Consider the following 56,240-nt stretch of genomic DNA (forward strand, 5'->3'; position numbering starts at 1 on the left):
GCCGGTCGGCCGGCACGTCCTTTGCCACGGCCTGTAGTTCCGCCGCGTTCTTGAAGGTCACGATGCCCGAGATCGAGATCGAGAGGCCCAGGTCGAGCACCTTGCGCCCGAACTCCGCCGAGGCGGTGAAACAGTGGATCAGCGCCGGGAAGGTCCCCTGCTCCATCTCCTCGGCCAGGATCTGCGCCGTATCGTCCTCGGCATCGCGGGTGTGGATGATGACGGGCAGCTGCACCTCGCGCGCCACGCCGATGTGCATCCGGAACAGCGCCTTCTGCACCTCGCGGTCGGACTTGTCGTAATAGTAATCGAGCCCCGTCTCGCCGATGCCGATGACCTTGTCCTGCCGCGTCGCTGCGAGGAGCTTTTCGCGGCCCAGGTCCTCGTGCGCATCGGCCTCGTGCGGATGGACGCCGACACTGGCCCAGACATCCGGCTCGCGCTGCGCGGTCCCGACGACGGCGTCCCACTCGCTGGTCTTGGTCGAGATATTGAGGAAGCCCCGCACTCCCGCCGCGCGGGCGCGCTCCAGCACGCCCTGCTGGTCATCGACCAGTCCGCGATATTGCAGGTGGCAGTGGCTGTCGATCAGCATCAGGCCGCTTCGTCCCCAGTGTCTTCGTCGGCCAGTTCCAGGCGCGGGAACAGCGGGGTCGGTGCACCGATGCGGAAATCGCTCTCGGCCAGCGGCGAATACCAGTGGCCGCCGATCGCATCGTAGCTGCGCAGGCTTTCGTCCACGCCCATGGTGTCGAGCAGCCTGGCGGCGCTCGACGGGATGACCGGGGCAATCGCGACCGCCAACTGGGCGATGCAGATGTAGAGCGTGGCAAGCACGGTCTCCATCCGCTCGGGATCGGTCTTGCGCAGGGTCCACGGTGCCTGCGCATCGATATAGGCGTTGCAGGCGAAGCAGGCCTGGAGCCATGCCTCGACGCCTTGCTGCAGGGCCAGTGCCTCGAACGCCTCCGGGATGTCGCTCCGCACCGCCTTGTCGATCGTCTCAAACAGTTCCGCATCTGCGGGATCGTGTCCGTTGATGGCCGGCAGCGCGCCGTCGAGGTTCTTGGCGATGAAGCCCAGCGTTCGCTGCGCCAGATTGCCGAAGGCATTGCCCAGTTCGCCATTGGCGCGCTGCACGATGGCTTCCGCCGAGTAGCTGCCGTCCTGCCCGAAGGCGATTTCGCGAATGAAGAAATAGCGCAGCGGATCGATCCCGAACCGTTCGGCCAGATCCATCGGATCAACGACATTTCCAGCGCTCTTGCTCATCTTCTCGCCGCCACGGGCGAGCAGGAAGCCGTGGGCAAAGACCTGCTTGGGCAGCGGCAGCCCTGCGCTCATCAGGAAGGCCGGCCAATAGACAGTGTGGAACCGGACGATGTCCTTGCCGATCATGTGGATGTCGGCGGGCCAGTACCTGCTGAACATTGCGCCCTCAGTATCGGGAAAGCCGACCCCGGTCATGTAGGTCGTCAGCGCATCGACCCAGACATACATCACGTGGCCGTCGCTACCCGGCACCGGCACGCCCCAGTCGAAGCTGGTGCGGCTGACGGAGAGATCCTTCAGCCCGCCTTCGACGAAACGCAGCACCTCGTTGCGACGGCTGTCCGGGCGAATGAAGTCGGGCTGTTCGGCATAGAGCGCCAGCAACCTGTCCTGATACCTCGAGAGGCGGAAGAACCACGTTTCCTCGACCGTCCATTCGACCGGTGTGCCCTGCGGAGAGAGCCTGATGCCCCCTTCCCCCTCGGTCAGTTCGCTCTCGTCGTAGAACGCCTCGTCGCGGACAGAGTACCAGCCCTCGTAGCGGTCGAGATAGAGGTCGCCATTGGCCTCCATCCGCTTCCACAGCTCGGTACTGGCGGCGTGATGGCGCGGCTCGGTGGTGCGGACGAACTCGTCATAGGCGATATCGAGTTTGGCGCACATGTCCTTGAAGTGGCCGGACATTTCTGTCGCAAGGTCGATGGTCGCCATGCCCAGCTTGCGCGCCGTCTGGTCCATCTTGAGCCCATGCTCGTCGGTGCCGGTAACCAGCCGCACATCGCGCCCCCGCATCCGCTGGAAGCGGGCGACGACATCGGTCGCGATCCCCTCGTAAGCATGGCCGATGTGCGGGCGGCCGTTGGGGTAGTTGATGGCGGTTGTGATGTAGAAAGGTTCGGGGGTGTCAGACATAGGCGCGCTCCTTATTGGGAGCAGCCGATGCGAGCAAGCTGCCGATTTCCATCGCGAGGAAGCCGGGATCGAAATTGTAGGTCGGTGCCTGGCCTGCCAGCGCGACCATGTCGGCGTGGGCATCGGCCAGACGGGCCAGTTGCGCAGTCGGTGCCAGCGGCATCTGTTCGGCCAGAATGGCCCGCGCCAGGTCGAAGGTCGCCTGCATTCGCTCGCGGTCGGGCTTCCCGCCGATGGCCGCAGACAATTGACCTCGCAGGGCGAAGTCGCCGTCGCCGGTGGCAAGGATCGAGCGCATCAGCGATGCGATGGGGGCAAGGTCCTGCTCGACGAATTCGAGTGCCGCGCCGGGCGATCCGCCTGCGGCCGCTATCGCTGCAGCACGGGTCTCGGCGCTCGCGGCAGGAGCATTTTCGGAGATGAGACGGGCAATTTCGGCCTCGCCGAGAGGAGCGAACCGCACCACCCGGCAGCGCGACCGGATCGTCGGCAACAGGCGCGCAGGACGGTGGACAACAAGCAGGAAAAAAGTGCCTTCGGGCGGTTCCTCGAGGCTTTTCAGCAATGCGTTCGATGCACCCTTCTCCAGATCGTCCGCCGCATCGACAATGATCGCACGGCGCTCGCCCAGGGTCGGCCGGGTCGTGAGGCGCCGCTGCATCGCGCGGATCTGGTCGACGGTTATGTTGCGCTTGCGCTCGAAGTCCTGCCCTTCGGCACGTTTGCGTTCTTCCTTGTCGTCCTTGGGCGGGCGAGAGAGGACGATGATATCCGGATGCTCCTCGGGTGCCGGCCCTCCCCCCACCAGCTTGTGGGCGGCGGCGAGGGCAAAGTCGCGCTTGCCCAGCCCCTGCCGCCCGGCCAGCATCCAGCCGTGATGCATGCGCGGACCTGCCAAGGCCGCATCCCATTCGCGCCAGGGCTCTTCATGGCCGGGCAGCACTAGCTGGCACCCTCGATCAGCGGTGCGACAGCGGCCAGCACCCGGCTATGCACTTCTTCGATCGAACCGGTGCCATCGACAATCGCGAAATCGGCAGGGTCATCCTCGGCTAGGCGACGGAATGCTGCGCCGACGGCGGCATGATAGGCTTCGCCGCGGCCACCGATAGCATCGGTGTTGTCCCCGTCACGCAATGCCAGCCGCTCGGCAACCAGCACCGGATCGACGTCGACCAGAACGGCGAGATCGGGGCGCAGGCCCCCGCTGCCCACGGCATGGAGCGACCTTACCGCGTCGTCCCCTATCCCGCCTGCCCCGCCCTGGTAGGCGCGGCTCGAGTCGACGAAGCGATCGCACACCACCCAGGCACCGCGTGCCAGGGCCGGGCGGATCAGCTTTTCGACATGGTCGGACCGGGCAGCGGCAAACAGCAGCGCCTCGGCCCGGGCACCCCAGCCTTCGCCGGGTGGGTCGAGAAGGAGCGAGCGAATGGCTTCGGCTCCCGGCGTTCCGCCCGGCTCGCGCGTCGCGATAACTTCAAACCCGCGCTCAGAAAGCGCTTCGGCCAGCAGGCGGGCCTGGGTCGATTTGCCCGTCCCTTCCCCGCCTTCGAGGGCTATGAAGCGGCCGCTGCTCATTCTACCAGCCCGCGTAGACCGTTGGCGATCCTGCGCAGGAAGCCTGCCTTGGCCACGGACTCCGCAGCCACCAGGGGGACCCGCGACGGGGGCATGCCTGCGGCGGAAATGACAAGTTCCGCCACTGTCTCGCCTTTGGCCACCGGAGCCCGCAGGGGCCCATCGTAGACGACCGAGAGAGACACCTTTCCGGCCGTGCCGACAGGGACGGAAAAGCGCACAGCTTGCGGCGTGGCGAGAGCGACCTCCGCAGCTTCGCCATCCTGCACGCGAGCTGCCGCGACGCGTTCGCCGGCGGCGAACAGCGCGGCGCTGCGGAAGCCGGAAAAGCCCCACTCCATCAGTGCCCTCGCGGTTTCGTCGCGCAGCGATTCCTCCGGGGCACCGGCCACCACCATTACCAGCCGGCGGTCGCCCCGTATGGCGCTGCCGAGGAAGCCGAACCCGGCCTGCGCGGTAAAGCCGGTCTTGATACCGTCGGCCCCGTCGACCACGCCGCTGAGGGGATCGTGGTTGTCCTGCGCAAACCCGTTCGTCCTCAGGCCGCGATGGCCGAAATAGCGGCGATAGAGCGGCGCGTGTTCCGTCGTCAGCGCGCGTCCCAATGTCACGAGGTCGCGCGCTGTGGTGAAGGTCCTAGCGCCGTCCGGGAAACCGTTGGGATTGCCGAAGTGGGTCTGGGTCATGCCGAGGGCGCGGGCCTTGCCGTTCATGACCGCGACCCAGCCCTCCAGCGAGCCCGCGACGCCTTCGCCAAGCACCACCGAACCGTCATTGGCGGATACGGTGGTGATACCCATCAAGAGTTCGTGCACCGAAACCGCCTGGCCCGGTTCGAGAAACATGGTCGATCCGGTGCGCCGCCAGTCCCTCGCCGTCGTTTCGCTGAAGGTGAAGACCTGCTCCGGCTTGAGCTTGCCTCTTTCCATCAGGTCGAACGCGGCATAGACCGTCATCGCCTTGGCGATCGAGGCCGGAACGAACCGCCGGTCGGCATTGCGCGCAAACAGCACCTGGCCGCTCGACAGGTCGACCAGCATGGCAATCGGGATCGCGTCCGGTACAGGCGCAGGCGCTGGCGCGGCATTCCCTGGCGAAGCGGACGCCAGGATTGCCAGCAATGTTACGACGAAACGCTGCACTTTCACTCCCGCGCACCGGCGGGATCCGGTGGCCTAACCTGCTGAAACGACCTTCGCGTCGCTATAACCGGCTGCCCGCACCTTGGCGAGCGCAGCCTCCGCCTGTCCACGGGTAGCGTACGGCCCGACCCTGACGCGATAGAAATTGCCGGATTGCGTGACGAAGGCCCCTTCCAGCTTGCGCGCAAGGTTGTCGGCATTGGCCCGGCTCGAAAAGGCCGCGGCCTGAACGGCGAATTTGCCCTTGGGATCGGGCACCTGCGCCTTTGGCACCGGTGACCCGTCCGCAGCGTCGGCCTTGGCTGTCGCAACAGGGACCGGCCGCGCCGGTTTGGCAGTTGCCGGTGCGGTTGCCGGCTTGGTGACCGGCGCCGGCGCTGCCGTGGAGGGCGCGACGTCTGCTCTGGCAACGGCCGTCGGCGCCGCCGGGCGCGCCGGGAGGGCGAGGCTGACCGCATCGCCTGCCGTCGGCAGCTTTTTCCTCAGCACGGCGAGAAGCGAATCGGGCGTGGCGAGCCGCTCGGCAACCTGGTTGCCAGCCCGCAGTTCGGCACGTTCGGCCTCCGGCGCATTGACGCGGCGTACCCGAACAGGCTCGCCTTCGGCCAGGCCAAGCTGGGCGGCCGCGGCGGGCGACAGGGCGACAAGGCGCTGCGCGGTCATGGGGCCCCGTCGCTCCACCCGGGCAAGGATTGTCTTGCCCGACGTGAGCGAGGTAACCTCGACATAGCTCGGGAGAGGCAGCGTCTTGTGGGCGACCGATACCCCGCCCGCTCCCTCGGCTTCGAGCGCGGCGTAGCCGACGGCATCGTAGCTGTAGATATCCTCGGGCGTATAGGTCTGCCCGTCGACGACGAACGGTTCGCCCAGGACCTGCGGGTAATCGGCTTCGGGCCCGAAGCGGGCGATCGCATCGCCGGCCGGAGTATCTATCGAGGCCAGCGGCTGCTGGGCCGAAGCCGAGCCGCAGGCGGCCAGCGGCAAACTCAGGCCAAGGGCGAAGACAAGCTTCCCGGCATCATCGCGCAATCTCATCAGCAAGCAGCCCCACACTCATCGCATAGTAATTGGAGCAATTGTATTCGAGGATGACCCGATAATTTGAGGTTAAGAGCCAGGCGCGGGTGCCGGGACCGTCCGGCTGGAACAGCGACGCGAGCGTCGCGTCCGGGAGGAAAACCTGTGGCTGCACGCCCAGTTGGCGCCACTCCCCTACCGTTTTCCACTGGCTGTGCCGCTCGTGCACTCTGGAGCAGACCGGCGAGACCAGCTCGGTCCGGTAGGCGTCGGGGTTGAAGCCGGCCGGCAATGAAGCCTGGACGCCCCAGGGCTGCCCGCTGCGCCAGCCGGCATCCTGGAAATAGCGCGCAATCGAGGCAAGCGTGTCGGCACGGTTGTCGAAGATGTTGGCCCTTCCGTCGCCGTCGCCATCGGCGGCAAGGCGCAGGTACACGCTAGGCAGGAACTGGGGATAGCCGAAAGCCCCCGCCCAGCTGCCGACCAGCTGCGAGCGGGAATAGCCCTTGTCCGCGACCTTCATGAGCGCGACCCATTCGGCCGCGAAAAGCTCGCGCCTCCGCCCTTCCCAGGCCAGCGTGGCGAGCGACCGCGAGAGATCGAAATCCCCGGTGTAGCTGCCGTAGTTCGTCTCGTGCCCCCAGATGGCGAGCAGGATCGGTGCCGGGACGCCATAGCGCGCCTCGATCTGGCCATGCAGGTAACGGGTGGCGTCGAACATGCGCTTGCCACCGTTGATGCGCGCGGTGTCGACATGGGTGTTGAGATAGGGCTGCAGCTTGGGAAAACCGGTGCTGCTGGGTGTGCCGGGCTGCGACCGGTCGAGTTCGATAACGCGCTGGTTCGGGGTCAGGCCGGAGGTCATGCGAGCCAGCGTGCCCTCGCTGACGCCTTCGGCCCTGGCGCGCGCGATAAGCAACTGCAGGTAGGAATCGAAGGACATGTCCTGTGCCGTGGCTGGCGCAGTTAGCAAAAGAGCACCCAGTACGAGAAGCAAGCGTTTGATCGGCATAGCTTCCCTTGTGTCATTTCGAAGCTGAAAGGCCAATGACCCAATGACATCTTTTCGACGAGCGGTTCGTCGCGCCGACCTGCCGTGGAAAATGCCTATGCAGATAGGGCGAATTGCCTCAGGAACTCGTAATCGGCGAGGCATTGGTCGGCTACCCGCCGGTAGGCGACGGGCAGATCGGGCAGCGGCCCCGGGGGATCGCCGAAGCCGGTCGAGGCGTTGACTGCGTCATACCAGTGGGATCCCCACACGCCGTCTTGAGGATGGGGCCCCTTGTCCCAGCGTAACATGGCCGTGTCCCATGCAATATCAAGGGCTTGGCAAAGCTTTTTGAGGACGTTTTCGGGATCGGCGAGAACGTCGGCACTGTCGATGACGGGCGGAGCGCAGCCCTGCTGGTCCGCGATCATGTCGAAATATTGCCGTTGGCGGGTGATCCCGAGGTGATCGGCGTTGATGTCGCTCCGCTTGTTGGCGTAGCTCGCCGCCACCCGCGCCGGATGCCGGATGAGCAAGGCGTGGCGCATCCCCGGGAAGTCCCTGATATCGACCGGCCCTTCCATATGATGGGGCATATGCTTCTGGTACCAGATAGGGCTGCCGTCCGGCACCGGACCGCGCATCGCCCGCGCAACCGATTGCCAGTCGCAATCCATGCTGGCGATGACTTCGGCCGCCATCGGTTGCGGGTCACTGGTTTGCTTCAGATAGGCGCCGTAGAAGGGCTCGTCGCTGACGAAGGTATCGGCCCGGCTAGAGAAGCTGCGCATCATCGCTGTCGACAGGTTTCGCGGCCCGCTCCACATGGCGATACGAACGGAATCAGTGGCTTGCGGTGACGTCACGCCGCCACATCCCGTTCGATGAGCGCCTTGTAGAGACCCTGCAACCGTTCGACCATCGGCCCGCGTCCATCGGTCAAATGCCGCCCGTCGACCTCGGTGACGGGCACCACGCCCGCGAATGTCCCGGTCACGAAAGCCTCGTCGGCGCCATAGACATCGGTGAGCGAGAAGTTCTTCTCGAACACCGGGATGCCTTCCTCGCGGCACAGGCGGATGACATTGGCGCGGGTAATGCCGCCGAGGCAGTAATCCCCGCTGCTGGTCCAGACTTCGCCTTTGCGGACGATGAAGAAATGGGTCGAATTGCAGGTTGCGACGAAGCCGTGCGGATCGAGCATCAGCGCCTCGTCTGCACCGGCCTGCGTCGCCTGGATGCAGGCGGTGATGCAGTTGAGCTTGGAATGCGAATTGAGCTTCTGGTCCTGTACGGCCGGATCGCCGCGGCGGACATGGACCGTAAACAGGCGGATGCCCTTCTCGACCGTTGCGGGCAGCGGAGCCTTGTATTCGGCGATGATGACGACCGTTGCCGGTGAGATCACTACCCGCGGATCCTGGTAAGGCGTGGACCGGATACCTCGCGTCACCATCAGGCGGATATGCACACCCGGCTGGTCACGCATCCCGTTGCCGTCGATGGTCTCGTAGAGGCGTGACGTCAGTTCGTCGCGCGTCAGGCCGATATCCATCGCGATCGCCTTGGCGCCTTCGTAGAGCCGGTCGAGATGCACATCGAGGAAAGCGATCCTCCCCCTGTGGACCCGCAGCCCTTCCCACACCCCGTCACCCAGCATGAAACCGCTGTCGAACACCGAGACGGTCGCCTGGGCACGTGGGACCAGCGCGCCGTTCACGTTGATCAGTATGGTCTCGTTGCGCGGGTCCGGCGCGAAGTCGTGCGTGCCTTTTGCCATGCGAATTCCCTAGGTCGCTGAATGCTGGTGACAATGGCGTCTCGCCTCGCTAGCGAGCGGGCTCGACGGATGGGTGGCAGAGTGGTTGAATGCACCGGTCTTGAAAACCGGCGTGGGTGCAAGCTCACCGTGGGTTCGAATCCCACCCCATCCGCCAGCACCTGCCTTCACGCCAGCTCCCTGATCCGCCGGGCCACCAGCGGCAGCTGGTCGTTGCCGAAATAGATGTGCTCGCCTCCGACGAAAATCGTCGGCGAGCCGAAGGCGCCGCGCGCGATCGCCTCGTCGGTATTGGCACGCAGCCGGTCCTTGATCGCCTCGCTCGATGCCTGTTCTATCAGGGCAGCGCCGTCGATGCCGACCTTGTCCGCGACAGCGGCCAGCTCCGCAGGATCGTCGAGATCGCGCTGGTCGGCGAAGTACGCCTCGAACGCTGCTCCGGCGAAGCGCAGCAGTGCAGGCTGGTCATCCTCCAGCGCGCAACAGGCGCGCATGGCATGGACCGACTTGAGGGGATGGTGCGGAGAAGGGAAATTCATCGCCACCCCTGCCAAGGCCGCCCATTCCTTGAGCCATTCGAAGCTCCGAAGCATCCGCGACTGGTCGCCTTCGCGCGCCTCGTAAACCCGCGGGTTGACCGCGTTGAAGACCCCTCCGACGAGGAAAGGGCGCCAGCGGGTCTGCGTCAGTGCAAATTCCGGCAGGCGCCGGAAATTGTGGAACGCAAGTCGCGTCCAGGGCGACGAGAGATCGAAGAAGAAGTCCACCGGCACCATGGTCACAAATTCCCGAAACCGCGGCCCATGATCTGGTCCATCTGGTCGCGCAGCTTGGGGTCCCACTTGCTGCGCAGTTCGCGGACCTTGGCGATCAGTTCCTCGTTCTCGAAGGCGGGAACGTCCACCTTGTAGACATCCGCAATGGCGACCATCGAGCTCCGGTCCATCTCCTGAAACGCGTCCGCCATGGCCTGCGCCGCCTGCCGGTCATGGCCCAGCGCTTCGTAGGCGGAACGGCCCATACGGATCGACCCGTCATAGACCTCGCGGATAATGTCGCGGCAACCCAGCGCCCAGAGCTTGTAAACATGGTCGCGGTCGATGGCGCGGGCGATAACGTGAACGTCGGGATAGTTCTGCATCACGTGGGCTACGAGCCGATCGATCTGTTCCTTTTCGTCCAGCGCCACGATCAGCAGCCTGGCACGTGCGATCCCCGCGCTCGCCAGCAGGTCCGGCCGGGTCGCGTCGCCGAAATAAGCCTTGGTCCCGAATTTCTCGAGATTGCCGATGTGGCGCGAATCGTAGTCGATAACCGTCGCCTTGTATCCGGCGGCATCGAGCATCCGGTCGACTATGCCGCCGACCCTGCCCCTGCCGGCAAGGATGATCTCGTTGTCCTCCGTGATCTCGTCGGCCTCGCGCTCGTCGCCGCCGCGGCAGTACATCCGCATGATCACCTTGTCGTAGACGATGAACAGCATCGGCGTGACCAGCATGGAGCTCGCGATCACGAGCAGCAGCAGGCTGGCCAGCGACTGGTCGAACACGGCGCTGGCAAGGGCGACGGATACCAGCACGAAACCGAATTCGCCCGCCTGCGCCAGCCCGAGCGAGAACAGCCAGCGATCCTGCGCGCGCAGGTTGAATGCCTTGCCGATGGCGAACAGCACCGCCATCTTGGTGAGGATCACCACGCTGGTCCAGAAGACGACATCGCCCAGCTGATCGCCGAGCAGGTCGAAATCGATGCCGGCGCCGACGGTGATGAAGAACAGGCCTAGCAACAGGCTCTTGAACGGGTTGATGTCGGCTTCGAGCTCGTGCCGGTATTCGCTGTTGGCGAGGACTACCCCGGCCACGAAGGCCCCGAGCGCGGGCGAAAGTCCGACCAGTGTCATCAGCAGGGCGATGCCGACCACGAACATCAATGCCGCGGCGGTAAACAGCTCGCGCAGTTGCAGGTTGGCGATGGTGCGGAAAACCGGACGGGTAAGGTAGACCCCGATCAGGATGACGAGCCCGACCGCTGCCACCGTCACGATGGCGGCAAGCCAGCCTGGCAGGTTCTCGACCAGGTTCAGGCCGCCGTGCCCGTGCGCGCCTTCGGCCCCTTGAGCCGCCGTTGCCAGTTCCGGCATTGCCAGCAGGGGCAGCAGGGCCAGCATCGGGATGACGGCCACATCCTGCACCAGCAGGACGGAGAAGCTCGCCTCGCCGCCCTGCGTCTTGAGCAAGCCCTTCTCCTCTAGGGTCTGCAACACGATCGCTGTGGAGGAGAGGGCCAGGATCATGCCGATGGCGAGCGATGTCTGCCAGCGGTTGTCGCCTATGGAGAAGGCGATTGCTGCAAGAACGAGCGTGGTGAGCAACACCTGCCCGCCCCCGAAGGCAATCAGCCGCTTGCGCATCGCCCAAAGCCGCTTCGGTTCCAGTTCCAGCCCGATCACGAACAGCATCATCACCACGCCGAATTCGGCGAACTGCTGCATCTGTTCCACATCGACGCGCAGGACGCCCAGCAAGGGCGCGAGCGCCATGCCGGCCAGCAGGTAGCCGAGCACGGTGCCGAGACCGAAGCGGGTCGCCAGAGGCACGGCCACCACGCCTGCGACCAGCAGGCTGAAGGCAAGGATCAGGAAATCGCCCATCGATCGGCCCCGGCTTCCTGGCCTACTCGACCAGCACGCCGCCCTTCAGGACCGCGTCAACATCGGCAAGTTGCCCGACATCGGCCAGCGGATCGCCGTCAACGGCGACGATATCGGCCCAGGCGCCTGGCTTCAGCGTGCCCACCTGGCCCTTTTGCCCCAGCGCTTCGGCAGCATTGATAGTCGCCGCCTGGATCGCCTCCAGCGGGCTCATGCCCAGCCGTACCATGACCGCGAACTGGCCGCCGACCTGTTCGTGCGGCATAACCCCGGCATCGCTGCCGAAGACCATCCGCACCCCTGCCTTGTGCGCCTTGGTGAAATTGTCGCGCTGCGCCTTGGATACCAGCCGTTCCTTGGCCAGGTTTTCTTCCAGCACGCCGTTCTTTTCGCCTTCGGAAAGCGTGTAGTCGGTGTTGTAGATATCCATCGACAGGAAGGTGCCGCGCTCCTTCGCCAGCCGGATGCCCTCGTCGTCGATGAAGCTGGCGTGCTCGATCGTGTCGAAGCCGCCGCGGATCGCGGCCTTGATGCCTTCCGCGCCGTGCGCATGGGCGGCGGCCTTGAGCCCCCAGAAATGCGCTTCGTCGGCGATGGCGGTCAGTTCTTCCAAGCTGAGCTGCTGTATCCCCGGCGCGGTGTTGCGGCTGAAGACACCCCCGGTGGCGCAGGCCTTGATCACCTCCGCACCGTACTTGCGCTGCTCGCGCACCCGCTGGCGGAGCTCCTGCGGGCTGTCGCCGACGCCGGGGCTCTTGCGGTTGAAGCTGGGCGGCAGGAAGGTTTCGTCGCAGTGCCCGCCGGTCGCGCCGAGTGCGTAGTTGGCATTGACGATACGCGGGCCGACGACCCAGCCCTCGCCGATGGCCTGGTCTAGGCCGGAAATATTGTAGTCGGCATCGCCCACATTACGCACGGTGGTGAAACCGACCTTGAGCATTTTCTCCGCATTGGCCGCAGCGAGGAAGGTCCAGAACCGGTCGGTGAATTGCAGCCCGCTGTAGCCGCCGTATTCGGGCCGACCGTCGAGGTGGACGTGCATGTCGATCAGGCCCGGAAGGATGGTATGGCCGGTCAGGTCGATCACCTTCGCGCCAGCGGGAGCCGAACCGGTGCCTACCGAGACGATCTTGCCATCCTCGACTGCGATCACCGGATTGGCGATGTACTTGCCCGTCTCGATCTCCAGCATCCGGTCGGCCACGACATAGGTCGGCTCGGCCAATGCGGCGGTGGACGCTGAAAGAGCCGCCGCCATGAGAGTAAGACGTTTCAGCATGGCGTAACCCCTGTTTGAGCCGGTTTAGATATGAAGCGCCCGTCCATAGGCCGACAGCACGCTTTCATGCATCATTTCAGAAAGCGTCGGATGCGGGAAGACGGTTTGCATCAATTCCGCTTCGGTTGTCTCGAGCTGCTTGCCGACGGTGTAGCCCTGAATCAGTTCGGTCACTTCCGCGCCGATCATATGCGCGCCCAGCAGTTCACCGGTCTTGGCATCGAACACGGTCTTGATGAAGCCCTGGGCCTCGCCCAGTGCGATGGCCTTGCCGTTGCCGATGAAGGGGAAATTGCCGACCTTGACCTCGTGGCCGGCTTCCTTGGCCTTGGCCTCGGTCATGCCCACGCTGGCGACTTGCGGGTGGCAGTAGGTGCAGCCGGGAATGTTGTTGCGATCAAGCGGGTGAGGGTGCACGTCCTTGTTGCCCAGCTCCTGCGCGATGGCTTCGGCGGCGGTGACGCCTTCATGGCTCGCCTTGTGCGCCAGCCACGGCCCGGGGGTGCAGTCGCCGATGGCCCAAAGGCCCTTGCTCTTGGTACGGCCATAGGGATCGATCTGGATGAAGCCGCGGTCGAGGTCGACCAGCTTTTCCAGCCCGATGTTCTCGGTGTTGGGCACGATGCCGATGGCGACGATGCAGTGGGTGAACTCCTGCTCGGTGACCTTGCCGTCCTTGGCCTTGATTTTGGCCTTCACGCCCTTGGCATCCGCCTTGATATCCTCGACGCCCGCGCCGGTGAGGATGGTCATGCCCTGCTTGGTCAGGCTCTTCTCGAGGAAGGTCGAGACGTCCTTGTCCTCCACCGGTACGATCCGGTCGAGCATTTCGACCACTGTCACGTCCGCGCCCATGTCGTTGTAGAAGCTGGCGAATTCGATCCCGATCGCGCCGCTGCCGATCACCAGCAGCTTCTTCGGCATTTCGGGCGGGGTCATCGCGGTGCGATAGGTCCAGATGCGCTTGCCGTCGGCCGGGGCGAAGGGCAGGTCCCGCGCGCGGGCTCCGGTAGCGACGATGACGTGCTTGGCGGTGAGCTTTTCCTCGCCCTTGTCGGACTTTACCGTCAGCGAGGTCGGGCCGGTTAGCGTCCCCTCGCCCATATGCACGGCGATCTTGTTCTTCTTCATCAGGTGGGTGACGCCCTGGTTGAGCTGCTTCGCCACCCCGCGCGAGCGCTTCACGACCGCTTCGAGATTGGCTTCGATCCCCTGTGCCTTGAGGCCATAATCGCCCGCATGCTGCATATAGTGGAAGATCTCCGCCGAACGCAGCAGCGCCTTGGTCGGGATGCACCCCCAGTTAAGGCAGATGCCGCCGAGGTTCTCGCGCTCGACGATTGCGGTCTTCAGCCCCAGCTGCGCACAGCGGATCGCCGCGACATAGCCGCCGGGTCCGGAACCGAGAACGATAACGTCGTATTGGTCAGCCATTCATGTCTTCCTTGGGGAGAGAAGCAGCCGCAACCACACGCGGCCTGTTGTTGTCGTCGAGCAGGACGAATTTGAACGTGCCCTGCGCCACCTTGGTCTCGGCCTCGCCGTTGCGCTCGCGGGCGATGGCTTCGGCGGCGATGGTGAGCGAGGTGTTGCCGGTCGCCGCGATCTCGCAATAGACCGAGAGTTCGTCACCCACCTGCATCGCGCCGGGGAAGGCGAAATCAGTTGCCGAGACGACCACCGCCTTGCCCTTCCCTTCGCGGCTCGCAAGCGAGCCTGCGGCGAGCGCCATCTGGCTCATCAGCCAGCCGCCGAACACCCCGCCATAGGGGTTCATGTCGGTCGGCATGGCCGTGACGCGGATGAGGGGAGAGCGGCTCAGACAAATTTCCTAACAATGAAATACCCTACCGCTACTATCACTGGGATGCAGAGGTCCCATTGCGCGATGGTGGCGATCCAGCCCGATGTCATATTCACCACGACCAAACCGACCACGGCGACGCAAATGATAATGTTGCCACCCAACTGGTCGCTGGGAGTGGGAGAAAGTTTGACAAGAAGGCCGATCACCAAGGCCAGCGCGCCGCAGAGGTTAGCCGCGAGCTTCAGCGCGATCACACCACCAGCCCCATCGGGTTCTCCACCAGCTGCTGGAACGCCTGCATCAGTGCTGCGCCGTCCGCGCCATCTATGGCGCGGTGGTCGAAGCTGCCGGTGGCGCTCATCACGGTGGCGACGCCCAGCGCGCCGTCGATCACCCACGGGCGCTGCTCGCCCGCTCCGACAGCGAGGATCATTGCCTGCGGCGGGTTGATCACCGCGTCGAACTGCTTGGTGCCGAACATGCCGAGGTTGGAGAGCGAGGCGGTGCCGCCCTGGAACTCATGCGGCTGCAGCTTGCCGTCCTTGGCCTTGCCCGCCAGTTCCTTCATCTCGGTGCTGATCTGCGCGAGGCCCTTGCGGCCCGCGTCGCGGATGATCGGGGTGATGAGGCCCGAAGGCGCGGCCACCGCGACGGAGATATCCTGCCGCGAATATTCGAACAGCTCGTCGCCCTGGAAGCTGACATTGCACTTGGGCACACGCTGGAGCGCGCGGGCCAGCGCCTTGATCAGCAGGTCGTTGACGGAGAGTTTCACGCCATCCGCCTCGAGCGAGGCGTTGAGCTGGCCGCGCAGCGCCAGCAGTGCATCGAGCCGAACGTCGACGGTGAGGTAGATATGCGGGATGGTCTGCTTCGCCTCGGTCAGGCGGCGCGCGATGACCTTGCGGACATTGTTGAGCTTGAGCGCTTCGTATGGCGCGTCGAGGTCGCCGCCGAGGGTGGCGGGCTTCGCCGGAGCGGGTGCAGCTGCGGCCTGCGTCTTGGACGCGGCCGAGGCCGTAGCGCCTTCGAGATCGGCCTTGACGATCCGGCCATTGGGACCGCTGCCCTTCACATCAGCAAGGTCGATGCCCTTCTGCCCAGCAATGCGCTTGGCCAGCGGCGAGGCGACGATGCGATCCCCGGATGCCTTCGGCGCAGCAGCGGGTGCGTTGACGGGAGTTGGTGCGGGTGCCGGAGCCGGTTCTGCCTTTGGTGCAGCTGCTGCAGGGGCCGGAGCCAGAGCAGCAGGTGCACTCGCATCCTCGCCATCCATCGCCAGCATGGCAATGGCGGTGCCGACTTTCACATTCTCCGTCCCCTCGGCCACGAGGATCTCGGAAATCACGCCTTCATCGACCGCTTCGAATTCCATTGTCGCCTTGTCGGTTTCGATCTCGGCCATGATGTCGCCGGCGCTGACCGTGTCGCCGACCTTGACGAGCCATTTGGCGAGCGTGCCTTCCTCCATCGTGGGCGAAAGCGCGGGCATCTTGATCTGGGTCGGCATGGGCAGGCAGCGTTCCTCTGTGGCGGCCGGCATCGGGGCTGGCGCGGTTTCCCCTACGCTTTGGCCAATTTGGCGGCGCGCGGCAAGGCCATTGGGCGCGGATGCCCCGCCCCCTTGCCACGCATACGATTTCAGCGGATACGCGGGCGGGTGGAGGGGTTCAGATGCGCGCATTCCTAGTGATCGTCGACGAGACCGAAGAGGCGCACAAGGCGCTGCGCTGGGCCTCGCGCCGGGCGGTGGCGGTCGATGGCGCGGTGCATGTGCTGGCACTGGTCCAGCCGCAGAACTTCAGCGCCTTCGGCAGCGTTCAGGCGACCATCGAGCAGGAAGCGCGCGACCGGGCCGAGGCGGTTGCCTCCAGCGCGGCGGGCACGCTGCTGGCCGAAAGCGGCAAGATGCCGCAGATCACCGTCAAGGTCGGCGAAGGGCGCAAGGTCATCAAGGAGTACCTCGACGAACACCCCGAGGTGCACGCGCTGGTGCTGGCCGCCGGCGAGAGCAGCTCCGGCCCGCTGGTGATGCACTTCAGCGAGAATGCCGCGACCCTGCCCTGCCCGCTGTTCATCATCCCCGGGCACTTCACCAACGAAGATATCGACCGGGTGACCTGACGGCTATTTCCGCCGCTTGCCCTGGTGGCGGATATTGCCCGGACGGCCGCGTTTGCCCTGGGTGAAGCCGGACTTCTTGCGCGGTCCCTCGCGGTTGCCGCGCGGTTCGATCGGGTCGCCTTCGGCATCGGGCACTTCGAACTTGAGCGCACCGGTCAGCGGGTTCGCTTCCGCCAGTTTCAGTTCCAGCCGCTGGCCGACCTCGTAGCGCGTCCCGCTCTGTTCGCCGATCAGTGCCTGCGCCGCTTCGTCGTGGCGGAAATACTCGCGGCCCAGCGTCGAGACCGGCACCAGCCCGTCGCCGCCGAGATCCTGAATGGTGGCGAAGAAGCCGAACCCCTGCACCCCGGTGATGCGGGTCTGGAAGGCCTTGCCGACATGCTGCGCGAGGAACGATGCGACATACCGGTCGATGGTGTCGCGTTCCGCCTCCATCGCGCGCCGCTCGGTCGTGCTGATCGCGTCGGAAATCTGCTGCAGGTCCTTGCGATCGCGCTCGGCAAGGCCGGACGTTTCGGGCAGATCGCTCTTCGGCTTGGGCTGCTCCAAACCATAGGCATCGACCAGCGCGCGGTGCACCAGCAGGTCCGAATACCGCCGGATCGGCGAGGTGAAATGCGCATAGCTCGCCAGCGCCAGCCCGAAATGCCCGGCATTGGTTGGCCCGTAATAGGCCTGAGTCTGGCTGCGCAGCACCGCCTCCATCAGCAGCGCCCGCTCAGCCTCGTCGCTGACGTCCTTCAGGAAGCGGTTGAACAGCGTGGGGGTGATGATCTGCCCGAGCGCCAGCTTGCGGCCCATGGTGCCGAGATAGTCGCGCAGGGCGATGATCTTCTCGCGACTGGGCGGCTCGTGGATGCGATAGACCACCGGCGCGGTCTTGGCCTCCAGCGCCTTGGCCGCCGCGACATTGGCGGCGATCATGAAATCCTCGACCACGCGGTGCGCATCGAGCCGCTCGCGCACGGCAATGTCGGCAATGCGGCCCTTCTCGTCCAGCACCACGCGGCGTTCGGGGATTTCCAGTTCCAGCGGGTCGCGTGCGGCGCGGGCCGCGGCGAGCGCTTTCCATGCTTCCCACAGATGCTTGAGCTCGTCCGACGCCTCGCCGCTGTCGATCTGCACCTGCGCGTCCTCATAGGCGATATTGTGCGTCAGCCGGACGATAGCGCGGGTGAAGCGCCACGAGGTGACCTTGCCCTCGGCCGAGATGCGCATGTGGCAGGCCATAGCCGCGCGGTCCTGCCCCTGCTTCAATGAGCAGACATCGGCGCTCAGCACCTCGGGCAGCATGGGCACAACGCGGTCGGGGAAATAGACCGAATTCCCGCGCTTCCTCGCTTCGCGGTCGAGCGCGCCGCCGGGGCGGACGTAATGGGAAACATCGGCAATCGCGACGATCGCCTGCCAAGCGCCGGGATTGTCCGGATCGGGCTGCGCCCAGATCGCATCGTCATGATCGCGCGCATCGGCGGGGTCGATGGCGAGGATCGGGATATGCCGCAGGTCCTCGCGCTTGTCCTCGCTCAGCGGCAGCCTGGCGGCGAGTTCAGCTTCCTCGATGGCGGCTTCGGGGAAGATGTGCGGGATGCCGAACTTGGCGATGGCGATCAAGCTGAAGCTGCGCGGGGCGAGCGGGTCGCCATAGACCTCCACCACCTTCACGCCTGAGCGCGGCGACTTGCCGGCCTGTTCGGCCAGTACCAGTATCCCGGCCTCGGCCTGGCCGATGTCGGCGACGGGGACCGAGTTGCGCACTCGCTTGTCGACCGGGGCCAGCCAGGGCTTGCCGCTGCCGTCGAGCTCGATCACGCCCATCATGCCCTCGGTCCGGGCGGGCAGTTTTTTCATCGGGAAGGCGCGCCAGCCGCCGTCGGTTTCCTCCGTGCGGGCGAGCACACGGTCGCCGCGCTTGAGCGCGGGCATGCCCTTCGATTTCTTGTCCCGGCGCCCCTCGACCACGATCAGGCGAGGCGGCTTGGCTCCGTCATCGGGAGCCCAGTTGTCCGGTTCCGCCACCAGCTCGCCATCGTCGACATCGACGATCCGCAGCACGGTGACCTTGGGCACGCCGCCCATGCGGTGATAGGCGGTCTTCTTGCCGTCGATCAGCCCTTCTTCGGCCATGTCCTTGAGCAATTTTTTGAGCGCGATCTTCTCCTGCCCCTTGAGCCCGAAGGCCTTGGCGATCTCGCGCTTGCCGGCGGGGGTTTCGGAGCCTTGAATGAACTCGATCACCTGCTCGCGCGATGGCAGGCCCTCGGGGCGAGGGGCGCGACGCGGTGCAGGTTTCCGAGATGCGGGCTTGCGCTGTGACGGTTTGCGGGGCGGTTGGGCCATATTTCCGGCCTATGGGCGAGTGCCTACTTGCTGTCACCCTCTTCCTTGGCAATCGGTTCGAATGCTCCGGCGGGAACGGCGCTAGCGACCGGTGAACAGAAGGTTCGTTCGGGTGTCCACGCGCATGACTGGACGCCGAACAGCCAGTCATCGCCCCTGACAGGAGCGGTATAGCCGAACTCCGTTCCCGTTTCTGCCGCCTTGGCGTTCGCTTCAGCCGGCCCATCGAGGTACGAGATGGCAGTTTCGCCTTTCCTCCACATGGATTCATCGGTGCGCCGACGGGTGACGCCATAAGTGGTGGCACCGGGAACGGCCTTCCACGTTAAGCCGGTATCGACCCGAACGGCCGCATCGATGTTTACAATCGGCGGCATCGGTGTCTGTGCCAGCCGGTCGAGCGCCCGCACGTTGAGCTGCGTCACCTTGGCGAGATAGGCGAAATCCATCTCGTCCACAGTGTCGCCATAGGTCACGCCGTCCTCGACGCGCAGGTCCTGGTGCTGGTGGTCGTAATCCTCCACCGCGACGGAGAAGCGGATTGCGGGATAGCCTTTTTCGAGGAACGGGATCTGGTCCCCGCCCCGCCCCATGCGGTCGGTGCGCCAGATCTGGCGGACGTCCAGACCGTCGGGATACTCCTCTGCCAGCCCGTCGAGCCAGCGCGACAGGTTGCGGCTGGGGCTGTCGTTCTCGCCGCCCTCGCGCCGCTGCGCGGCGCGCAGGGCATCGGTCAGGTCGGCGCGTGGGCCTTCGGAGAAGACGCGCACCGCCTTGTCGTCGCAATAGCCGTCACTGCCGCAGCTGCCGCCGACGATATCGTTGTTGAGCACCGCCTTGACGGTGAAGCCCTGTTCCGTCGCCCAGTCGGCCAGCAGGCGGCCGCCGAACAGCCCCTGTTCCTCGCCCGACAGCAGCGCATAGATGATGGTAGTGGGGTATTTTTTGCCCGAGAGCACGCGCGCCGCCTCGATCGTCAGCGCGGTGCCCGAGGCATCGTCATTCGCGCCCGGCGCATCGCTCTGCCAGTCGAGCGGATCGCTCACGCGGCTGTCGATATGGCCCTGGACGATGACGACTTCCTTGGGCCGCTCGGTCCCCCACTGGATCGCCACCGCATTGCGCAGCCTGACAGGCTCGGGAATACGCGCGCCCTGCACCATCCGTTCTGGGAGGACTACTTCGAGGCAGCCACCGCATTTCTCCGAGATGGCACTGAACCGATCCGCCCCCCAATCGACCGCCGCGCCGATCCCGCGCTCCGGATTGTCCTGTTCCGATAACGTGTGCCGCGTGCCGAAGGCTACCAGCCGCTCGACATCGGCCTTGAGCCGGTCTGCGGAAACGGAATCGGCGGGATGGTCCTGTGCGGCAAGCGGTGCGGCGAGGAAAACGGTGGCGAGAAGGATTTGGCGCATGGCCGCTGTTTGAGCGGTCCATGCGCGCCGGGTCAATACGCCTTTGCGACGTAGATCCGCTCGACAGCCGGTTCGCCGGTGAAGATACAGGTTCCGGTCGGACGTTCCGTGTCCATCGGCACATTGCGGATGGTCAGCTTGAGCGCCTTCAGCTGCTCGACCACGCCGTCCAGCGCACTTCCGGTCGGCTTGGACCACTCCACCTCGACCCAGCCTGGGAACTGGCGGTCCTCCGCGAAATGCGCGCGTAGCCCGTCCATCGAAGTCACGTCGCGCACGATGTTGGCATCGCGTCGCTCGCGCGCTTCGCCCAGCAGCCCGTCTTGGATTTCCTTCAAGACGCCAGCGACGGTTTCGGCAAGTTTTTCTCGGCTCGGCGCCTCGAACGCGACCTTGCCTGTTGCCGTGTCCCAAAGACGGTCGCGGCGCAGCAGGCTGACGACGCCGCCATCCATGTCGCGTCCGCCGACTTCGACGATCAGCGGCGCACCCTTGCGGACCCAGTCCCAGCGCTTGGCGGTGGCCTTGCCCGCCTTGTCGTCGAGCAGCACGCGGACCGGCTCGCCCAGCGCCCATTGTTTGGCCAGCATGGCGCGCAGTTCCTCGCAATAGGCGAGCAGCGCCGCGTCCTCGGGCTTTTCGCGCAGCATCGGCAGGATGACGACCTGCCACGGCGCAATCCGCGGCGGCACGCGCAGGCCGTCGTCGTCGCCGTGCGTCATGATGACGCCGCCGATCATGCGGGTCGACACGCCCCAGCTGGTGGTGTGGCAATATTTCTCGCCGCCTTCGCTGGCCTGATATTTGATGCCCGAAGCCTCGGCGAAATTGGTCCCGAGATAATGGCTGGTGCCGGCCTGCAATGCCTTGCCGTCCTGCATCATGGCCTCGATCGACCAGGTTTCGACCGCACCAGGGAAGCGCTCGTTTTCCGGCTTCTCGCCCGCGATCACCGGCAGCGACAGGTCTTCTTCCGCGCAGGCGCGATAGACCTCGAGCATACGCAGCGTGTGCTCCTTGGCCTCTTCGGCGGTGGCATGGGCGGTATGCCCTTCCTGCCACAGAAACTCGCTGGTGCGCAGGAACATGCGGGTGCGCATCTCCCAGCGCATCACATTCGCCCACTGGTTGAGCTTCAAGGGCAAGTCGCGCCAGCTGCGGACCCAGCGCGCCATGGCATCGCCGATGATGGTTTCGGACGTCGGACGGATCACCAGCGGCTCTTCGAGCTTCGCTTCCGGATCGGGAATCAGCCCGCCATCGGGCCCGGCGATCAGCCGGTGGTGCGTGACGACCGCCATTTCCTTGGCGAAGCCATCGACATGCTCGGCCTCGCGCTCGAAATTCGACAGGGGGATCAGCAACGGAAAATAGGCGTTGTCGTGCCCGGTCGCCTTGATCCGGTCGTCGAGCAGACGCTGGATACGTTCCCAGATGCCGTAGCCCCACGGCTTGATCACCATGCAACCGCGCACGCCCGATTCCTCGGCCAGCTGCGCTTCGGCAATGACGGCCTGGTACCAGGCGGCGAAGTCGTCCTCGCGCTTCACGGAGAGGGCGTGGCGGATCTCGGTCACAGCAATGTTCCTGCGAATGGCGTTTTAAGGTCGGGCCGGCGCTTGAAGCTACTTGCCCAGTTCGTCCAGCTTCTTCTGCATGGCGGCCATCTGCTCCTTCAGGGCGGCCAGCTCGTCATCCTTCGATGGCTTGCTTGGCTCGGACTTCCTGCCGCCCGGCAGGCCGGCCGGAATGAACGCTTCGCCCATGGCCTTCATCATCGCCATATTGGTTTCGTGCAGCTTGGCGAGCGGATTGGCCGCGAGGCCTTCGCGGAACGCCTCCTGCAGCTTCTCACGATTCTGGCGGAAGTTCGCCATGGTGGCCTCGAGATAGCTCGGCATCATCGCCTGCATCGAATTGCCGTACATCGAGATGATGTCGCGCAGGAAGCTGACCGGCAGCATCTGCTTGCCGCTGGTCTCTTCTTCCATGATAATCTGGGTCAGAATGGTGTGGGTGATGTCATCGCCCGTCTTGGCATCCAGCACCTGGAAATCGACCCCGTCGCGGGTCATGCCCGCCAAATCGTCGAGCGTGATGTAGCTCGAGCTCTGGGTGTTGTAGAGCCGCCGGTTGGCGTATTTCTTGATGACGACGGTGTCGCCTTCGGCGGTGTTCTTGCGGGCCATGGCTGGAGTGGATCTTCCGGAATTGCTGCGCACAATGCTGCGGTGCACAGGGCCTTAGCACCTGCAATATGTGCAATGCAACGTGGTGCGATGTTAACCTTTCAGGCGGCGTCCCAGTATCGTCAGCAGCTCGTATTGCGAGAGGCCGGTGACCTTCGAAGCCGCAGGCAGACTGTAGGGCACATCGAGCCAGTCGCCGACAGCCAGGTCAGGTGCGGCGGCCAGGCCGATCACGATCATGTCCATCGATACCTTGCCCAGGATTGGCAATCTGCGGCCTTCGCTTTCGAGCGCCACGCCCTTGCCGCCCCAGCTCCGGAGGAAGCCGTCTGCATAGCCGAGCGAGACAGTACCGACCCGCATGTTTGCAGGCGCCGTGAATTCGCCATTGTAGCCTACGCTCTCCCCGGCGCGCAGGTCCGCGACCTGGATCAGCGCGGCTTCGAGGTAAGCGACTTGCCGGATATCGCCTGCCAGTTCGGGCCGCGGGACACCACCGTAAAGGGCAAGCCCGGGGCGTGTCAGGTCGAAGGCATAGTCGTGACCGAGCCCGATGCCGGCGCTGTTGGCGAGGCTGAGCTCGCGAGCATCCACCACTTGTCGCAGTGCGCCGAGGGCGGCGAGCTGGGCATGGTTGGCCTGGCTGTCCTCGTCAGCCGATGCGAGGTGCGACATCAACACCCCGATATCCAGCGCCGCGATCGCCGGGTCGGTCGCCTGCTCGGGGCGGATTCCCAAGCGGTGGATGCCGGTGTCGATCATCAGGTGGCACAGGCCCCCGCCCGCCTCGCTCCACACCCGCGCCTGGTGCAGCGAGTTGATGACCGGGCGCACGCCCGTGGCCGTCGCATATGCCGCCTCTTCAGCCGAATTGGCACCGTGGAGGACCGCAACCTGCCCGGCCGGGACATGCTCGAGCACTGCGGCGACCTCGCTCCAGTGCGCGACGAAGAAGTCGCGCGCGCCGGCGTCGCGCAGCACGGGGAGGCAGCGGGCTACACCCAGTCCGTAGCAATCGGCCTTCACCGCCGCCCCGGCCCGGGCAGTGCCCGACAGCCGGTCGAGCGTGCGCCAGTTGGCAGCGAGCGCCTCGCTGTCGATAACGAGGCGCAGTGTCGGGGGCGGCGGGACAATCATGGAAGGCGGGTCAATCCTCGAAATCGCGGGGTGGCCCGCCGGGTATGCCCCACCACGCCACCACCAGCCCGAAGGCCATGACGACCCAGCAGTACCACAGGCCCGCATAGGCATTGCCCGTGCTGGCCACGATATATCCCGCGATGAGCGGCAGGAACCCGCCCAGGTAGCCCGCACCGATGTGGTAGGGAATGGACATGGAACTGTACCTGATGCGGGCCGGGAACATCTCCGCCAGCAAGGCGGCGACCGAGCCGTAGGTCAATGCCGAGAGCATGCCGAGCGCGCAAAGCAGGGCGATAATGCCGACAATGTTCGGCAGAGGCGGCGACTGCTTCGACAAATCGTAGCCTTTCGCTTCGAAGGCAGCCTGCAGTTCGGCCTTGCGGCTGGCATCGTCCGTCAGGTCTGCCGCGATGGCGTCGCCGCCCACGGTGATGCGCGGATCACCGGTCGAGGCGGTCAGGTCGTAGCTGACCCCGAGCGACGTCAGGTCGGCCAGCACCCGGCCGCAGGGCGTGGCCTGCTTGCTCGCGAAGGGATCGAAATCGCACTGCGCACCCGACACCAAGACAGGTGCCTCGCGCACGCTCTGCGCAAGGCCGGGATTGCTGAGCGCGCCGAGTCCCCAGAAGATCGGAAACAGGAACACAAGGGTCGCTATCGCCCCGATGATGATCGGCTTCTTGCGCCCGACCCGGTCCGACCATTTGCCGACCATGACGTAGAAGCTCATCGAAACGAGGCCGGCGACCAGCATAATGATCTCCGTCAGGCCCTCGTCTACCCGCATCGGACCGCGCAGGAACGAGAGGCCGTAGAAGAAGGCCGTGTACCAGATCACTGTCAGGACACCCGCCACGCCGAACAGGGCAACGAAAATGCGCTTCTTGTTGCCCGGATAGGTAAAGCTTTCGACGAAGGGATTGCCGGCGGTCTCGCCAGCTTCCTTCATCGCCTGGAACACCGGGCTTTCAGACAGCTTGAGCCGCATCCACAACGAAATGAGGAGCAAGATGATCGACAGCAGGAAGGGAATCCGCCAGCCCCATGCGGCGAAGTCGTCGGCCGGAATGAAGGCGCGGCACAGGAGAACGACCAGGATCGACAGAACGAAGCCGCCGACGACGCTGGCCTGGATGAAGCTGGTGTAGAAGCCGCGCTTCTCGGGCGGGGCATGTTCGGCAACATAGATGGCAGCCCCGCCGTACTCCCCGCCGAGGGCGAGGCCCTGCAGGATGCGCAGCACGAGCACGATCAGCGGCGCGGCGATACCGATACTGGCGGCCCCGGGGACAAGACCCACGCCGGCGGTCGCGATGCCCATCAGGGTAACCGTCACCAGGAAAGTGTACTTGCGTCCAAGCCGGTCGCCGAGAAAACCGAAGAGAACCGCCCCGAGTGGCCGGAAACCGAAACCGACCGCGAAGCCGGCCCACACGAGCAGGATTTCCAGCGTCTCGTTATCGCTGGGAAAGAACGCCGCGCCGATAAGTGCGGCCAGTGTGCCGTAGATGAAGAAGTCGTACCACTCGAAGATGGTCCCCGCCGAGGATGCGGCAATCACGAGCCGGATTTCCTTGTCGGTCGGTTCGCGCCCCTTGAGGGCTGCTGCCTCGCTCATATTGCTTCGCTCTCCCTGATGCGATGGCGATTTCCCTAGCTGCCGTGCGGGTCGTTGGAAAGCGCCGCAATGCCGGCCTTCCACGGCAGCAGGATTGCCCCGTGCCGCGCGGGAAATGCGCGCGCCGGTTCGAGCATTGCGAGGTCCGGCCATGTCGGCAAAGGTCCGTCATCGCCGAGCCAGGCCTCTATCCCTGCCAGCTGTCCGGCAATTTCCGCAAGGCCGCGCCCGATGGCGTGGCGGGCGAAGATGGCAGCGCTCGCCTGCCCGACCGCGCAGGCCGATACCCGCAGCCCGATGCCGGACAGTTGCCCCTGCCCGTCGAGCGCGGCCGACAACTCGAGCAAGCTTCCGCAGCTACGGGAACGCGCTGACCCGCTTAAAGGCATTGCCGGATCGTAAGGCACCTTGGCCAGTTCGACAGCCAGTGCCAGTATCTCGCGGGTATAGAGCGGGGCTGCCGCAGCGCGTGCCATCACAGGCCGAGCAGTTCGTCCTGCCTCTTCTTCTCGGCGTTGAGCACGGCACGGCGTTCCCGGATAATCGGGACGAGGTCTTCGGATGCGGCATTGATTACCGGATAGGTGCGTGCGGTCGCGATCCAGGTCGGCCGGCCCTGGTAACCCCAGATCTCGTCGTAGCCGAGCACGAGCACCGAAAATGCGAACACGGCGACGATGGCGCCCTTGATCGCGCCGAAGCCGAAGCCGAGGACGCGGTCGATCGGGCCGAGCAGCGATGCCTTCACCCCGTCTCCCGCGCGTCCGGCGATCAGTTTCATCCCCGCGTAAGGAATCAGCAACAGCAAGACGAAGGCGATGATGGCGGCGCCCGTCTGGGTTGGAACATAGGGTTCGATCGCCGTGTAGAGCGGCGTATGCAGGTTGCGGATCGCGAACAGCGCGAGAATCCAGGTCGCCAGCGAAAGGACTTCCTGCACGAAACCGCGCATGAACCCGCCGATGGCCGCGACGCCTACGATAGCGAAAACAATGATATCGAAACCGGTCATTCCGGTTCGAATACCTAGTTTGTGGTTATCACCCGGTCAACGAGCTTGGCCAGGCGATCAACGGGAGAGAAACGCATGCCCTCCACCCGGTCCCCGCCGCTTTGCGGCCCGCAGCCGCTTGCAAAGCCGAGCTTCGCCGCTTCGCGCAGACGCAGGCTCGCATGTGCGACCGGCCGGACCTCGCCGGCAAGCGAAACCTCCCCGAACCAGACCGAACGGTCCGGCAGCGGCTTGTCGGTCAGGGCGGAAACAAGGGCGGCGGCGACTGCAAGATCGGCCGCCGGATCGGACAGCCGGTACCCTCCGGCAACGTTGAGATAGACCTCCGCCGCGCTGAAATTGAGGCCGCAGCGCGATTCGAGGACTGCCAGCAACATGGCAAGTCGACCGCTGTCCCAGCCGACGACCGCGCGCCGCGGCGTGGCCCCTGACTGCAAGCGTACGATGAGGGCCTGCACTTCGATGAGCACCGGGCGAGTGCCTTCGAGCGCCGGGAAGACGGCGCTGCCGGCCAAAGGCTCCTCACGCCCGGAAAGGAACAGCATCGACGGGTTGGCGACTTCCTCCAGCCCCTTCCCCGCCATGGCAAACACCCCGATTTCGTCGACCGCGCCGAACCGGTTCTTGAGCGCGCGGAGGATCCGGTACTGGTGGCTCCGCTCGCCCTCGAAACTCATCACCACATCGACCATGTGTTCGAGCACGCGGGGGCCGGCAATCGTGCCGTCCTTGGTCACGTGGCCGACCAGCACCAGTGCGGTCCCGGTTTCCTTGGCATAGCGGATCAGCTCGAACGCGCATCCGCGTACCTGGCTGACGGTACCGGGAGCGCCCTCGATAGTATCGGAATGCATGGTCTGGATGGAATCGATCACCAGCATTGCCGGCGCTTCCATGTTGCCGAGCGTGGTCAGTATGTCGCGGACGGATGTGCTCGAGGCGAGCTTGAGCGGTGCATCGGCGACCCCTAGCCGCGCCGCGCGCATCCTCACCTGTCCCGCCGCTTCCTCACCGCTGACGTAGACGACCTGTTGCCCGCGCTTGGCGATGTTGGCGGCCGCCTGCAGCAACAGGGTCGACTTGCCTATCCCCGGGTCGCCTCCCATCAGGATTGCGCATCCCGGCACCAGCCCGCCACCCAGGGCCCTGTCGAATTCCGCCATGCCCGTACCTCGCCGGACGAGCTCGTCTCCCGGCTGGTTGAGGTCAACAAACTCTATCGCCCGACCTCCGCTCGACAGGTCATGCTTCAGCGAAAACACTGTCGCCGGCGCATCTTCGACCAGGGAATTCCATTCCGCACAGTCGGCGCATTGGCCCTGCCAGCGATGCGCCACCGCCCCGCAAGCCTGGCACACGTATTTCTTCTTCGTCTTCGCCATTGCGGACAGTTAGACGGAACATTTGCAGAACGCAATTGCCATTGCGGGCATTTGCCCGCACAACCGGCGGATGCGGCAGAAGGAACTACGCATAGCGCTGGTATGCTACGGCGGTGTGAGCCTTGCAGTGTACATGCATGGCGTAACCAAGGAGCTCTGGCATCTCGTAAGGGCAAGCAGAACGTTTCATGGCGGTGAGCCGCCGCTATCTGGCAGTGCGGGCGTTTATCAGGCCGTGCTGGACGCCGTCGAAAGGCACACTGACGTGCGGCTTCGGGTCCTTACCGACATCCTTAGCGGTGCAAGCGCCGGTGGCATCAACGCGGTCTTCCTGGCGCAGGCGATCCACTCTGGCGCTTCGCTCGAACCATTGACCGACCTGTGGCTCGACAATGCCGATGTCGAGCATCTGCTCGACCCCGACGCCCGCCCGCTCTGGCGGTTTGCCAAGTTTTGGGCCCAGCCCATTGCATGGTGGCTCCTGCGCCGGCCCGGCAATGCGGTAAGTGAAAGCGTCGCGCCCGAGACGCGCAAGGAAGTCCGGCGCAAGGTATCCCGCTTCATCCGCGGGCGATGGTTCCAGCCGCCGTTTTCCGGCATCGGCATGTCCGCCCTCATCTTCGATGCTTTGCAGACGATGCAGGACAGCGGAGAGGGACCCCCCCTGTTGCCGCCCGGGCATCCAATCGACCTGTATGTTACGACGACCGACTTTCGCGGGTACCTCGAGATGCTGCGGCTCAACAGCCCGCCGGTGGTCGAAGAGAGCGAGCATCGCCTGCCCCTGTCGTTTCGCAACGTCGCGCCGGTGCAAGGCGGCAGCGATCTGGCTGACCCGCTCGAATTGACGCTTGCGGCGCGCGCCACTTCAAGTTTTCCAGGGGCATTTCCGCCGCTCACGCTGGCTGAAATCGACACGCTGGCGGCCCGTACCGGCATCCGTTGGCGCGAGCGAAAGGCCTTCCTCGAGCGGGTCATGCCGGTCCATATTGCCGAAGACAGCCTCGATTCCGTCGCGCTCATCGACGGGTCGGTGCTGATCAACCGACCCTTCGCCGGGGCCATCGAAGCCTTGCGGGGACGCCCCGCCCACCGCGAGGTCGACCGACGCTTCGTCTATATCGATCCGCGTCCGGACCGCCTGGGGACCATGCGTGAAGCGCACGACCGACCGGTGGGTTTCTTTTCCGCGATCTTCGGTTCGCTTTCGACAATCCCTCGCGAGCAGCCCATCCGCGACAACCTGGAAGCCCTGAAAGAGCAGTCGCGCGAGGCGCGCCGCTTGCAGCGCATCGTCGCCGCCATGCGCCCCGGGATCGACGACGCGATCGAGCGCCTGTTCGGCCGTACCTTCTTCCTCGACAGCCCTAACCCGCGCAGGCTCGCCAATTGGCGCAACAAGGCACAGCAGGCTGCGGCCGAGCGGGCAGGATATGCCTTCCATTCCTACGCCCAGACGAAGTTCAGCGGCATCGTCGAGCAATTGGCCGCGCTGGTACACGATGCCGCGCCGCAGCTGAAGCTGCCCGATACCCTGCCGATTGTGGGCGTGCTGACTGAAGAACTGGAGAGGCGCGGGCTTTCGGCATTGAGTGTGCCCACCGGCGGCGCCACGCCGGAGGCGATCGATTTTTTCCGTGCCCATGACCTCGGGTTTCGCATACGCCGACTAAGGCTGCTCGCACGCCGCCTGTCGCGCGATTGGGATGCGGATCCGGAGATCGATGATACCGCCCTCGATCGGGGACGCGAGGCGATCTACGGAATCCTCTCGCTATATCTCGATCGATCGGGGATCGATCACCTCGGGCCGCGGTTCAGGGTCCTCGCAGGCAAGGTGTTCGAAGATCCTGGTGCCGTGATCGATGCCTTTGCAACCCATCACCTGCTCCCCGCCACGGATATCGAGGCCGAAGAGCGGCTGGCCGCCGCGCTCCAGCAGATGCCCTCCAACCTGAAGCGGCGGATGCTGCTGACCTATCTCGGTTTTCCCTTCTACGATGTCGCAACCCTGCCATTGGTAGGGTCGAACGGCTATACGGAGTTCGATCCAGTCAAGGTCGATCGGATCAGCCCCGACGATGCCCGCTCGATACGCGAGGGCGGAACCCGGGCCACGCTGAAGGGGACCGAGTTCTACAATTTCGGCGCCTTCTTCAGCCGTGCCTATCGCGAGAACGACTATGTCTGGGGGCGCTTGCACGGTGCAGAGCGGATGATCGACCTTGTCTGCTCGACCGTCGATCGGCGGTTCGACGAGGAAACGTGCCGCACTTTCAAGCGCGATGCCTTTCTCGCCATACTGGACGAGGAAGCCGCCGCCGGTCGTTGTGCCGCAGGGCTGATTGAAAGCTTGCGACGGGAGGTCGGGGAGCGGCTCGGCTAGGGCCCTATTCCATGCTTTTCCAGATCGCGGTCACAAAACCGTCGGCGCTGATGAAGCCCTCGCCGCGGTTGAAGCCAGCAAGCGGCTTTGCCGCTATCGTTTCTTCAAGGTTCTTGCCCTCAGTTTTCAGGGCCTGCACCCGTGCCACCGCATCGCCGATCATCGCGCGATAGGCAACCAGTTCGGCCTTGTTCGACAGCGGGCCATGCCCGGGAATGACCTTCGTCCGGTCGTCAATCATGCGGATGACGGCATCGAGCGAATTCATCGCGTTGAAGACATTGCCGCCTGAGCCCACATCGATGAACGGATAGCCGGGGATCTTGAAATAGAGATCGCCCATGTGGACGACGTTGGCGCCGCGCCAGAAGATAACGCTGTCGCCGTCGGTATGGCCGCCCCCGAGAAACATGACATCGACGGTGTCGCCGTTGAGGTTGAGGCGCAGGCCTTGGTCATAGGTGACGACAGGCAGTGCTTCCTTGGCTGCAGGTGCGATCGGGTTCTCGCCCTCTCGACCGGCCTTGAGGCGGACACGGACGTTCTCCTGCGCGAATATCAGCGCCCCTTTCCTGCCGAAGTTCTCATTGCCGCCCGTATGGTCGCCATGGAAATGCGTGTTGATGAGGAATTCGACCGGGGTCGCTCCCAGTTTTTCGACGGCAGCCTCGATCTTGGCCGTAAGCGGGGCGAACTGGTCGTCGATCAGGATCGTCCCGTCCTCGCCGTAGCTGACGCCTATGTTCCCGCCTGAACCGTAGAGCACGGCGATCCCCGGGGCGACTTGCTCGGCTGTCACTTCGACGTCGTCGAAATTGCGTTGGGCGCTGGCGGAGACGCCGAGAAGCAGGAACAGGCTGGCGAATGTTGCGGCATGTTTCATGGCAATCCCCTTGTGCAGTGCCCTTTCAGGATACTGTGCAGGGGTTCCAGCCGCTAGGCAAGCGCGGAAGGCTAGCCGCCGAAGGCTTCCTTGATCTTGTCGAAGAACCCTCGGCTCTGCGGGCATTCGTCACCGGTCTCCGTTTCCCGGAATTGTTCCAGCAGTGCCTTCTGCTCTTTCGACAATTTTGTCGGCGTTTCCACGATGACCTCGACGATGAGATCACCGCGCCCCCGGCCTTGCAGCACCGGCATGCCTGACCCGCGCTTGCGCAATTGCCTGCCCGACTGGATTCCTGCAGGGATATCGATGGTGTTCGTCGACCCGTCGAGATCGGGAATTTCCACGCAGCCGCCGAGCGCGGCCTTAGTAAAGCTGATCGGTACGCGGGTGACCAGCGAGGTTCCGTCGCGCTCGAACACGTCGTGCGGCTTCAAATGGAGGAAGATGTACAGATCGCCGGGAGGAGCCCCACGCGGCCCGGCCTCACCCTTGCCGCTGAGGCGGATACGCGTGCCGGTATCGACGCCAGGCGGTATTTCGACCTTCAGTGCCTGCGCCTTGTCCACCCTGCCCTCGCCGCGGCAGGTATGGCAGGGATCTTCCAGGACCTCGCCGCGCCCCTGGCAATTGGGACATGCACGCTCCACCATGAAAAAGCCTTGCTGCGCGCGGACCTTGCCATAGCCCTTGCACAGGTTGCAGCCACGTGTGCCGGTGCCGGGCTCTGCACCCGAGCCGCTGCAGGTATCGCAAGCGACAGACACCTCGATCTCGATTTCGGTGTCCTTGCCGTGGAACGCTTCGTCGAGCGTGATATCCATGTCGTACCGCAAGTCGGCACCGCGCTGCGGGCGCTGGCGACTGCCGCCTCCGAAGGCGCTGCCGAAAATCGTCTCGAAGATATCGCCGATATCGCCGAAATCGGGCTGTGGTCCGCGACCCCCGCCCCCGTTCTGGAACGCTGCGTGCCCGAAGCGGTCGTAGGCGGCCCGTTTCTGCGGGTCCTTCAGGACATCGTACGCAGCGCTGATGCCCTTGAAGCGCGCTTCCGCATCGGCATCGCCCGGATTGCGGTCCGGGTGCCACTTCATCGCCAGTTTGCGATAGGCGGATTTGATGGTCGCATCGTCGGCACCGCGATCGACACCCAGCAAATCATAAAGGTCTGTTTCGGCTGACATTTTTCACCCCGTCCCAAAACTCAGGCCGCCACCGATGCGACAGCACCAGCAGCGGCCCGGTTTTCCATCAGGACATCAGCCCTTGTTGTCTTCGTCGACTTCCGAGAATTCGGCATCGACGACGTCGTCTTCCTTCTTGGGCGCATCCGCTTCGGCGCCGGCAGAGGCGTTGGCCTGTTCGCGTTCGTAGATCGACTGGCCCATCTTCATCGCGACCTGGGTCAGTGCCTGTGCCTTGGTGTTAATGGCGTCGACATCGTCGCCTTCGAGCGCAGTCTTGGCTTCCGCGACAGCGGCTTCGACTTCACCCTTCAGGGCAGCGTCGATCTTGTCGCCGTGCTCTTCCAGCTGCTTCTCGGTCGCGTGCACGAGGCTGTCGGCCTGGTTGCGAGCCTCGGCCGCTTCCTTGCGCTTCTTGTCTTCCTCGGCGAACTTCTCGGCGTCCTTGACCATCTGGTCGATGTCGGCTTCCGACAGTCCACCGCTGGCCTGGATGCGGATCTGCTGTTCCTTGCCGGTGCCCTTGTCCTTGGCACTGACATTGACGATGCCGTTGGCGTCGATGTCGAAGGTGACTTCGATCTGCGGCACACCGCGCGGCGCCGGCGGGATGCCGACGAGGTCGAACTGGCCCAGCAGCTTGTTGTCCGCCGCCATCTCGCGCTCGCCCTGAGAGACCTTGATCGTCACCGCGTTCTGGTTGTCCTCTGCGGTCGAGTAGGTCTGGGTCTTCTTGGTCGGGATGGTGGTGTTGCGATCGATCATGCGGGTGAACACGCCGCCCAGCGTCTCGATGCCGAGCGACAGCGGGGTTACGTCGAGCAGAAGCACGTCCTTGACATCGCCCTGCAGCACGCCGGCCTGGATCGCCGCACCCATGGCGACGACTTCGTCCGGGTTGACGCCGGTGTGAGGTTCCTTGCCGAAGAACTCCTTCACGACTTCGCGAACCTTCGGCATGCGGGTCATACCGCCGACCAGGATCACTTCATCGACGCCGCTCTTGTCGATGCCGGCATCGGCCAGCGCCTTCTTGCACGGTTCGATGGTGCGCTTGATCAGATCACCGACGAGCTGCTCGAGCTTCGAACGGGTGATCGTCTCCACCAGATGCAGCGGCGTCGAGCTGCCGCCTTCCATGCGAGCGGTGATGAAGGGCAGGTTGACTTCGGTCTGGGCCGAGCTCGAAAGTTCGATCTTGGCCTTTTCCGCGGCTTCCTTCAGGCGCTGCAGCGCGAGCTTGTCGGCGCGCAGATCCATGTTTTCCTTCTTCTTGAACTCGTCGGCGAGGTACTCGACGATCGCATTGTCGAAGTCTTCACCGCCGAGGAAGGTGTCACCGTTGGTCGACTTCACTTCGAACACGCCGTCGCCGATCTCGAGGATCGAGACGTCGAAGGTGCCGCCGCCGAGGTCATAGACCGCGATGGTCTTGCCGTCGTCCTTGTCCATGCCATAGGCCAGCGCGGCCGCGGTCGGCTCGTTGATGATGCGCAGGACTTCAAGGCCGGCAATCTGCCCGGCGTCCTTGGTCGCCTGACGCTGCGCGTCGTTGAAATACGCAGGCACGGTGATGACCGCCTGGGTAACGGTTTCGCCGAGATAGCTCTCGGCGGTTTCTTTCATCTTCTGCAGGATGAAGGCGGAGATCTGGCTGGGGCTGTAATCTTCACCGCCGGCATTGACCCAGGCATCGCCGTTCTTGCCCTTGACGATGTTGTAGGGGACGAGCTCCATGTCCTTTTTGGTCATCGGATCGTCGAAGCGGCGGCCGATCAGGCGCTTGATCGCGAACAGCGTATTGTCGGGGTTGGTCACCGCTTGGCGCTTGGCCGGCTGGCCGATAAGGCGTTCGCCATCCTTGGTGAAGGCGACGATCGACGGAGTGGTGCGCGCGCCTTCCGAATTCTCGATGACTTTGGGCTTTCCGCCGTCCATGACGGAAACGCAGCTGTTGGTGGTGCCGAGGTCGATCCCGATAACTTTGCTCATTACTACCCCATTCGGTTCGTTTGTTGGACGCCGCACATCTGGTCCCCCGCTGGGCGGCAAGACCGGTCGGCAGCTCGGTTTACCCGGCGGATATAGGTGGCCTTTGGGTCGGGACAAGGGTTGGCAATTATCGGTCCGGATACTAGTTGCGGGAATGGTTTGACCCGGAGTTCCTCTTTCATGAACCGCACTTTGACCGCACTGGCGATGGGCCTTGCATCTCTTTCGATAGCGGGCTGCAACCAACCCTCGCACGAGCCGGAACAGCAAGAGGCTGCCAAGCCCGCAGAGACCGGGATCGAAGGGCTTTTCGTTGCGAAAGCTCATCTGACGATGCCGACGGTGGCCGGCAATCCGGCAGGTCTGTTTTTCGACCTTTCTTACGAGGGGGCGAGCGAATTGGTCCTCGAGAGTGCCGCAGTCGCGCAGTCGGAAAGTGCGATGGTCCACGACGTTGTCGAGAAGAACGGCATGACGCAAATGGTCCCGCTGGAGAAACTCACGATCAAAGCCGGTGACCAGGTTTCTTTTGCGCCGGGCGGAAAACACGTGATGACGATGAAGCTGGACGAAACGGTTGCTCCTGGCGGCAAGGTCGATGTCACTCTCGCCTTCACTGGCGGGAAGATCGCCAAATTCACCGCCGATGTGCTGCCTGCGGGCGAAATGAAGATGGAGCACTAGGTTTGGCCGACGGTCTCGGTCACTCTCACGCAGGGGACACCTTGTCCTGCCCCGTCGGCGGGGAGCGAGGACTGACGGAGGCCGAGGTTGCGATTGCCCGGAGCGTGTTCGGCGATGCCATCCGCTATGACAAGGTAACCTTGCGACGGCGGAAATTCTTTCCCTTCCAGCCGCGCAAGATCACTATGGCTCCACGCGGACACGTCCATTTCCACCCCCAGGGCGATGCTTATTGCGACGATTTCGGTCTCGCCGATTTCCGCAAGCGCGGCCTTTTCATCCACGAGATGACCCATGTCTGGCAGACGCAGCAGAAAGGCGACTGGTACCTGCCGCTGCACCGCCATCCCTTTTGCCGCTATGCCTACAGCCTCAAACCGGGCTGGACGCTGGAGCAATACGGGATCGAACAGCAGGCCGAAATCGTCAAGCACGCCTACTGGCTGCGCAGCGGTATCCGCATAGGAGGTGTCGGAGATCCGGCCGCCTACGATCTGCTGGTGAATTTTCCCGGCGCAAGCTGACCGGATAATGGGGGAGGAATAGAACCGATGACCGAGACCCGCGATTTTTTCCGTCCGTCGCTCGGGCGCTGGCTCGTCGGTACCTCTGCCGGGCTGGCGACATTGGTACTGGGCCTTGCCGGCTTTGCCGTCACCGTCGGTGCAGCAGGCGACTGGGGTGCATGGCCCCTGTTGTTGACCCTGTTTGCGGCGCTCATCATCGGCTGGAAATGGTTGCAAGTGCTGAGCGAGGCATTCGAAATCAGCCGCGACCGGGTTGTCGTCCGCCGCGGTATCATCATGAAGAGTGTCGATGAAGTCGAACTCTACCGTGTCAAGGATGTGCGGCTCGACTTCAGCCTGTTGAACCAGGTGGCCGGTATCGGGACCATCACGATCACGTCCAGCGATGAGACCACCCGCAACAGCCGCTTGGTCATGCCACATGTCGCCGATGCCCAGGCCCGGCGTGAGGAACTGCGCCGCCTGGTGGACATCGCCCGGCGGGAGCGCGGTGTGCGTGAATTCGACATGACCCACGAACATATCTGATACTGTTGGGATCCGTTCCATTATACCGCCTTTTTGACGTATCCGCCTTGAGCAATCCGGTTGCAGTTGTTACCGGATTGCTCACGGGCGGCCCAACCCGCGCCCGGCCCAAGAGTCTCGACAATGGAGCTTCAGGACTACGGCTTGAGCCGCGAGCGCGGCTATCTTTCGCATTACGAGATCGACGAGATCACCCTCCCCAGCCAGTTTGCCGATGTGTTCAAGGCCGCGGGAAACCTCTCTGGCCTGATGTCGACCGGGCGCGTGCGCCACTGGCTCGACAAGCTGCCCGATCCCGGCCTCGAGGACTGGGCCCGCGAAGCGCCCGAGGAAGAGGTCCGCACCGCGATGGTGCATTATTCCTTCCTCGTGCAGGCCTACGTCTGGGGCGAGCCGAAGCCGCCCGCGCATCTTCCCGCCAACCTCGCCCGGCCTATGGTGGCCGTATCCGACCGGCTGGGACAGGCGCCTCTGCTACCCTATTCGGGCTATGTGCTCGACAACTGGGCGCGGCTCGACAAGACAGGCCCGATCACGCTCGACAATATCTATATGCACCAGAACTTCCTCGGCGGTGACGACGAAAACTGGTTCGTGATGATCCATGTCGCGATCGAGGCCGAGGCCGGGGTGCTGCTCGACAATGCCGCCAGACTTGTCGGCATCGCGGATGAAACCGAGGCCGAGCGCCTGCTGTTGGAAATGAACGAGGCGTGGGAGCGCATCTATGGCCATTTCGCCCGTATGCCCGAGCGTTGCGATCCCTACATCTACTTCCATCGCGTGCGCCCCTACATCCACGGCTGGGCCAACAACCCGGCGCTTGAGCACGGCGGACTGGTATATGACGGCGTGGAGAAGCTGGGCGGCAAGCCACAGGCCTTGCGCGGGCAGACCGGCAGCCAGTCGAGCATTGTCCCGGCGATGGATGCGCTGTTCCAGGTGGGCCATAGCGACGATCCGCTACGCCAGTTTCTCGACGAGCTGCACAGCTACCGCCCGGTGCCGCATCGCCGCTTCATCGAGGATCTCGCCGCCCAATCGACACTGCGCGATTTCGTGAGTGCCTCGGGCAGACAGAGCCTGAAGGATGCGTTCAACGCCTGCCTCAATCAGTCGGCCCGCTTCCGCACCCGCCACCTCGAATATGCGGCGAGCTACATCAACAAGCAGGCGGGCAGTATTGCCGGTAATGACCCCGATGTAGGCACCGGAGGGACGCCCTTCATGAAATATCTGAAGAAGCACCGGGACGAAAACGCGTCGCAGCTCGTCTGATCGGGTGCGCCCGGAGAGAGGGGTTAGTATTTCACCCCGTCCAGCCCCTGCCCACCATCGGTAATGAAGGCGTCGATGCGCTCCTCCAGTACTGGCAGAGGTACCGAGCCCAGCGACAGGACGACATCGTGGAACTTGCGGATGTCGAACTTGTCGCCGAGTTCTGCCTCCGCCTTCCCGCGTACCCGGCGCATGGTCATCTCGCCGAGCTTGTAGGCCAGTGCCTGGCCGGGCCAGCTGATGTAACGATCCACTTCGGTATTGACCTCATGGGTCGATAGGGCGGTGCGGGTGGCGAGATAGTCGACCGCCTGCTCGCGGCTCCAGCCATAGTGGTGGATGCCGGTATCGATCACCAGCCGCACTGCCCGCCACATCTCGTAGCTGAGCTGGCCGAACCTCTCGTATGGCGTGCGATAAATGCCCATCTCGTTGCCGAGATATTCGACATACAGCCCCCAGCCTTCGCCGAAGCCGCTGAAATAGGTCCGGCGGCGGAATTCGGCGGCGGCGGGCTGCTCGTTGGCGACTGCGGCTTGGAAGCTGTGGCCCGGCGCGCATTCGTGCAGGGTCAGCGCGGGAATATTGTACAGCGGCCTTGAGGGCAGGTCGTAGGTATTCATCTGGCAGGCGACGTAGCCGCCCCGACCGGCGGTGTAGAACGGCGCTATCGCCGGATCGACCTCGACGATGGAGAAGCGGTGGCGCGGCAGGAAGCCGAAGTACTGCGCCAGCTTGCCGTCGACCCGTTTTGCTGCGTAGGAAGCGACGCCCATCAGTTCGTCAGGCGTGCGGGCGACGAATTGCGGGTCCGAGCGGAGGAACTGGACAAACTCGGCCAGCGAGCCGTCGAAGCCCGCCTCCGTTTTCACCTTTTCCATTTCGGCGGTAATGCGCGCCACTTCCGCGAGGCCGATTTCGTGGATCTGTTCTGCAGAAAGATCGAGCGTCGTGTACTGCCGGATCTGCTGGGCGTAGTAGTCCGCGCCGTCAGGCATCACGCTTGCGGCCAGAGTCTCTCGAGCGCGGGGACGATATTCCTCGCGAAAGAATGCGAGCAGTCTTGTGTAGGCTGGAGTGACCGCATTTTCGATGGCGGCCTTGCCGGCAGCTTTCAACCGGTTTGCCTCTGAAGGCGGGATCGCAGCGGGCATCCGGGCGAACGGAACCCAGAACGGGCTATCCTCTGCGGACTCGGTCACATAGGCCGCGAGCGATACATCGCGACCTGCCAGCGTAACCTGCGGGACAGAAAATCCGCGAGCGAGGCCGCTACGAGCGTTGGCGATGTTCTCGTCGAAATATCGCGGCACATCGTTGAGCCGGGCGAGATAGCTTTCGTACTCGGCAATGGTCGTCAGCGCGCCGCGAGGGGCCAGATAGCTCCAGAAGTTGTTGTCGCTGTCGAAAGGCATCTCCCATTCGCGGAACCGGGCATTTCCGATTTCTTCCTGCAGCAATGTGCGCAACACGGCTGCATCGATCTTTGCCTTTGCCGACAGCTCCTCCGGTGCCACTGCTTCCAGCTGCCTCAGCAGCTCTGCGGATCGCTCCGCATTCGCCTGCATCGCTGCCGGAGTAACGTCGGGCAGCTTTCCCGAGTACACCAATGAGCCGCCTTCCCCGATCGCGGCCCCTTCGCGGAGCGCACTGTTCTTGCGATACTGCTCCGCCAGGGCTTGGAGGACCTGGTCGGCGCTATCCTGGGCGAGGAGGGGCTGAGGAAAAGCGGCCAGCCCCAACACCAATGCGCCTAGGATACGCCGCATCATTCGGGCTTCTTGGCAACGCCGACCATGGCCGGGCGCAACAGTCGGTCCTTGATCATATAGCCGGCCTGCATCTCCTGAACGATGGTGCCCGGTTCGGCATCGGTCGTGGGGATTTCCATCATCGCCTGGTGCTGGTTGGGATCGAGCGGCAGGCCCATGGCAGCGATACGGGTCACGCCATGTTGGCCGAACACCTTGTCGATTTCGCGCTGGGTCGCTTCGATCCCGGCGACGAGACCCTTGAACTTCTCGTCGTCGCGCAATTCCTGCGGGATCGAGTCGATCGCACGGCCGAGATTGTCGGCCACCGACAAAATGTCGCGGGCGAAACCGGTTGCGGCATAGGCGCGCGCGTCCTGGATGTCCTTCTCCATCCGACGGCGCACGTTCTGCGTGTCGGCCTTGGCGTAGAGAACTTCCTGTTTTGCCGCTTCGAGGTCGCTCTTGAGCTGGGCGATGGCGTCCGACAGGCTTTCGCCCTCATCTTCGCTGCCACCCTCGCGAAGATGCTCGGGCACGCCCTCCAGTTCGCGTTCAACTTCTGCGTCAGCCGCAGTGTCCTGCTTCTTGGTATCTTCGATCATTGTTCTGAGATTTTTCCGGTTAACCGATGAGTTTGCCCAGCGAACGGGCCGTGAAATCCACCATGGGGACAACGCGCGCGTAATTCAACCGAGTCGGGCCGATCACCCCCAGCACGCCGACAACCCTGCCCTCGCGGTCGCGATAGGGCGAGGCGATCACGGAGGAGCCCGACAAGGCGAAGAGCCGGTTCTCGCTGCCGATAAAGATACGGGTCGCCTGTGCCTCTCGCGCGGTTTCCAGAAGTTCGGCCACTGACTGCTTGTTTTCGAGATCGTCGAGCAGCGAGCGGACCCGTTCCATATCCTCCAGCGCGCTGGTGTCGAGCAGGTTCGCCTGCCCGCGCACGATCAATAACGGACGCTTGGCTGTGTCTTCGGTCCAGACCGCAAGACCCCGTTCGACGAGGTCCTGGCTGGCTTTGTCGAGCGCCGATTTGCCCGCCGCGATCTCCTGCCGCATCGCCGCGCTGGCCTCGGCAAGGGTGCGGCCCATTAGCCGAGCGGTGATGTAGTTGCTGACCTGCTCCAGCAGGTGCGCGGGCGTATCCCCGACCTCGATCACGCGGTTCTCGACCCCGCCGTCCTCACCCACCAATACCGCCAGCGCCCTGCCCTGCCCCAAGGGAACCAGCGTGATCTGCGCCAGCCGCGGCTCGCGGCTCGGCACCATCACCATGCCGGCCGCTCCGCTGAGATCGGAGAGCATGGCACTGGTGGCCTCCAGCGCCTGTTCGATCGGGCCGGACTTCTCCAGCCGCGCCTCGATTGCTTCGCGCTCGGCGCGCGTAGGTTCTGCGACCTGCATCATGCCGTCGACGAAGAGCCTGAGGCCTGTCTCGGTTGGCAAACGGCCCGCGCTGGTATGTGGCGCGGCGAGCAGTCCGACCGCCTCCAGGTCCGCCAGCACCGACCGGATCGATGCAGGGGACAGGTTGAGCGACTGGTCCTGCGCCAGCGTCTTCGACCCGACCGGCTGCCCGCTTTCCAGATATCCCTCTACAACGAGCTGGAAAATCGCTCGGGCGCGGTCGGTCAATTCGGTGACGGGCGGTGTGGCCATGACCATCTATCTAGCGCCTGCCCTTGCAGCCTCAAGGTCTCTCGGCCAAACGGCCATCCAGCGACTCCATGAAAGGACTTCCATGCGACCTTCCGGACGCGCGCCCGACGAGATGCGCGCTATCACTATCGAGACCGGCTTTACCAAACATGCCGAGGGTTCCTGCCTTATCAGTTTTGGCGATACCCGCGTGCTGTGCACCGCCAGTATCGAAGAACGCCTGCCGCCATGGCTGCGCGGCAAGGGTCAGGGCTGGGTTACCGGCGAATACTCGATGCTCCCGCGCGCCACGCACACCCGCGGTGACCGCGAAGCGGCGCGCGGCAAGCAGTCGGGCCGGACGCAGGAAATCCAGCGGCTGATCGGTCGCAGTTTGCGCGCCGTGGTCGACATGAAGAAGCTAGGAGAGCGGCAGATCACGCTCGATTGCGACGTGATCCAGGCTGATGGCGGGACGCGTACGGCATCGATCAGCGGCGCGTGGGTGGCGCTGCGGCTCGCGGTCAACAAGCTGATGGCCGAAGGCGCGATCAAGGATGATCCGATCTCCGCCAAGATCGCCGCGATCAGCTGTGGCATCTATTCGGGGACACCCGTCCTCGATCTCGATTACGCGGAGGATTCGAATGCCGACGCGGATGCCAATTTCGTCCTGATCGAAGGCGGCCAGATCGCCGAGGCACAGGCCACGGCCGAAGGTGCGACCTATGACGAGGAAGGCCTGCTGCGCCTGCTTCGCTTGGCCCAGATCGGCTGCGCGCAGATCTTCAAGGCCCAGGATTCCGCCACAAAATGACCCGCCGTCTCGGTTCCGGCTCGCTTGTGATCGCCACGCACAATGCGGGCAAGCTGAAGGAAATCTCGGCGCTTCTCGAGCCTTACGGGGTCAAGTGCATCAGCGCCGGATCGCTCGGACTGCCGGAGCCGGCCGAGACCGGGACGACCTTCGCCCAGAACGCGCTGATCAAGGCACGGGCAGCGGCCGAAGCATCGGGTCTGACGGCGCTCGCCGACGATAGCGGCCTGTCCGTCGAGGCGCTGGGCGGACGACCAGGGGTCTACACCGCCGACTGGGCCGAGCGCCAGTGGTTTGAAGGCAATCCGGGCCGTGACTGGTATATGGCGATGGGCAAGGTCGAAGGGATGCTGCAACAGCTCGGCGCCGAGACTGATCGCAAGGCAGCGTTTCACTGCGTGCTGGCGATCGCCTGGCCCGATGGCGAGCACGCCATTTACGAAGGGACCTGCACGGGATCGCTCACCTGGCCCCCGCGTGGGACATTGGGTTTCGGCTACGATCCGGTGTTCGTGCCCAATAACAGCGAACTGACCTTCGCCGAGATCGACCCTGAGCAGAAGCATGCCATCAGCCACCGCGCCGATGCTTTTGCGAAGCTGGTCGCGGAGCAGTTCGGCGGCTAAGGTCCCCGCCCATGGCCCGCGCGCTCTACATCCACTGGCCGTTCTGCACCCGCAAATGCCCTTATTGCGACTTCAATAGCCATGTCCGCGCCAGCGTGGATCATGCACTGTGGGAGCGCGCCTTGCTGGCGGACATGCGCCACGAGGCCGCGCTGGCAGGCGGCGAGGCGCTCCATTCGATCTTCTTTGGCGGCGGCACGCCTTCGCTGATGCCCCCTGCCCTCGTGGCGTCATTGCTGCGCGAGGCCGAACGCCTGTGGGGCTTCTCGCCCGATATCGAGATCACGCTCGAAGCGAACCCGTCGTCGGTGGAAGCAGCGAATTTCGCCGATCTGGCGGCCGCCGGTGTCAATCGCGTTTCGCTCGGCGTGCAGGCGCTGAATGACGAAATGCTGAGGTTTCTCGGCCGTCTTCACGGGGCTGGCGAGGCTCTGGCGGCGCTCGAAACCGCCCAGCAGGCGTTCCGCCGTGTCAGCTTCGACCTGATCTACGCGCGGCCCGGCCAGACAGTGGCGCAGTGGCAGGAGGAACTCGACCGGGCCCTAAGCTTCGGCACCTCGCATCTGTCGCTTTACCAGCTGACGATCGAGGCCGGGACCCGCTTCGCCACCGACGTGCGGCAAGGTACCTTCGTTCCTCTAGACGACGATCCGGCGGTCGACCTTTTCGCTCTCACGCAGGAAATGACTGCCGCAGCCGGGCTTTCCGCCTACGAGGTCAGCAATCATGCGCGCTCAGGCGAGGAAAGTCGCCACAATCTGACGTACTGGCGGTACGAAGATTACTGCGGCATCGGCCCGGGTGCACATGGCAGGCGTGGCGGCATTGCCACCACCCGCCACAAGAAGCCCGAGAATTGGCTGGCAGCGGTCGATGTGCAGCGCCATGGTGCGCAGGAAGAACGCACCTTGTCCGTCAGCGAGCAAGCCTCTGAAGCGCTCATGATGGGGCTGCGTCTGGCGGAAGGCGTTGACCTCGCGCTGATGTCGCAACGCTTTGCCTTGGCGGAATCCGCGCTCATCGATTTTGAGCGGGTGGAGTTCTACGAGCGCCTCGGGATGGTACGTAGAAACACGTCGCACCTCACGGTCACCGCGCGCGGCATGCCGCTTCTGGACGGCTTGTTGGCCGAACTGGTCGCGTCGGAGCTCGTGCTGGCATGAGCAGCACCCTGTTGCTCGACCAATGGCAGAAATATCTTGCCGACGAGCGGCGACGTTCTCCGCACACGGTACGGGCCTACCATCGGGCCGCTGAACGGCTGCTCCTGGCGCGAAATCTTGCAAATTGGCTGGAGGTGGCCAGCCTTGATGCGGGAACGCTTCGCCGACATCTCGCCCATCGCCGGTCAGAGGGCCTTGGCAACGCATCGGCAGCGCGTGAACTCTCGGCGCTGAAGGCTTTCATCGGCTATGCGCGCCTTCAGGCAGGCCGGCAGGACCTCGCCCCGCCACGCTTGCGCGGACCACGTGTCAAGAAAGGCCTGCCCCGACCCGTGACTCCCGACGAAGCGGTCAATCTGGCCGATCTTGTCGCCGCCAATGCTTCGGAGGATTGGATCGGGAAGCGAGATCGCGCGGTGCTGCTGCTGCTTTACGGCGCAGGATTGCGCATCGCAGAGGCACTGTCGCTTGAGGGTTCCGCATTCCCGCTTGGCGATCGGCTGGTGGTGACCGGCAAAGGCGGCAAGCAGCGCGTCGTGCCGATCCTGCCGATTATCCGCGACGCCGTGGCGGATTATGTATCCGCCTGTCCCTGGCCGCTCCATGGTACGCGACCGCTCTTCATGGGCGCAAAGGGCGGGCGTTTGTCGGCCGGGCTCGTCCAGAAGGCGACGGCGCACGCGCGCCGGGCCCTGGGTTTGCCGGAAACTGCAACGCCCCATGCGCTGCGCCACAGTTTCGCGACGCATCTGCTGGGCGCTGGAGCCGACCTCAGGAGTCTTCAGGAATTGCTCGGCCACGCGAGCCTTGGCTCGACGCAGATTTATACGAAGGTTGACGCGGCGACGCTGCTCGACAGCTATCGCGACGCCCATCCCCGGGAGCGAGGCTAGCGATCCGAACGCGGTTTCCAAGTTGCGACACGCCAGACGTAGGCCAGGACCGCGACGATCGTAAGTGCGATGATGATCCAGCCGAGTACATCCTGTGACTGTTCCAGCCAGCGTGAGAGCAGTTGTCCCCCTGCGATCAAAGCTGCATTCCATATCAGCGATCCGGCAAAGGTGAAAAACAGGAAGCGCGACAGGCGCATGTGAGCAAGGCCCGCAGGGAGCGAGATGATCGTTCGAAGCAGGGGCGAGAATCGCAACAGGAATATCACCCAGTCACCCCACTTGTTGAAGAAGAGGATCGCCCGCTCGATGTCCTCCCATTCCAGGGTGAGCCAGCGGCCCCAGCGATCCACGAAAGGTTGCAGCCGGCGGTATCCGAAGCGATTGCCGAGCCAATACCAGAAATAGTTGCCGGCCGTGGTGCCGACGGTGGCAATCAAGAGAAGGGGCCAGAACTGCATCTCGCCGCGCGCAACCAGAATGCCGCCGATCCCCATGATGACTTCGGAAGGGACGGGCGGAAAAATGTTCTCCAGCGCCATCAGCACGAAGATGCCCAGATAGCCTCCCCGCGCAATTGTCTCGACGATCAGGTCACCCATCGATCGATTGTCCGGCGTTCAGGAACGCATGGCGGCATGGCGAGACTCGAATGCGTCCCATAGCCGTGCCGGAGTATCCGTGCCGTTGAAACGATCGATTGCCACAATCCCGGTCGGCGAGGTCACGTTGATTTCGGTGAGGTACCTGCCGCCGATCACATCGATGCCGACAAAGACAAGCCCGCGACGCTTGAGCTCCGGACCCATTGCCGCGCAAATCGCTTCCTCGTGTGCGGACAGGTCTGCCGCTTCGGCATAGCCGCCTTGCGCAAGATTGGACCGAAACTCGCCTTCGCCCGGTTTGCGGTTGATTGCCCCGGCGAACTCGCCATCGACCAGCACGATGCGCTTGTCGCCTTCTGCCACCTCGGGAAGGAAGGGCTGTACCATGTGCGGTTCGGGCCAGGTCTGGTTGAAAACCTCGCTCAGCGCCGACAGGTTGCCGCCATCTTCTTCGACCTTGAAAATCGCCTTCCCGCCATTGCCGTGCAAAGGCTTGACGACCACGGCGCCGTGCTTGCGCTGGAAATCACGAATATCCTCGAGGTCGCGCGCAATCAGCGTGGGCGGCATGAAACGGGCGAAGTCGAGAACGAACATCTTTTCCGGCGCGTTCACGACTTCCCGCGGGTCGTTCATCACCAGGGTGACGCCGTTGAGGCGGTCCAGCAGGAGTGCCGACGAAATGTAACCGAGGTGAAACGGCGGATCCTGCCGCATCAGCACGATGTCGATATCCTTGCCGAGATCGATCCGGCGCCTTTCGCCCATGCTGAAATGATCGCCTTCCACCCGCTGGACGCGAACCGGTGCGGCGTGGGCGGTGATGCGCCCGTCTTCGTAGGCAAGCGACGCTACGTCATAATGCCAGACGGCATGCCCCCGCGCCTGCGCAGCGAGCATCAGGGCGAAGCTCGAATCCCCGGCGATATTGATGCTTTCGAGCGGATCCATCTGGACCGCGACGCGCAACGACATGTCAGCTCCTATGGTTGCCAGGCGTTGGCGATGTGGCGCGGGAAGCAGCCCGGCGCAAGAAGGATGACATCGATACGGATATCTTCCCCATTCGTTGCAAAGTCATGGGCAACGGCCTGCGTTGCTGCGGCAACGCGTGACAGGCGCCGCTCGTCTATGGCGTGATCCAGTTCCGACCGGTCCTTTCGCCATTTGACCTCGATGAAGGAAACAAGCTTTCCGCGCCTTGCGATGAGGTCAATTTCGCCCAGCGGGGTCTTCAAGCGTTCCGCGAGAATGGACCAGCCCTTGGCTCTGAGCCAGAGCGCGGCAAGTCTTTCACCTTCGCGGCCGCTGCGTTCGGCCCGCTGTCGCTTCACGGCTTCAGTTCCATTGCCTTGACGTAGAGTGCCTTCCTGTCGAGCCCCGTTTCCCTGGCGACAAGGGCGGCGGCTTGCGACGGTTTCATCGTCGAAAGCGCCTCCCGCAAGAGAACGTCCGGGTCCCTGCGCGGTTCTGGCGCGGCAGGTGGACCGACCATCAGGACGATTTCGCCCTTCGGAGGATTGGCATCGTACCAGGCCATCAGCCCCGCCCCCAAACCGCGGCGGCATTCTTCGTGCAGCTTCGTGATTTCGCGCGCTACGGCGATCTCGCGATGGGGAAGGATGTCGTCGATGGCAGCCAGGCTTTTCACAAGTCTCGGCCCGGTCTCGTAGAAAATGAGACTCGAACGAACGTCGGCCAGTTCCAGCAACACATCGCGGCGAGCTTTGTCCTTGGCGGGAAGGAAGCCGGCGAACAGGAACCGGTCGTTCGGCAGGCCAGACAGGGTAAGGCCGGCGATCGCTGCACAGGCGCCGGGGACGGTTGTCACCGCATAGCCCAGATCCCTTACCTCGCGCACCAGGCGATAGCCGGGATCCGAAACGAGCGGTGTACCCGCATCGCTGACAAGGGCGATGGCTTTGGTACCGCACTGTTGCGCCATGTGCGCGCTTGCCGCCGCCTCGCCGTGATCGTCGTAACGCCACAGCTGCTTGCTGATCCCGAGATGTTTCAGAAGCTTTCCCGTAACGCGGGTGTCCTCGCACGCGACGGCATCGCAACGGCTGAGCGTATCGATGGCCCGGAGTGTTACATCGCCAAGATTGCCAATGGGCGTGGCGACTATATAGAGGCCGGGACCGAGGCGTTCGCCCTTCGGCGCGGTGGACGGATCGCTTTGCACGCGGCAAGGCATGGACAGAAGTTACGGGAGTCGCAAGCATGATGGGCTGGAAATCCGGTTGGCGCTGGCTGACATTGATGGCTGCAGGCCTGCTCGTCGCGGGGTGCCAGGTCGTCCCGAAGGCACCGGATGTTACCACTGACCCGGTCATAACCCGGCCCGACGAGACACCGGTCGATACGGCCCTGCCGACGGACGGAGAGCGCCACCGCATTGCCTTGCTGGTTCCCCTGACCGGCGAGAATGGAAGGGTGGGCCAGTCCATCGCGAATGCCACCACCATGGCGCTGCTGGACACCAACGCCTCCAACCTGCGGATCACGACTTACGACACGGCCGGGGATGCGCGCGCTGCCGCCCGCCAGGCCGTGGCCGACGGGAACAAGCTGATCCTGGGGCCCCTGCTGGCGGAAACCGTGCCCGCGGTCCTTGCCGAAGCACGGCCTGCACGGGTGCCCGTGATTTCATACTCAAATGACGAGAGCGTCGCATCGCCCGATGCCTTGGTCATGGGGCACCTCCCGGCCCAGTCGATTGCGCGCTCGATCGCATTTGCCAAGTCACGCGGCGCAAAGAGCGTTGCTGCCATCGTACCGGACGGCGAATACGGCCGTCGCGCCGAACTGGCTTTCACGACCGCGCTTCGCGACAGCGGGCTTGCGCTGTCCGGTATCGAACGGTTCGACCGCGGCAACACCTCGATCGTCAGCGCCAGCGAGCGGTTGCGCCAGCGTGGCGGATTCGACACCGTGCTGGTCGCCGACGGAGCGCGTCTGTTCATCCAGTCTGCGAATGTCCTGCGCCCCGGTGGCAGGGGTACGACCCAGCTGCTGGGAACGGAACTGCTGAGCGGTGAAGGCTCGATCACGCAGGCTGCATCCGCCCGCGGTGCCTTGTTCGCGGCGGTTTCCGATGCGCGCTTCAAGCGCTTCGCCGATAGCTACAACACCCGCTTCGGAAGCCAGCCGTTCCGCATTGCCACCTTGGGCTACGACAGTGTCCTGCTCGCGCTTCGCGTCGCCCGCGACTGGAAGATCGGCAGCAGTTTCCCGACGGGCAAGCTTTTCGCTGACGACGGTTTCCTGGGGCTGGACGGTGCCTTCCGGTTCAAGCCGAACGGTGTGGTGGACCGGGCGATGGAGGTGCGCGAGGTCCGCAGCGGCGAGGTAGTGATCCTCGATCCCGCGCCGGCGAAGTTCGTCGAATAGGCCTGCAAGCGGACGCACTGCGCAAAACGCTCGCGCCCCGCTTGTGAGCGGCATCCCGCCCCTCCTATAGCCGGACCATGTCAGACGATCTGTTCGAAAACACCCCCGCCTCGAGCGGCGATTACGATAGTTCCTCGATCGAGGTCCTCGAAGGGCTCGAGCCGGTGCGCCGTCGCCCAGGCATGTATATCGGGGGGACGGACGACCGGGCGCTGCATCACCTCGTCGCCGAGGTACTCGACAATGCCATGGATGAGGCAGTCGCCGGCCATGCGACGCGCATCGAACTGCGGCTGGACGAAGGCAATACCGTCTCCGTCACCGACAACGGGCGCGGCATCCCGGTCGACGAGCATCCCAAGTTCCCCGGCAAGTCCACGCTGGAAGTGATCCTTTCCACCCTGCATTCGGGCGGCAAGTTCTCGGGCAAGGCCTACGCCACTTCCGGCGGGCTCCACGGCGTCGGCGTGAGCGTCGTCAACGCCCTATCGAGCCACACCCGAGTGGAGGTCGCGCGCGACCGGCAGCTTTACGCGCAGGAATTCTCGAGGGGGGTCACGCAGGGGAAGATCCAGCAGCTCGGACCGACCCCGAACCGCCGCGGGACGACGGTCACCTTCACGCCCGATACGGAAATCTTCGGCGAGCGGGATTTCAAGCCGGCGAGGCTGTTCAAGCTGGCACGCTCGAAAGCCTACCTCTTTGCGGGGGTGGAAATCCGCTGGAGATGTGCTCCTTCGCTCGCCAGCGAGGACGTGCCCGAGGAAGCGGTCTTCAAGTTCCCCGGCGGCCTTGCCGACCATCTGCGCGAACAGGTCGGCGCGCGCGAATGTGTGACGGCCGATCCCTTCACCGGGCGGCAGGATTTCCCTGACGAACAGGGCCGCGTCGAATGGGCCATCGCCTGGCCGCTGTGGTCCGACGGGTCGACCAGCTGGTACTGCAATACCGTGCCGACGCCCGATGGCGGAACGCACGAGCAGGGCCTGCGCACCGCCCTCACCCGCGCGCTGCGGGCCTTCGGCGAGCTTACCGGCCAGAAGAAAGCCAAGGATCTTTCCGCTGACGACGTGATGACGGGCGCCGAGATCATGCTCAGCGTCTTCATCCGCGATCCGCAGTTCCAGAGCCAGACCAAGGACCGGCTGACCAGCCCCGAGGCCGCCCGACTGGTCGAGAACGCGGTGCGCGACCATTTCGATCACTTCCTGTCGGACAACATGGACCGCGGCCGCGCCCTGCTCGCCAGCGTCATGGAGCGGATGGACGAGCGCCTGCGCCGCAAGGCCGAGCGCGAGGTCAAGCGCAAGACCGCCACCAACGCCAAGAAGCTGCGCCTGCCCGGCAAGCTCACCGATTGCAGCGGCGAAGGCGACGGCGAGACCGAACTGTTCATCGTCGAAGGCGACAGCGCCGGCGGCAGCGCCAAGCAGGCGCGGAACCGCAAGACGCAGGCGATCCTGCCGATCCGCGGCAAGATCCTGAACGTCGCCAGCGCCACCGCCGACAAGATCCGCGCCAACCAGGAAATCGCCGACTTGGCGCTCGCCCTCGGTTGCGGGATGCGCAAGGACTGCGACCCGGAGAATCTGCGCTACGACCGCATCATCATCATGACCGACGCGGACGTGGACGGCGCGCATATCGCGACGTTGCTGATGACGTTCTTCTTCCAGGAAATGCCCGAGATCGTCCGCAACGGGCATCTCTACCTCGCCCAGCCTCCGCTCTACCGGCTCACCGCCGGCAAGGAGAGCGCCTACGCCCGCGACGATGCACACCGGGCGGAGCTGGAGGCGAAGCAGTTCAAGGGCAAGAAGGTCGAGGTCGCCCGCTTCAAGGGCCTCGGCGAAATGAACCCGCAGCAACTGCGCGAAACCACCATGGCGCCCGAAAGCCGCTCGCTTATCCGTATCACCCTGCCGCACGAACACGAACAGCGCCACGCGATCAAGGAACTGGTCGACCGCCTGATGGGCCGCAACCCGGAACACCGGTTCAACTTCATCCAGAACCGTGCCGGCGAAGTCGATCGAGACCTGATCGACGCCTGAGGCAGACAAGCAAAGGGCCGGACCGCAATGCGATCCGGCCCTTCAATTTTTTCGGGGTGGTATCAGGCCTTATTGTCGGCCAGATCCTCCAGGTGATCCTTGACCTCTGCCGGCGTCTGTTCAGCCGGCCACTGCGGCTCCGGCTCGCCGCGGGTCTTCCACAGCGAGTAGAAGACTCCGGCGGCGATCAGGGCGGCCGTGACGCCGAGGCTGAGCAGCGGCGGGAACTTGGCGCCGCCCATGACGAAATCGGCCACGAAGATCTTCGAACCGATGAAGATCAGTACCGCTGCCAAGGCATACTTCAGGTAATGGAAGCGGTGGACCATGGCCGCCAACGCGAAATAGAGTGCCCGCAAGCCCAGGATGGCCATGATGTTGCTTGTGTAGACGATGAAAGTGTCCGTGGTGATGGCGAAGATCGCAGGGACGCTATCGACCGCGAAGACGAGGTCGGCGAGGTTGATCACGACCAGGGCTAGGAACAGCGGTGTGGCCGCTGTCACCAGCTTGCCGGTCTTGCTATCGGTCACCTTCACGAAGAACTTCTGGTCGTGCAGTTCCGGCGTCACCCGCATGTGGGTCGAAATCCAGCGGATGACCGGGTTTTTCGCGATGTCCATCGGTTCGTCGCCGGCGAAGAACATCTTGATGCCGGTGAAAATCAGGAAAGCGGCGAAAATGTAGAGCACCCAGTAGGCCTGGCTGACGAGAGCGGCGCCCCCGGCGATCATCAGGCCGCGCAGCACGATCACGGCAAGAATACCCCAGAGCAGGGCCCGGTACTGGTATTTCGGCGGGATGGCGAAATAGGTGAAGATCAGGCTGATCACGAAGACGTTGTCGATCGACAGCGCCTTTTCGATGAAGAAGCCGGTGTAGTATTGCATCCCGAGCTCGGCGCCGCGTTCGAACCAGATCCAGGCCCCGAACAGCAGCGCGACGCTGATGTAGAACGCGCTGAGCTTGAGCGATTCACCGATCCCCATCTCGCGGTCCTCGGTGTGCAGGACCCCGAGATCGAACGCTGTCAGGGCGGCTACCAGCCCGAGAAAGACCAGCCAGAACCAGGCCGGCGTGCCGAGCCAGTCGACGAATAGGAATTCCATGTTCTTTTTCCCTGTTCAAACAAGAAGCGCGACCGGGCACAGCCCGGCCGCGCAGGTTTATTCAAACCGACCGCTACATCAGCGCGCCGGTCGCATTCTGGTTCCGCGTTTTCCATAGCGACCAGCCAATTCCGGCCGCCAGGATTGCGAAGGTGATGCCCAGCGATACGGGCGGCGGTATCTTGCCGATGCCGAGAAGGTCCGCGACGAAGATCTTGGAGCCGATGAAGACCAGCAGCACGGCAAGCGCGTACTTCAGGTACTTGAACCGGTGCACCAGGGCGGCAAGCGCGAAGTAGAGCGCCCGCAAGCCGAGGATGGCAAAGATGTTCGAGGTATAGACGATAAACGGATCCGTGGTGATGGCGAAGATCGCCGGAACACTGTCGACTGCGAAAACGAGGTCGACGATCTCGATCATGATCAGCGCCAGGAACAGCGGCGTCATGAACCATGCCGGCTTGCCGTCCTTGGGATGCGGCTGCCTGACCCAGAACTTTTCGCCGTGCAGCTGGTCGGTCACGTTGAACCGGCGCCGCACCCATTTGAGTACCGGATTGGCCGCAACGTCATACTCCTTGTCGGCATTGCGCCACATCTGGATGCCGGTGAAGATCAGGAAGACAGCGAAGATATAGAGAACCCAGCCATATTGGCTGACGATGGTGGCGCCGAGGCCGATCATGATCGCGCGCAGGACGATCACGCCAAGTATGCCCCAGAACAGCACCCTGTGCTGGTACAAGCGCGGGACCGAGAAGTAGGTGAATATCATCGCGATGACGAAGACATTGTCCATCGCCAGGCTCTTCTCGATAACGAAGCCCGTTATGTATTCTATGCCCGAGGCTTCGCCCATGTACCACCAGACCCAGCCACCGAACGCGAGGCCGAGCGCGATGTAAACGGCGGAGAGAGTGAGCGATTCAGCAACGCCGATTTCCCGCTGTTCCTTGTGCAGGACGCCGAGATCGAGCACGAGTAGCGTAATGACAATGCCGAGGAAGGCCAGCCACATCCAGACCGGCTTGGTCAGCCATTCCACGAAGAGGAACTCCATTGTCTTTATCCCTGTTGCAGGCCCGCGGGCCCTGCAGGATGGTGAATCCGGCAGGGCCAGCGCAGGTCGTTAGCGTCGTCCGCGAATGCGGAGTTGGACAAGGCGGTCCTTGATCGCGAGCTTGAGTTTCTTGAGGCGGCTGATTTCGCCACCGTCGGGCTGCGGTCGAAGCTGCGCCAACCGAAGAAGTTCATCGAGGCGCTGGTGACGCTCCAGCAGGCGGAATTCCCGGTACGACATTCAATTGCTCCCTTCGAAACGGTTCTACGTTCGATCGGAAGCACCCCGCAGGGGCCGTCAGATGGGATTGGATGGAGAATATACTCCGGACCCATGCATCGGTGCTATCCGATGCGGTCCGACATCACGAGGCGCAATCCGGCAAATGCCGTCCTGTCGCCGCGCCAGAGGGGCCCGGTCCGCAGCGATGCTAATAAGAGAGGATCGGTCCGATTTCAAGGGGCTTGTATGGGCAGTAACGGTCAGACCGAGCGAACCGGCCCGGTTGCCCGGTTCCACGGGTCCGATACCACGGGTGCACAGGTGACCTTGTTCGCTATGAGATCCTCTGCCTGGAAGACCACCCAATCGGGGTCGGAATTCTTCGTGCAATAGAGATCGACCCGGGAATTGTCGGCGACATGGCGATCGTTTGGCGCCGACCTTGCAGTCAGCATGATGATGGGCAGCAGGCAGTATCGGTCCTTGGCCCTGAGCCGTCGCAGCACCTCTATACCGGTCACGCCCGGCATGAGGCAGTCAAGCACCAGGCAGTCGATCGGATAGACCTTGAGCGCAGGGAGGACGTCGATCCCGTCATTGACCACGTAAACCGAATGACCGGCCCGCTTGAAGGCTCCGCCGAAAATTGCCGCAGCCAGAGGATCGTCATCAGCGATAAGGATGGTAGACATGGCGCACTCCGTACCGGTCAAATCCGGTGTACCATCGCAATAATGAAGCTTCGGCGGAAACGGGATAAGGGTTAGCGCCTAGGGGACCGCTTCAGCACGGGTTCGCCAACACCAGCAGGTCGCGGGCCAGGGCCTTCATCTGGACCGGCGGGGCCTCGTGCCGAAGGGCAGCTTCCAGAGCGGCGGCGCGCGTGCCGAATTCCGCCTCGCCGAACTGTGCGGCGGTTCCGGTTATACTGTGCATGACCCGCTCCAGTTCGCGCCGGGCCGCGAGGCTGCAATCGCCGGCAAGGTAGCGTTCGACGCGTGCGATCGCCTGGGCGCGGTTGTCCAGCCACATGGCCATCAGCCGGTCGTCGTTCTGCACGGTCAAACGCGTCGGCGGCCTGGTTGCGCCGCCGGGGGGTGCGCGCAAGGCCCATCGGCTTGCGACCTGACGCAGGTCTTCGAACGACACCGGCTTGCCCAGGTGGTCCTGCATGCCTGCATCCACCGCTGCCCTTATGTCCTCCGGGAAGGTCGTCGCGCTAAGGGCCACTATGGGCACTTGCGCCGCGCCCACGCCTGCCGCGCGAATGGACCGCGCGGCCTCGCATCCGTCGCACTCCGGCATCTGGAGGTCCATCAGGACGAGATTGAACGGCTGACCGTTGTTAGTCGCCGCAAGGACAGTCGCAACAGCCTCGTTCCCATCTTCCGCGAGGACAACATCGTAGTCCAGTGCACTGAGCATCTCGAAGACAAGTTCACGGTTGATCGGGTTGTCATCAGCCACAAGGATCCGTTCGCGATTACGGGCCGCTCCATGCCGGCCGATCGCGGTACGGCCGGCAACCGCCCGGCGCCGTTCATGCTGCTTCACCAGCGGCAGGTCGAGAATGAATGTAGAGCCCGTGCCCGGCACTGACCGCACTGTAAGGGTTCCCCCCATCAGCCGCGCAAGATTGGCGCTGATCGAAAGCCCGAGGCCGGTACCGCCATATTTTTGCGTCGTATCTTCATTGCCCTGTTCGAAGGGCTCGAAAATCGCCTGCGCGTATTCCGGATCGATCCCGATGCCGGTGTCGGATACGGAAATCTGCATACGCTCTCCCTCGTTTGTCGCCTTGACCGTGATATGTCCCCGGGGCGTGAACTTGATGGCATTGCCGATGAGGTTGAGGAGAACCTGCCGAATCCGGTTCTGGTCGCCCAGGACCAGCAGGGGCAAGGAAAGGTCGACATCGCACCTGATCCGCAATCCCTTCTGCTCGGCAAGAGCCCGGTTTATGCTGACGCAGCTGCCCAGCAGGGAGGTCAGTTCCATCGGCTCCTTGCTCACGGCAAAAGTCCCGGACTCGATCTTCGACAGATCCAGGATGTCGTTGAGGATACGCATCATCGATCGACCGGACTCGACGATCAGTTCCATCTTGCGGTGCTGGTCGGGTTTTAGCGGGCTGTGCAGCAGCAGTTCCGCAAAGCCCAGGACCCCGTTCATGGGAGTGCGGATTTCATGGCTCATGTTGGCGAGGAAGCGGCCTTTGGCGGCAAGGGCATGCTCCGCCCGTCGAACGGCTTCGCTACGATCCTGCTCGAGCCGGACGAGTTCGGTGACGTCTCGCACATTTGCCACTACGGTCCCTGCAAAGGCAGAACTGCCTTCAGCAGTCTCGATGCATTTGCAGCGCGCCGAAAGGTACATGTCGGCGGCAGAAGTCGATCCCACCGGGCGGGGCGGGCGAGCAAAAGTGAGAGCGCTTATGTCACGCTCGCGCAGGAGACGGCGAACCATGGTGCGGGCCGCTGGCCGGTCGTCCCGCCCTACCAGTTGCAGGTAGGGAAGCCCCACCAGTTCTTCCCTCGACCTCGCAAAGAGGTTTTCCGCTGCGGCAGAGGCAAAGCTGCAGCGACCGCGCCGATCGAACGCCATTACGGCATCGGACGCATTGTCGGTCAGCATCGCCAACTGTGCTTCGCGCTCTGTCAGGTCGTGCAACGCCTTGCGTTTTTCGTTGAGCAAGGCGGCGACGGGAACTCCCATAAGAAGCACTGTCAGCAGGAATATTTCGAGCACGAGAATCTTGTGCCAGTCCCCCGCGACCAACGCCGCGATCGGGCCGAGGTCCTGTACTGTCGCGACGATTGCGATGATGGCAATTTTCGTCGTCGATACAGCCGCGCCCAAGGCGCCGTGGCGGAAGACATGCATGAGCACGATCGGCCCTGTCAGGAATAGCAGGGGATAGCGGGTCTGGACGAAAACCGCAGCGACGACGACTGTGCCGACTATCGTCGATATAGCCCAGTCTCGCAATTCGTGGCGCCGCGGAATGCGGAAATCCTTGCTCGCGTCGGCCAGTATCAGGAGGCTTGTTCCCGCAAGCATCATGCCCACTGCATCGGCAAGATACCAGCGCACGACCGTTTGCTGCCACGATGCGCTGTTGCTGCCGATCTCGACGATCCCGGCGATCGTCGCAGAGGCAATGGGAGCTATCAGGCCGGCAAAGAGAAGAAAGACAAGAATATCGGAGAACCGCTTGGGGTCGAAGCGTTGCGGGAAGGTTTTTCGGATGAGCGCGGTCGCGACGGCAATCTCGACGGCATTCGCCATGGAGAGGCCCATTGCCCGCAACACGCTGTCGCCGAGGCAGAAATCGACGAGCAGGTTGGCGGAAAAGATGCCGATAAGTGTCTGGGCGATGGGCAGATCCCGTCGCATGACCAGTGCGACAACAACTATCGCATTCGGCACCCAGATGGCGGCGATCCGCCCGTCGAGCTTGCTGAAATGAATACCGGCCGCTGCCGCCAGCGCGAAAATCGCAGTCAGCAAGGCGATCGCCAGCCAGCGTTCGCGCATCCCCGCCCTGCCGGTCGGGTCGATGCCGGCCGGAGCAGGCAGGAAGGTCGTATCCAGGAGCCGGTGTGGTCGCATTCCGGCACATTGGGCCGACATTCGTATCGGGGTCTTTGTCGCTGCCCTCTGTGATACCCCGTAATCGCGACAGGCCACCCGGGTGCTGTCAGTTTCGCCCTTGCCCCGCCCTCGCCGCTTCCCTAACGCTCACGTAAAGCAAGTTGCATAGGGAAACCCATGGCCGACACTC

Annotated in this window: 53 protein-coding genes and 1 tRNA gene (2 of these 54 running past the window's edge); 14 read left to right on the forward strand and 40 right to left on the reverse strand. The window is 64.0% G+C overall.

All coding sequences use genetic code 11. From position 1 onward, the window contains the following. The 9 genes from WAB17_RS11955 to WAB17_RS11995 form a co-directional block, all read right to left on the reverse strand. Window positions 1–595 carry the 5' portion of a TatD family hydrolase gene (locus tag WAB17_RS11955; RefSeq protein ID WP_435417570.1) on the reverse strand. It extends 182 nt beyond the left edge of the window, so 595 of the gene's 777 nt are visible here — the first part of the coding sequence; it begins with the start codon at window positions 593–595; its stop codon lies off the left edge, out of view. After that, a complete protein-coding gene (gene metG, locus WAB17_RS11960; protein ID WP_435417571.1) occupies window positions 595–2,184 on the reverse strand; it encodes a methionine--tRNA ligase in 1,590 nt (529 codons plus the stop codon). The genes WAB17_RS11955 and metG overlap by 1 nt, the downstream gene beginning before the upstream one ends. Then, complete coding sequence (locus WAB17_RS11965) at window positions 2,177–3,124, reverse strand: DNA polymerase III subunit delta' (RefSeq protein WP_435419384.1); 948 nt, start codon at window positions 3,122–3,124, stop codon at window positions 2,177–2,179. Before WAB17_RS11965 ends, metG begins: the two co-directional genes overlap by 8 nt. Window positions 3,125–3,126: 2 nt before the next feature. Then, a complete protein-coding gene (gene tmk / locus WAB17_RS11970; RefSeq protein ID WP_435417572.1) occupies window positions 3,127–3,765 on the reverse strand; it encodes a dTMP kinase in 639 nt (212 codons plus the stop codon). Next, window positions 3,762–4,907, reverse strand: coding sequence for a D-alanyl-D-alanine carboxypeptidase family protein (locus tag WAB17_RS11975; RefSeq protein WP_435417573.1), 1,146 nt, complete (start codon window positions 4,905–4,907; stop codon window positions 3,762–3,764). The genes tmk and WAB17_RS11975 overlap by 4 nt, the downstream gene beginning before the upstream one ends. A gap of 33 nt (window positions 4,908–4,940) precedes the next feature. Then, on the reverse strand, window positions 4,941–5,942 hold the full coding sequence (locus tag WAB17_RS11980; RefSeq protein ID WP_435417574.1) for an SPOR domain-containing protein: 1,002 nt from the start codon (window positions 5,940–5,942) through the stop codon (window positions 4,941–4,943). Next, a complete protein-coding gene (locus WAB17_RS11985) occupies window positions 5,926–6,936 on the reverse strand; it encodes a lytic murein transglycosylase (RefSeq protein WP_435417575.1) in 1,011 nt (336 codons plus the stop codon). Before WAB17_RS11985 ends, WAB17_RS11980 begins: the two co-directional genes overlap by 17 nt. Window positions 6,937–7,031: 95 nt before the next feature. Then, the gene (locus tag WAB17_RS11990; RefSeq protein ID WP_435417576.1) at window positions 7,032–7,781 is read right to left on the reverse strand and encodes an HAD family hydrolase; all 750 of its coding nucleotides are present in this window, start codon (window positions 7,779–7,781) and stop codon (window positions 7,032–7,034) included. Continuing rightward, on the reverse strand, window positions 7,778–8,695 hold the full coding sequence (locus tag WAB17_RS11995; protein WP_435417577.1) for an aminotransferase class IV: 918 nt from the start codon (window positions 8,693–8,695) through the stop codon (window positions 7,778–7,780). The genes WAB17_RS11990 and WAB17_RS11995 overlap by 4 nt, the downstream gene beginning before the upstream one ends. Before the next feature lie 67 nt (window positions 8,696–8,762). On the opposite strand from WAB17_RS11995, the gene WAB17_RS12000 reads away from it, so the two are divergent. After that, window positions 8,763–8,852: transfer RNA gene (locus tag WAB17_RS12000), tRNA-Ser, on the forward strand. A gap of 10 nt (window positions 8,853–8,862) precedes the next feature. Here the strand turns inward: WAB17_RS12000 and WAB17_RS12005 are convergent. Genes WAB17_RS12005 through WAB17_RS12035 form a run of 7 tightly spaced genes read right to left on the reverse strand, consistent with a single transcriptional unit; the run spans window position 8,863 to window position 15,941 of the window. Further along, a complete protein-coding gene (locus WAB17_RS12005) occupies window positions 8,863–9,471 on the reverse strand; it encodes a 2-hydroxychromene-2-carboxylate isomerase (protein WP_435419385.1) in 609 nt (202 codons plus the stop codon). 2 nt (window positions 9,472–9,473) lie between these two features. After that, entirely contained in the window at window positions 9,474–11,345 is a 1,872-nt protein-coding gene (locus WAB17_RS12010; protein ID WP_435417578.1) for a cation:proton antiporter domain-containing protein, read from the reverse strand. Window positions 11,346–11,367: 22 nt separating this feature from the next. After that, window positions 11,368–12,624: an amidohydrolase family protein gene (locus tag WAB17_RS12015; RefSeq protein WP_435417579.1), complete on the reverse strand. Its 1,257-nt coding sequence runs from the start codon at window positions 12,622–12,624 to the stop codon at window positions 11,368–11,370. 24 nt (window positions 12,625–12,648) lie between these two features. After that, window positions 12,649–14,058, reverse strand: a complete 1,410-nt coding sequence (gene lpdA, locus WAB17_RS12020) for a dihydrolipoyl dehydrogenase (protein WP_435417580.1) — start codon at window positions 14,056–14,058, stop codon at window positions 12,649–12,651. Further along, window positions 14,051–14,413 carry an acyl-CoA thioesterase gene (locus WAB17_RS12025; RefSeq protein ID WP_435417581.1) on the reverse strand — a complete coding sequence of 121 codons (363 nt, stop codon included), beginning with the start codon at window positions 14,411–14,413 and terminating at the stop codon, window positions 14,051–14,053. The genes lpdA and WAB17_RS12025 overlap by 8 nt, the downstream gene beginning before the upstream one ends. A gap of 29 nt (window positions 14,414–14,442) precedes the next feature. Beyond that, window positions 14,443–14,685 (reverse strand): hypothetical protein, encoded by a 243-nt coding sequence (locus WAB17_RS12030; RefSeq protein WP_435417582.1) that lies wholly within the window; start codon window positions 14,683–14,685, stop codon window positions 14,443–14,445. Beyond that, complete coding sequence (locus WAB17_RS12035) at window positions 14,682–15,941, reverse strand: pyruvate dehydrogenase complex dihydrolipoamide acetyltransferase (protein ID WP_435419386.1); 1,260 nt, start codon at window positions 15,939–15,941, stop codon at window positions 14,682–14,684. Before WAB17_RS12035 ends, WAB17_RS12030 begins: the two co-directional genes overlap by 4 nt. A 164-nt stretch (window positions 15,942–16,105) precedes the next feature. Here WAB17_RS12035 and WAB17_RS12040 point away from each other — a divergent pair, with 164 nt between their 5' ends. Beyond that, complete coding sequence (locus tag WAB17_RS12040) at window positions 16,106–16,555, forward strand: universal stress protein (RefSeq protein ID WP_435417583.1); 450 nt, start codon at window positions 16,106–16,108, stop codon at window positions 16,553–16,555. Between the two features lie 3 nt (window positions 16,556–16,558). Here the strand turns inward: WAB17_RS12040 and rnr are convergent, their stop codons facing one another. The 9 genes from rnr to radA all read right to left on the reverse strand — a co-directional run bounded on the left by rnr (window position 16,559) and on the right by radA (window position 27,657). Further along, entirely contained in the window at window positions 16,559–18,895 is a 2,337-nt protein-coding gene (rnr, locus tag WAB17_RS12045; RefSeq protein ID WP_435417584.1) for a ribonuclease R, read from the reverse strand. Between the two features lie 23 nt (window positions 18,896–18,918). Then, a complete protein-coding gene (locus WAB17_RS12050) occupies window positions 18,919–20,313 on the reverse strand; it encodes a M28 family peptidase (RefSeq protein ID WP_435417585.1) in 1,395 nt (464 codons plus the stop codon). A 32-nt stretch (window positions 20,314–20,345) separates the two neighbouring features. Next, a complete protein-coding gene (proS, locus tag WAB17_RS12055; RefSeq protein ID WP_435417586.1) occupies window positions 20,346–21,890 on the reverse strand; it encodes a proline--tRNA ligase in 1,545 nt (514 codons plus the stop codon). Window positions 21,891–21,938: 48 nt separating this feature from the next. Further along, window positions 21,939–22,502, reverse strand: a complete 564-nt coding sequence (phaR, locus tag WAB17_RS12060; RefSeq protein WP_435417587.1) for a polyhydroxyalkanoate synthesis repressor PhaR — start codon at window positions 22,500–22,502, stop codon at window positions 21,939–21,941. A 93-nt stretch (window positions 22,503–22,595) separates the two neighbouring features. Continuing rightward, entirely contained in the window at window positions 22,596–23,639 is a 1,044-nt protein-coding gene (gene alr / locus WAB17_RS12065; RefSeq protein WP_435417588.1) for an alanine racemase, read from the reverse strand. A 10-nt stretch (window positions 23,640–23,649) separates the two neighbouring features. Next, window positions 23,650–25,263 carry an MFS transporter gene (locus tag WAB17_RS12070; RefSeq protein WP_435417589.1) on the reverse strand — a complete coding sequence of 538 codons (1,614 nt, stop codon included), beginning with the start codon at window positions 25,261–25,263 and terminating at the stop codon, window positions 23,650–23,652. 35 nt (window positions 25,264–25,298) lie between these two features. Then, window positions 25,299–25,739, reverse strand: coding sequence for an iron-sulfur cluster assembly scaffold protein (locus WAB17_RS12075; RefSeq protein WP_435419387.1), 441 nt, complete (start codon window positions 25,737–25,739; stop codon window positions 25,299–25,301). After that, window positions 25,739–26,275: a CvpA family protein gene (locus tag WAB17_RS12080; RefSeq protein WP_435417590.1), complete on the reverse strand. Its 537-nt coding sequence runs from the start codon at window positions 26,273–26,275 to the stop codon at window positions 25,739–25,741. Before WAB17_RS12080 ends, WAB17_RS12075 begins: the two co-directional genes overlap by 1 nt. A gap of 14 nt (window positions 26,276–26,289) precedes the next feature. Next, window positions 26,290–27,657, reverse strand: coding sequence for a DNA repair protein RadA (radA, locus tag WAB17_RS12085; protein ID WP_435417591.1), 1,368 nt, complete (start codon window positions 27,655–27,657; stop codon window positions 26,290–26,292). Between the two features lie 70 nt (window positions 27,658–27,727). On the opposite strand from radA, the gene WAB17_RS12090 reads away from it, so the two are divergent. Next, complete coding sequence (locus tag WAB17_RS12090; protein WP_435417592.1) at window positions 27,728–30,043, forward strand: patatin-like protein; 2,316 nt, start codon at window positions 27,728–27,730, stop codon at window positions 30,041–30,043. Between the two features lie 4 nt (window positions 30,044–30,047). Here the strand turns inward: WAB17_RS12090 and WAB17_RS12095 are convergent, their stop codons facing one another. The 3 genes from WAB17_RS12095 to dnaK all read right to left on the reverse strand — a co-directional run bounded on the left by WAB17_RS12095 (window position 30,048) and on the right by dnaK (window position 34,102). Then, a complete protein-coding gene (locus WAB17_RS12095) occupies window positions 30,048–30,926 on the reverse strand; it encodes an MBL fold metallo-hydrolase (protein ID WP_435417593.1) in 879 nt (292 codons plus the stop codon). 71 nt (window positions 30,927–30,997) lie between these two features. After that, window positions 30,998–32,110 carry a molecular chaperone DnaJ gene (dnaJ, locus tag WAB17_RS12100; RefSeq protein WP_435417594.1) on the reverse strand — a complete coding sequence of 371 codons (1,113 nt, stop codon included), beginning with the start codon at window positions 32,108–32,110 and terminating at the stop codon, window positions 30,998–31,000. A gap of 75 nt (window positions 32,111–32,185) precedes the next feature. Further along, complete coding sequence (dnaK, locus tag WAB17_RS12105; protein ID WP_435417595.1) at window positions 32,186–34,102, reverse strand: molecular chaperone DnaK; 1,917 nt, start codon at window positions 34,100–34,102, stop codon at window positions 32,186–32,188. 192 nt (window positions 34,103–34,294) lie between these two features. Between dnaK and WAB17_RS12110 the strand changes: the two genes are divergently transcribed. The 4 genes from WAB17_RS12110 (at window position 34,295) to WAB17_RS12125 (ending at window position 37,119) form a co-directional block, all read left to right on the forward strand. After that, window positions 34,295–34,786, forward strand: coding sequence for a copper chaperone PCu(A)C (locus WAB17_RS12110; protein WP_435417596.1), 492 nt, complete (start codon window positions 34,295–34,297; stop codon window positions 34,784–34,786). Between the two features lie 41 nt (window positions 34,787–34,827). Beyond that, window positions 34,828–35,310 (forward strand): vgr related protein, encoded by a 483-nt coding sequence (locus WAB17_RS12115; RefSeq protein WP_435417597.1) that lies wholly within the window; start codon window positions 34,828–34,830, stop codon window positions 35,308–35,310. Between the two features lie 27 nt (window positions 35,311–35,337). Then, on the forward strand, window positions 35,338–35,841 hold the full coding sequence (locus WAB17_RS12120) for a PH domain-containing protein (protein ID WP_435417598.1): 504 nt from the start codon (window positions 35,338–35,340) through the stop codon (window positions 35,839–35,841). Between the two features lie 123 nt (window positions 35,842–35,964). Continuing rightward, on the forward strand, window positions 35,965–37,119 hold the full coding sequence (locus WAB17_RS12125) for an indoleamine 2,3-dioxygenase (protein WP_435417599.1): 1,155 nt from the start codon (window positions 35,965–35,967) through the stop codon (window positions 37,117–37,119). A gap of 23 nt (window positions 37,120–37,142) precedes the next feature. Here WAB17_RS12125 and WAB17_RS12130 read toward each other — a convergent pair whose 3' ends face one another. From WAB17_RS12130 to hrcA, 3 genes are read right to left on the reverse strand one after another with little or no spacing between them, the layout of a single operon-like run. Further along, a complete protein-coding gene (locus WAB17_RS12130) occupies window positions 37,143–38,891 on the reverse strand; it encodes a DUF885 domain-containing protein (protein ID WP_435417600.1) in 1,749 nt (582 codons plus the stop codon). Next, a complete protein-coding gene (grpE, locus tag WAB17_RS12135; RefSeq protein ID WP_435417601.1) occupies window positions 38,888–39,475 on the reverse strand; it encodes a nucleotide exchange factor GrpE in 588 nt (195 codons plus the stop codon). Before grpE ends, WAB17_RS12130 begins: the two co-directional genes overlap by 4 nt. Window positions 39,476–39,494: 19 nt before the next feature. Next, a complete protein-coding gene (gene hrcA, locus WAB17_RS12140) occupies window positions 39,495–40,535 on the reverse strand; it encodes a heat-inducible transcriptional repressor HrcA (RefSeq protein ID WP_435417602.1) in 1,041 nt (346 codons plus the stop codon). An 82-nt stretch (window positions 40,536–40,617) separates the two neighbouring features. On the opposite strand from hrcA, the gene rph reads away from it, so the two are divergent. From rph to WAB17_RS12160, 4 genes are read left to right on the forward strand one after another with little or no spacing between them, the layout of a single operon-like run. Further along, window positions 40,618–41,331, forward strand: a complete 714-nt coding sequence (rph, locus tag WAB17_RS12145) for a ribonuclease PH (protein ID WP_435417603.1) — start codon at window positions 40,618–40,620, stop codon at window positions 41,329–41,331. After that, window positions 41,328–41,957 carry an RdgB/HAM1 family non-canonical purine NTP pyrophosphatase gene (gene rdgB / locus WAB17_RS12150; protein ID WP_435417604.1) on the forward strand — a complete coding sequence of 210 codons (630 nt, stop codon included), beginning with the start codon at window positions 41,328–41,330 and terminating at the stop codon, window positions 41,955–41,957. The genes rph and rdgB overlap by 4 nt, the downstream gene beginning before the upstream one ends. Before the next feature lie 11 nt (window positions 41,958–41,968). Further along, the gene (gene hemW, locus WAB17_RS12155; RefSeq protein WP_435417605.1) at window positions 41,969–43,120 is read left to right on the forward strand and encodes a radical SAM family heme chaperone HemW; all 1,152 of its coding nucleotides are present in this window, start codon (window positions 41,969–41,971) and stop codon (window positions 43,118–43,120) included. After that, a complete protein-coding gene (locus WAB17_RS12160) occupies window positions 43,117–44,013 on the forward strand; it encodes a tyrosine recombinase XerC (protein WP_435417606.1) in 897 nt (298 codons plus the stop codon). Before hemW ends, WAB17_RS12160 begins: the two co-directional genes overlap by 4 nt. Here the strand turns inward: WAB17_RS12160 and WAB17_RS12165 are convergent. From WAB17_RS12165 to rsmI, 4 genes are read right to left on the reverse strand one after another with little or no spacing between them, the layout of a single operon-like run. Then, a complete protein-coding gene (locus WAB17_RS12165) occupies window positions 44,010–44,615 on the reverse strand; it encodes a DedA family protein (protein WP_435417607.1) in 606 nt (201 codons plus the stop codon). The two genes, WAB17_RS12160 and WAB17_RS12165, sit on opposite strands and share 4 nt — an antisense overlap. Before the next feature lie 18 nt (window positions 44,616–44,633). Beyond that, window positions 44,634–45,593 carry a glutathione synthase gene (gene gshB / locus WAB17_RS12170; RefSeq protein WP_435417608.1) on the reverse strand — a complete coding sequence of 320 codons (960 nt, stop codon included), beginning with the start codon at window positions 45,591–45,593 and terminating at the stop codon, window positions 44,634–44,636. Window positions 45,594–45,601: 8 nt separating this feature from the next. Continuing rightward, window positions 45,602–45,952, reverse strand: coding sequence for a YraN family protein (locus WAB17_RS12175; RefSeq protein ID WP_435417609.1), 351 nt, complete (start codon window positions 45,950–45,952; stop codon window positions 45,602–45,604). Next, on the reverse strand, window positions 45,949–46,815 hold the full coding sequence (rsmI, locus tag WAB17_RS12180) for a 16S rRNA (cytidine(1402)-2'-O)-methyltransferase (RefSeq protein WP_435417610.1): 867 nt from the start codon (window positions 46,813–46,815) through the stop codon (window positions 45,949–45,951). Before rsmI ends, WAB17_RS12175 begins: the two co-directional genes overlap by 4 nt. 26 nt (window positions 46,816–46,841) lie before the next feature. On the opposite strand from rsmI, the gene WAB17_RS12185 reads away from it, so the two are divergent. Next, the gene (locus tag WAB17_RS12185) at window positions 46,842–48,011 is read left to right on the forward strand and encodes a penicillin-binding protein activator (RefSeq protein ID WP_435417611.1); all 1,170 of its coding nucleotides are present in this window, start codon (window positions 46,842–46,844) and stop codon (window positions 48,009–48,011) included. 77 nt (window positions 48,012–48,088) lie between these two features. After that, the gene (gene parE / locus WAB17_RS12190) at window positions 48,089–50,065 is read left to right on the forward strand and encodes a DNA topoisomerase IV subunit B (protein WP_435417612.1); all 1,977 of its coding nucleotides are present in this window, start codon (window positions 48,089–48,091) and stop codon (window positions 50,063–50,065) included. A gap of 62 nt (window positions 50,066–50,127) precedes the next feature. Here parE and WAB17_RS12195 read toward each other — a convergent pair whose 3' ends face one another. The 5 genes from WAB17_RS12195 to WAB17_RS12215 form a co-directional block, all read right to left on the reverse strand. Then, on the reverse strand, window positions 50,128–51,174 hold the full coding sequence (locus WAB17_RS12195) for a TerC family protein (RefSeq protein ID WP_435417613.1): 1,047 nt from the start codon (window positions 51,172–51,174) through the stop codon (window positions 50,128–50,130). 73 nt (window positions 51,175–51,247) lie between these two features. Next, window positions 51,248–52,234 carry a TerC family protein gene (locus WAB17_RS12200; protein ID WP_435417614.1) on the reverse strand — a complete coding sequence of 329 codons (987 nt, stop codon included), beginning with the start codon at window positions 52,232–52,234 and terminating at the stop codon, window positions 51,248–51,250. Window positions 52,235–52,303: 69 nt separating this feature from the next. Then, the gene (locus tag WAB17_RS12205) at window positions 52,304–52,474 is read right to left on the reverse strand and encodes a DUF465 domain-containing protein (protein WP_435417615.1); all 171 of its coding nucleotides are present in this window, start codon (window positions 52,472–52,474) and stop codon (window positions 52,304–52,306) included. Between the two features lie 242 nt (window positions 52,475–52,716). Beyond that, on the reverse strand, window positions 52,717–53,148 hold the full coding sequence (locus WAB17_RS12210) for a response regulator (protein WP_435417616.1): 432 nt from the start codon (window positions 53,146–53,148) through the stop codon (window positions 52,717–52,719). Window positions 53,149–53,239: 91 nt separating this feature from the next. Further along, window positions 53,240–56,089 carry an ATP-binding protein gene (locus tag WAB17_RS12215; RefSeq protein ID WP_435417617.1) on the reverse strand — a complete coding sequence of 950 codons (2,850 nt, stop codon included), beginning with the start codon at window positions 56,087–56,089 and terminating at the stop codon, window positions 53,240–53,242. A gap of 138 nt (window positions 56,090–56,227) precedes the next feature. Here WAB17_RS12215 and WAB17_RS12220 point away from each other — a divergent pair, with 138 nt between their 5' ends. Beyond that, window positions 56,228–56,240 carry the start of an AAA family ATPase gene (locus WAB17_RS12220; protein WP_435417618.1) on the forward strand. It continues 845 nt past the right edge of the window, so the window shows 13 of its 858 coding nt (coding positions 1–13); it begins with the start codon at window positions 56,228–56,230; the stop codon falls past the right edge of the window.

It is taken from the genome of Parerythrobacter aurantius (assembly GCF_045291475.1).
GTDB classification, from domain to species: domain Bacteria; phylum Pseudomonadota; class Alphaproteobacteria; order Sphingomonadales; family Sphingomonadaceae; genus Parerythrobacter; species Parerythrobacter aurantius.

Excerpts from the sequence above, each read along its gene's own strand:
- metG (WP_435417571.1), bottom strand. The coding sequence starts at position 2,184 with ATGTCTGACACCCCCGAACCTTTCTACATCACAACCGCCATCAACTAC.
- tmk (WP_435417572.1), bottom strand. The coding sequence starts at position 3,765 with ATGAGCAGCGGCCGCTTCATAGCCCTCGAAGGCGGGGAAGGGACGGGC.
- WAB17_RS11980 (WP_435417574.1), bottom strand. The coding sequence starts at position 5,942 with ATGAGATTGCGCGATGATGCCGGGAAGCTTGTCTTCGCCCTTGGCCTG.
- WAB17_RS11985 (WP_435417575.1), bottom strand. The coding sequence starts at position 6,936 with ATGCCGATCAAACGCTTGCTTCTCGTACTGGGTGCTCTTTTGCTAACT.
- WAB17_RS11995 (WP_435417577.1), bottom strand. The coding sequence starts at position 8,695 with ATGGCAAAAGGCACGCACGACTTCGCGCCGGACCCGCGCAACGAGACC.
- WAB17_RS12005 (WP_435419385.1), bottom strand. The coding sequence starts at position 9,471 with ATGGTGCCGGTGGACTTCTTCTTCGATCTCTCGTCGCCCTGGACGCGA.
- WAB17_RS12010 (WP_435417578.1), bottom strand. The coding sequence starts at position 11,345 with ATGGGCGATTTCCTGATCCTTGCCTTCAGCCTGCTGGTCGCAGGCGTG.
- WAB17_RS12015 (WP_435417579.1), bottom strand. The coding sequence starts at position 12,624 with ATGCTGAAACGTCTTACTCTCATGGCGGCGGCTCTTTCAGCGTCCACC.
- lpdA (WP_435417580.1), bottom strand. The coding sequence starts at position 14,058 with ATGGCTGACCAATACGACGTTATCGTTCTCGGTTCCGGACCCGGCGGC.
- WAB17_RS12025 (WP_435417581.1), bottom strand. The coding sequence starts at position 14,413 with ATGCCGACCGACATGAACCCCTATGGCGGGGTGTTCGGCGGCTGGCTG.
- WAB17_RS12035 (WP_435419386.1), bottom strand. The coding sequence starts at position 15,941 with ATGCCGACCCAGATCAAGATGCCCGCGCTTTCGCCCACGATGGAGGAA.
- WAB17_RS12040 (WP_435417583.1), top strand. The coding sequence starts at position 16,106 with ATGCGCGCATTCCTAGTGATCGTCGACGAGACCGAAGAGGCGCACAAG.
- rnr (WP_435417584.1), bottom strand. The coding sequence starts at position 18,895 with ATGGCCCAACCGCCCCGCAAACCGTCACAGCGCAAGCCCGCATCTCGG.
- WAB17_RS12050 (WP_435417585.1), bottom strand. The coding sequence starts at position 20,313 with ATGCGCCAAATCCTTCTCGCCACCGTTTTCCTCGCCGCACCGCTTGCC.
- phaR (WP_435417587.1), bottom strand. The coding sequence starts at position 22,502 with ATGGCCCGCAAGAACACCGCCGAAGGCGACACCGTCGTCATCAAGAAA.
- alr (WP_435417588.1), bottom strand. The coding sequence starts at position 23,639 with ATGATTGTCCCGCCGCCCCCGACACTGCGCCTCGTTATCGACAGCGAG.
- WAB17_RS12070 (WP_435417589.1), bottom strand. The coding sequence starts at position 25,263 with ATGAGCGAGGCAGCAGCCCTCAAGGGGCGCGAACCGACCGACAAGGAA.
- WAB17_RS12075 (WP_435419387.1), bottom strand. The coding sequence starts at position 25,739 with ATGGCACGCGCTGCGGCAGCCCCGCTCTATACCCGCGAGATACTGGCA.
- WAB17_RS12080 (WP_435417590.1), bottom strand. The coding sequence starts at position 26,275 with ATGACCGGTTTCGATATCATTGTTTTCGCTATCGTAGGCGTCGCGGCC.
- radA (WP_435417591.1), bottom strand. The coding sequence starts at position 27,657 with ATGGCGAAGACGAAGAAGAAATACGTGTGCCAGGCTTGCGGGGCGGTG.
- WAB17_RS12090 (WP_435417592.1), top strand. The coding sequence starts at position 27,728 with ATGCGGCAGAAGGAACTACGCATAGCGCTGGTATGCTACGGCGGTGTG.
- WAB17_RS12095 (WP_435417593.1), bottom strand. The coding sequence starts at position 30,926 with ATGAAACATGCCGCAACATTCGCCAGCCTGTTCCTGCTTCTCGGCGTC.
- dnaJ (WP_435417594.1), bottom strand. The coding sequence starts at position 32,110 with ATGTCAGCCGAAACAGACCTTTATGATTTGCTGGGTGTCGATCGCGGT.
- dnaK (WP_435417595.1), bottom strand. The coding sequence starts at position 34,102 with ATGAGCAAAGTTATCGGGATCGACCTCGGCACCACCAACAGCTGCGTT.
- WAB17_RS12120 (WP_435417598.1), top strand. The coding sequence starts at position 35,338 with ATGACCGAGACCCGCGATTTTTTCCGTCCGTCGCTCGGGCGCTGGCTC.
- WAB17_RS12125 (WP_435417599.1), top strand. The coding sequence starts at position 35,965 with ATGGAGCTTCAGGACTACGGCTTGAGCCGCGAGCGCGGCTATCTTTCG.
- WAB17_RS12130 (WP_435417600.1), bottom strand. The coding sequence starts at position 38,891 with ATGATGCGGCGTATCCTAGGCGCATTGGTGTTGGGGCTGGCCGCTTTT.
- grpE (WP_435417601.1), bottom strand. The coding sequence starts at position 39,475 with ATGATCGAAGATACCAAGAAGCAGGACACTGCGGCTGACGCAGAAGTT.
- hrcA (WP_435417602.1), bottom strand. The coding sequence starts at position 40,535 with ATGGCCACACCGCCCGTCACCGAATTGACCGACCGCGCCCGAGCGATT.
- rph (WP_435417603.1), top strand. The coding sequence starts at position 40,618 with ATGCGACCTTCCGGACGCGCGCCCGACGAGATGCGCGCTATCACTATC.
- rdgB (WP_435417604.1), top strand. The coding sequence starts at position 41,328 with ATGACCCGCCGTCTCGGTTCCGGCTCGCTTGTGATCGCCACGCACAAT.
- hemW (WP_435417605.1), top strand. The coding sequence starts at position 41,969 with ATGGCCCGCGCGCTCTACATCCACTGGCCGTTCTGCACCCGCAAATGC.
- WAB17_RS12160 (WP_435417606.1), top strand. The coding sequence starts at position 43,117 with ATGAGCAGCACCCTGTTGCTCGACCAATGGCAGAAATATCTTGCCGAC.
- WAB17_RS12165 (WP_435417607.1), bottom strand. The coding sequence starts at position 44,615 with ATGGGTGACCTGATCGTCGAGACAATTGCGCGGGGAGGCTATCTGGGC.
- gshB (WP_435417608.1), bottom strand. The coding sequence starts at position 45,593 with ATGTCGTTGCGCGTCGCGGTCCAGATGGATCCGCTCGAAAGCATCAAT.
- rsmI (WP_435417610.1), bottom strand. The coding sequence starts at position 46,815 with ATGCCTTGCCGCGTGCAAAGCGATCCGTCCACCGCGCCGAAGGGCGAA.
- WAB17_RS12185 (WP_435417611.1), top strand. The coding sequence starts at position 46,842 with ATGATGGGCTGGAAATCCGGTTGGCGCTGGCTGACATTGATGGCTGCA.
- parE (WP_435417612.1), top strand. The coding sequence starts at position 48,089 with ATGTCAGACGATCTGTTCGAAAACACCCCCGCCTCGAGCGGCGATTAC.
- WAB17_RS12195 (WP_435417613.1), bottom strand. The coding sequence starts at position 51,174 with ATGGAATTCCTATTCGTCGACTGGCTCGGCACGCCGGCCTGGTTCTGG.
- WAB17_RS12200 (WP_435417614.1), bottom strand. The coding sequence starts at position 52,234 with ATGGAGTTCCTCTTCGTGGAATGGCTGACCAAGCCGGTCTGGATGTGG.
- WAB17_RS12205 (WP_435417615.1), bottom strand. The coding sequence starts at position 52,474 with ATGTCGTACCGGGAATTCCGCCTGCTGGAGCGTCACCAGCGCCTCGAT.
- WAB17_RS12210 (WP_435417616.1), bottom strand. The coding sequence starts at position 53,148 with ATGTCTACCATCCTTATCGCTGATGACGATCCTCTGGCTGCGGCAATT.
- WAB17_RS12215 (WP_435417617.1), bottom strand. The coding sequence starts at position 56,089 with ATGTCGGCCCAATGTGCCGGAATGCGACCACACCGGCTCCTGGATACG.